At 38.7% G+C, this 57,671-nt stretch carries 51 protein-coding genes, 2 tRNA genes and 3 rRNA genes (1 of these 56 running past the window's edge); 31 read left to right on the plus strand and 25 right to left on the minus strand.

From position 1 onward, the window contains the following. Positions 1–12: 12 nt before the first annotated feature. Positions 13–1,404, minus strand: a complete 1,392-nt coding sequence (gene dnaA / locus AC4CVF_RS18770; protein ID WP_336954624.1) for a chromosomal replication initiator protein DnaA — start codon at positions 1,402–1,404, stop codon at positions 13–15. Between the two features lie 693 nt (positions 1,405–2,097). Here dnaA and rpmH point away from each other — a divergent pair. The 6 genes from rpmH (at position 2,098) to AC4CVF_RS18800 (ending at position 6,691) form a co-directional block, all read left to right on the plus strand. Further along, positions 2,098–2,232 (plus strand): 50S ribosomal protein L34, encoded by a 135-nt coding sequence (gene rpmH, locus AC4CVF_RS18775; RefSeq protein ID WP_000831329.1) that lies wholly within the window; start codon positions 2,098–2,100, stop codon positions 2,230–2,232. 33 nt (positions 2,233–2,265) lie between these two features. Further along, on the plus strand, positions 2,266–2,658 hold the full coding sequence (gene rnpA, locus AC4CVF_RS18780) for a ribonuclease P protein component (RefSeq protein ID WP_004718937.1): 393 nt from the start codon (positions 2,266–2,268) through the stop codon (positions 2,656–2,658). A gap of 9 nt (positions 2,659–2,667) precedes the next feature. After that, positions 2,668–2,988, plus strand: a complete 321-nt coding sequence (yidD, locus tag AC4CVF_RS18785) for a membrane protein insertion efficiency factor YidD (protein ID WP_004718939.1) — start codon at positions 2,668–2,670, stop codon at positions 2,986–2,988. 5 nt (positions 2,989–2,993) lie between these two features. Further along, entirely contained in the window at positions 2,994–4,733 is a 1,740-nt protein-coding gene (gene yidC / locus AC4CVF_RS18790) for a membrane protein insertase YidC (RefSeq protein WP_004718941.1), read from the plus strand. A gap of 89 nt (positions 4,734–4,822) precedes the next feature. Then, entirely contained in the window at positions 4,823–6,187 is a 1,365-nt protein-coding gene (gene mnmE / locus AC4CVF_RS18795; RefSeq protein ID WP_419360946.1) for a tRNA uridine-5-carboxymethylaminomethyl(34) synthesis GTPase MnmE, read from the plus strand. 141 nt (positions 6,188–6,328) lie between these two features. Beyond that, positions 6,329–6,691, plus strand: coding sequence for a NirD/YgiW/YdeI family stress tolerance protein (locus AC4CVF_RS18800; protein WP_490789814.1), 363 nt, complete (start codon positions 6,329–6,331; stop codon positions 6,689–6,691). A 32-nt stretch (positions 6,692–6,723) separates the two neighbouring features. On the opposite strand, the gene AC4CVF_RS18805 is transcribed toward AC4CVF_RS18800, so the two are convergent. Both AC4CVF_RS18805 and AC4CVF_RS18810 read right to left on the minus strand, forming a co-directional pair. Continuing rightward, on the minus strand, positions 6,724–7,905 hold the full coding sequence (locus AC4CVF_RS18805) for an MFS transporter (RefSeq protein ID WP_336954621.1): 1,182 nt from the start codon (positions 7,903–7,905) through the stop codon (positions 6,724–6,726). 161 nt (positions 7,906–8,066) lie between these two features. Beyond that, positions 8,067–8,333, minus strand: coding sequence for a metal/formaldehyde-sensitive transcriptional repressor (locus AC4CVF_RS18810; protein WP_004818177.1), 267 nt, complete (start codon positions 8,331–8,333; stop codon positions 8,067–8,069). 87 nt (positions 8,334–8,420) lie between these two features. Here AC4CVF_RS18810 and dmeF point away from each other — a divergent pair, with 87 nt between their 5' ends. Both dmeF and AC4CVF_RS18820 read left to right on the plus strand, forming a co-directional pair. After that, on the plus strand, positions 8,421–9,371 hold the full coding sequence (gene dmeF, locus AC4CVF_RS18815; protein ID WP_419360960.1) for a CDF family Co(II)/Ni(II) efflux transporter DmeF: 951 nt from the start codon (positions 8,421–8,423) through the stop codon (positions 9,369–9,371). Between the two features lie 156 nt (positions 9,372–9,527). Beyond that, positions 9,528–10,229 (plus strand): DsbC family protein, encoded by a 702-nt coding sequence (locus AC4CVF_RS18820; protein WP_419328824.1) that lies wholly within the window; start codon positions 9,528–9,530, stop codon positions 10,227–10,229. A gap of 69 nt (positions 10,230–10,298) precedes the next feature. On the opposite strand, the gene AC4CVF_RS18825 is transcribed toward AC4CVF_RS18820, so the two are convergent. From AC4CVF_RS18825 to guaD, 3 genes are all read right to left on the minus strand, one after another. Then, positions 10,299–10,550, minus strand: coding sequence for a GlsB/YeaQ/YmgE family stress response membrane protein (locus AC4CVF_RS18825; RefSeq protein ID WP_004718955.1), 252 nt, complete (start codon positions 10,548–10,550; stop codon positions 10,299–10,301). Positions 10,551–10,749: 199 nt separating this feature from the next. Then, on the minus strand, positions 10,750–11,277 hold the full coding sequence (gene hpt / locus AC4CVF_RS18830) for a hypoxanthine phosphoribosyltransferase (protein WP_004718958.1): 528 nt from the start codon (positions 11,275–11,277) through the stop codon (positions 10,750–10,752). A gap of 232 nt (positions 11,278–11,509) precedes the next feature. Beyond that, entirely contained in the window at positions 11,510–12,841 is a 1,332-nt protein-coding gene (guaD, locus tag AC4CVF_RS18835; protein WP_419360962.1) for a guanine deaminase, read from the minus strand. A gap of 243 nt (positions 12,842–13,084) precedes the next feature. Between guaD and AC4CVF_RS18840 the strand changes: the two genes are divergently transcribed. After that, a complete protein-coding gene (locus AC4CVF_RS18840; protein WP_490774642.1) occupies positions 13,085–13,651 on the plus strand; it encodes a nucleotidyltransferase family protein in 567 nt (188 codons plus the stop codon). A 186-nt stretch (positions 13,652–13,837) separates the two neighbouring features. Here the strand turns inward: AC4CVF_RS18840 and AC4CVF_RS18845 are convergent, their stop codons facing one another. The 3 genes from AC4CVF_RS18845 to AC4CVF_RS18855 form a co-directional block, all read right to left on the minus strand. Then, entirely contained in the window at positions 13,838–14,803 is a 966-nt protein-coding gene (locus AC4CVF_RS18845; protein ID WP_483770485.1) for a TerC family protein, read from the minus strand. Positions 14,804–15,095: 292 nt separating this feature from the next. After that, the gene (locus AC4CVF_RS18850; RefSeq protein ID WP_336954612.1) at positions 15,096–15,635 is read right to left on the minus strand and encodes a cysteine hydrolase family protein; all 540 of its coding nucleotides are present in this window, start codon (positions 15,633–15,635) and stop codon (positions 15,096–15,098) included. A gap of 507 nt (positions 15,636–16,142) precedes the next feature. Next, complete coding sequence (locus tag AC4CVF_RS18855) at positions 16,143–17,360, minus strand: sugar transporter (protein ID WP_419819799.1); 1,218 nt, start codon at positions 17,358–17,360, stop codon at positions 16,143–16,145. A 172-nt stretch (positions 17,361–17,532) separates the two neighbouring features. Between AC4CVF_RS18855 and AC4CVF_RS18860 the strand changes: the two genes are divergently transcribed. From AC4CVF_RS18860 to AC4CVF_RS18870, 3 genes are all read left to right on the plus strand, one after another. Continuing rightward, a complete protein-coding gene (locus AC4CVF_RS18860) occupies positions 17,533–17,820 on the plus strand; it encodes a GNAT family N-acetyltransferase (RefSeq protein WP_336954609.1) in 288 nt (95 codons plus the stop codon). A 51-nt stretch (positions 17,821–17,871) separates the two neighbouring features. Beyond that, positions 17,872–18,156, plus strand: coding sequence for a GNAT family N-acetyltransferase (locus AC4CVF_RS18865; RefSeq protein ID WP_419819800.1), 285 nt, complete (start codon positions 17,872–17,874; stop codon positions 18,154–18,156). Positions 18,157–18,218: 62 nt separating this feature from the next. Next, entirely contained in the window at positions 18,219–18,596 is a 378-nt protein-coding gene (locus AC4CVF_RS18870; protein WP_419819801.1) for a hypothetical protein, read from the plus strand. Positions 18,597–18,640: 44 nt separating this feature from the next. Here AC4CVF_RS18870 and mpl read toward each other — a convergent pair whose 3' ends face one another. Beyond that, complete coding sequence (mpl, locus tag AC4CVF_RS18875) at positions 18,641–20,008, minus strand: UDP-N-acetylmuramate:L-alanyl-gamma-D-glutamyl-meso-diaminopimelate ligase (protein ID WP_490789815.1); 1,368 nt, start codon at positions 20,006–20,008, stop codon at positions 18,641–18,643. A gap of 664 nt (positions 20,009–20,672) precedes the next feature. On the opposite strand from mpl, the gene AC4CVF_RS18880 reads away from it, so the two are divergent. From AC4CVF_RS18880 to AC4CVF_RS18895, 4 genes are all read left to right on the plus strand, one after another. After that, the gene (locus tag AC4CVF_RS18880; RefSeq protein ID WP_034613299.1) at positions 20,673–21,017 is read left to right on the plus strand and encodes a DMT family protein; all 345 of its coding nucleotides are present in this window, start codon (positions 20,673–20,675) and stop codon (positions 21,015–21,017) included. A 282-nt stretch (positions 21,018–21,299) separates the two neighbouring features. Further along, complete coding sequence (gene purE, locus AC4CVF_RS18885; RefSeq protein WP_004718991.1) at positions 21,300–21,812, plus strand: 5-(carboxyamino)imidazole ribonucleotide mutase; 513 nt, start codon at positions 21,300–21,302, stop codon at positions 21,810–21,812. A gap of 16 nt (positions 21,813–21,828) precedes the next feature. Then, on the plus strand, positions 21,829–22,950 hold the full coding sequence (locus tag AC4CVF_RS18890; protein WP_004718994.1) for a 5-(carboxyamino)imidazole ribonucleotide synthase: 1,122 nt from the start codon (positions 21,829–21,831) through the stop codon (positions 22,948–22,950). 695 nt (positions 22,951–23,645) lie between these two features. Beyond that, the gene (locus AC4CVF_RS18895; protein WP_336954602.1) at positions 23,646–24,935 is read left to right on the plus strand and encodes a lytic murein transglycosylase; all 1,290 of its coding nucleotides are present in this window, start codon (positions 23,646–23,648) and stop codon (positions 24,933–24,935) included. A 51-nt stretch (positions 24,936–24,986) separates the two neighbouring features. Here AC4CVF_RS18895 and AC4CVF_RS18900 read toward each other — a convergent pair whose 3' ends face one another. Together AC4CVF_RS18900 and AC4CVF_RS18905 are read right to left on the minus strand one after the other, a co-directional pair. Beyond that, positions 24,987–25,370, minus strand: a complete 384-nt coding sequence (locus tag AC4CVF_RS18900) for a hypothetical protein (protein ID WP_154130490.1) — start codon at positions 25,368–25,370, stop codon at positions 24,987–24,989. A gap of 111 nt (positions 25,371–25,481) precedes the next feature. Then, on the minus strand, positions 25,482–26,402 hold the full coding sequence (locus tag AC4CVF_RS18905; RefSeq protein ID WP_490789816.1) for a matrixin family metalloprotease: 921 nt from the start codon (positions 26,400–26,402) through the stop codon (positions 25,482–25,484). Positions 26,403–26,638: 236 nt separating this feature from the next. Here AC4CVF_RS18905 and AC4CVF_RS18910 point away from each other — a divergent pair, with 236 nt between their 5' ends. Then, positions 26,639–27,154 (plus strand): hypothetical protein, encoded by a 516-nt coding sequence (locus tag AC4CVF_RS18910; RefSeq protein WP_419819805.1) that lies wholly within the window; start codon positions 26,639–26,641, stop codon positions 27,152–27,154. 9 nt (positions 27,155–27,163) lie between these two features. Here the strand turns inward: AC4CVF_RS18910 and AC4CVF_RS18915 are convergent, their stop codons facing one another. The 6 genes from AC4CVF_RS18915 to grpE all read right to left on the minus strand — a co-directional run bounded on the left by AC4CVF_RS18915 (position 27,164) and on the right by grpE (position 31,654). Beyond that, entirely contained in the window at positions 27,164–27,679 is a 516-nt protein-coding gene (locus tag AC4CVF_RS18915) for a hypothetical protein (RefSeq protein ID WP_490789817.1), read from the minus strand. A gap of 2 nt (positions 27,680–27,681) precedes the next feature. Continuing rightward, positions 27,682–28,098 (minus strand): hypothetical protein, encoded by a 417-nt coding sequence (locus tag AC4CVF_RS18920; protein WP_336954598.1) that lies wholly within the window; start codon positions 28,096–28,098, stop codon positions 27,682–27,684. Positions 28,099–28,206: 108 nt separating this feature from the next. Continuing rightward, positions 28,207–28,503, minus strand: a complete 297-nt coding sequence (locus AC4CVF_RS18925) for a putative quinol monooxygenase (protein ID WP_490789818.1) — start codon at positions 28,501–28,503, stop codon at positions 28,207–28,209. A 49-nt stretch (positions 28,504–28,552) separates the two neighbouring features. Further along, complete coding sequence (locus AC4CVF_RS18930) at positions 28,553–28,915, minus strand: MerR family transcriptional regulator (protein WP_490789819.1); 363 nt, start codon at positions 28,913–28,915, stop codon at positions 28,553–28,555. Positions 28,916–29,004: 89 nt separating this feature from the next. Further along, entirely contained in the window at positions 29,005–30,948 is a 1,944-nt protein-coding gene (dnaK, locus tag AC4CVF_RS18935; protein WP_336954595.1) for a molecular chaperone DnaK, read from the minus strand. 166 nt (positions 30,949–31,114) lie between these two features. Then, positions 31,115–31,654 (minus strand): nucleotide exchange factor GrpE, encoded by a 540-nt coding sequence (gene grpE, locus AC4CVF_RS18940; protein WP_490789934.1) that lies wholly within the window; start codon positions 31,652–31,654, stop codon positions 31,115–31,117. Between the two features lie 826 nt (positions 31,655–32,480). Here grpE and AC4CVF_RS18945 point away from each other — a divergent pair. Beyond that, positions 32,481–32,747 (plus strand): hypothetical protein, encoded by a 267-nt coding sequence (locus AC4CVF_RS18945; RefSeq protein ID WP_004818138.1) that lies wholly within the window; start codon positions 32,481–32,483, stop codon positions 32,745–32,747. Positions 32,748–32,822: 75 nt separating this feature from the next. On the opposite strand, the gene AC4CVF_RS18950 is transcribed toward AC4CVF_RS18945, so the two are convergent. Beyond that, the gene (locus AC4CVF_RS18950) at positions 32,823–33,830 is read right to left on the minus strand and encodes a putative solute-binding protein (protein ID WP_490789820.1); all 1,008 of its coding nucleotides are present in this window, start codon (positions 33,828–33,830) and stop codon (positions 32,823–32,825) included. A gap of 362 nt (positions 33,831–34,192) precedes the next feature. Here AC4CVF_RS18950 and tauA point away from each other — a divergent pair, with 362 nt between their 5' ends. From tauA to AC4CVF_RS19010, 12 genes are all read left to right on the plus strand, one after another. Then, positions 34,193–35,182 carry a taurine ABC transporter substrate-binding protein gene (tauA, locus tag AC4CVF_RS18955; protein WP_490789821.1) on the plus strand — a complete coding sequence of 330 codons (990 nt, stop codon included), beginning with the start codon at positions 34,193–34,195 and terminating at the stop codon, positions 35,180–35,182. A gap of 18 nt (positions 35,183–35,200) precedes the next feature. Continuing rightward, entirely contained in the window at positions 35,201–36,025 is an 825-nt protein-coding gene (gene tauB / locus AC4CVF_RS18960; RefSeq protein WP_419360979.1) for a taurine ABC transporter ATP-binding subunit, read from the plus strand. Then, complete coding sequence (gene tauC, locus AC4CVF_RS18965) at positions 36,025–36,867, plus strand: taurine ABC transporter permease TauC (RefSeq protein WP_490789822.1); 843 nt, start codon at positions 36,025–36,027, stop codon at positions 36,865–36,867. Before tauB ends, tauC begins: the two co-directional genes overlap by 1 nt. A gap of 83 nt (positions 36,868–36,950) precedes the next feature. Then, positions 36,951–37,814, plus strand: a complete 864-nt coding sequence (gene tauD / locus AC4CVF_RS18970; protein ID WP_490789823.1) for a taurine dioxygenase — start codon at positions 36,951–36,953, stop codon at positions 37,812–37,814. A 299-nt stretch (positions 37,815–38,113) separates the two neighbouring features. Continuing rightward, a complete protein-coding gene (locus tag AC4CVF_RS18975) occupies positions 38,114–40,015 on the plus strand; it encodes a 5'-nucleotidase C-terminal domain-containing protein (protein ID WP_490789824.1) in 1,902 nt (633 codons plus the stop codon). A gap of 535 nt (positions 40,016–40,550) precedes the next feature. Next, positions 40,551–42,674, plus strand: a complete 2,124-nt coding sequence (locus tag AC4CVF_RS18980) for an AAA family ATPase (RefSeq protein ID WP_419360982.1) — start codon at positions 40,551–40,553, stop codon at positions 42,672–42,674. A 587-nt stretch (positions 42,675–43,261) separates the two neighbouring features. After that, positions 43,262–44,800, plus strand: a 16S ribosomal RNA gene (locus AC4CVF_RS18985). A gap of 59 nt (positions 44,801–44,859) precedes the next feature. Continuing rightward, positions 44,860–44,936, plus strand: a tRNA-Ile gene (locus AC4CVF_RS18990). Positions 44,937–44,980: 44 nt separating this feature from the next. After that, positions 44,981–45,056: transfer RNA gene (locus tag AC4CVF_RS18995), tRNA-Ala, on the plus strand. 336 nt (positions 45,057–45,392) lie between these two features. After that, positions 45,393–48,283: ribosomal RNA gene (locus tag AC4CVF_RS19000) — 23S ribosomal RNA — on the plus strand. 182 nt (positions 48,284–48,465) lie between these two features. Continuing rightward, positions 48,466–48,580, plus strand: a 5S ribosomal RNA gene (gene rrf / locus AC4CVF_RS19005). Together the 16S, 23S and 5S rRNA genes with 2 tRNA genes alongside form the textbook arrangement of a ribosomal RNA operon. A 184-nt stretch (positions 48,581–48,764) precedes the next feature. Next, positions 48,765–49,076, plus strand: a complete 312-nt coding sequence (locus AC4CVF_RS19010) for an ankyrin repeat domain-containing protein (protein WP_419819809.1) — start codon at positions 48,765–48,767, stop codon at positions 49,074–49,076. A gap of 266 nt (positions 49,077–49,342) precedes the next feature. Here AC4CVF_RS19010 and AC4CVF_RS19015 read toward each other — a convergent pair whose 3' ends face one another. The 6 genes from AC4CVF_RS19015 to tssH are packed head-to-tail and all read right to left on the minus strand — an operon-like array spanning position 49,343 to position 56,909. After that, a complete protein-coding gene (locus AC4CVF_RS19015) occupies positions 49,343–50,326 on the minus strand; it encodes a M15 family metallopeptidase (protein WP_336953855.1) in 984 nt (327 codons plus the stop codon). Next, positions 50,323–50,916: a hypothetical protein gene (locus AC4CVF_RS19020; protein WP_336953854.1), complete on the minus strand. Its 594-nt coding sequence runs from the start codon at positions 50,914–50,916 to the stop codon at positions 50,323–50,325. The genes AC4CVF_RS19015 and AC4CVF_RS19020 overlap by 4 nt, the downstream gene beginning before the upstream one ends. A gap of 11 nt (positions 50,917–50,927) precedes the next feature. After that, positions 50,928–51,728, minus strand: coding sequence for a type IVB secretion system protein IcmH/DotU (gene icmH / locus AC4CVF_RS19025; RefSeq protein ID WP_336953853.1), 801 nt, complete (start codon positions 51,726–51,728; stop codon positions 50,928–50,930). Between the two features lie 14 nt (positions 51,729–51,742). Continuing rightward, positions 51,743–53,107 carry a type VI secretion system baseplate subunit TssK gene (gene tssK, locus AC4CVF_RS19030; RefSeq protein WP_004823587.1) on the minus strand — a complete coding sequence of 455 codons (1,365 nt, stop codon included), beginning with the start codon at positions 53,105–53,107 and terminating at the stop codon, positions 51,743–51,745. Between the two features lie 6 nt (positions 53,108–53,113). Continuing rightward, a complete protein-coding gene (tssA, locus tag AC4CVF_RS19035) occupies positions 53,114–54,217 on the minus strand; it encodes a type VI secretion system protein TssA (RefSeq protein ID WP_419360136.1) in 1,104 nt (367 codons plus the stop codon). A gap of 19 nt (positions 54,218–54,236) precedes the next feature. Further along, positions 54,237–56,909 (minus strand): type VI secretion system ATPase TssH, encoded by a 2,673-nt coding sequence (gene tssH, locus AC4CVF_RS19040; RefSeq protein ID WP_490789825.1) that lies wholly within the window; start codon positions 56,907–56,909, stop codon positions 54,237–54,239. A 365-nt stretch (positions 56,910–57,274) separates the two neighbouring features. Here tssH and AC4CVF_RS19045 point away from each other — a divergent pair, with 365 nt between their 5' ends. Further along, positions 57,275–57,671 carry the 5' portion of a hypothetical protein gene (locus AC4CVF_RS19045; RefSeq protein ID WP_336953851.1) on the plus strand. Its footprint extends 248 nt past the window's final position, so only the first 397 of its 645 coding nucleotides appear in the window; it begins with the start codon at positions 57,275–57,277; the stop codon falls past the right edge of the window.

Consider the following 57,671-nt stretch of genomic DNA (forward strand, 5'->3'; position numbering starts at 1 on the left):
TTTGTACAAATTTTAACTTTGTAACAGGCGCATGAGGTTTTTATAATCCTCATTAAAAATTGGATCTTCGTCGCGTAAACTTTGCACTTTTTCACATGCATGCATGACCGTACTGTGATCACGCCCGCCAAATGCCATCCCAATTTCAGGGAAACTGTCTCCAGTCAGTTCACGTGCTAGCCCCATCGCCAACTGACGTGGTCGAGCGTAAATACGTGTGCGTTTTGGCCCCACCAATTCTTTCAATGGAATTCGGAAGTATTCACTCACCACTCGCTGAATATTTTCAGTACTGATGGTTCGGGCACGAATCGCCAAGACATCTTTCAAAGACTCACGAACCACTTCTAGATCGATTGCAGAACCCTTAAAGCGCGAGATCGCCACAACTTTGTTTAAAGCGCCTTCAAGCTCACGCACATTGGCAACAACTTGTTGTGCAATAAATAAAGCGCAATTGCGAGGAAGATCTATCCCACTACTTTCAGCTTTTTTCAGCAAAATTTCGATACGTGTTTCAATATCTGGTGGTTCAACTCCAACCGATAATCCCCATGAAAAACGCGATACTAAGCGCGGATCCAATTCGGTTAATTCTTTTGGATAACGGTCAGAGGTTAAAATAATCTGTTTAGACTCATCCAATAAAGCATTGAATGTATAGAAAAATTCGACAAGACTGGCTTCTTTACCTGCCAATAAATGAATATCATCAACCAATAATAAATCTAAAGAACGGCAATTCTTTTTAAATTCTTCAACCTTACCTTTTTGCAGAGAGCTGACAAAATCTTGTACAAAACTTTCCGCAGTCATATACATTACACGCGCATTTGGTTTTGCTTGTAATAATGCATTCCCAACTGCTTGCATTAAATGCGTTTTACCAAGCCCTGTAGGACCATATAAAAATAGTGGATTATGTTGAGATTCTCCCAGTTGTGTTAAAACTTTACGACACGTTTCAGCCGCCATTTGGTTAGAACGGCCTTCAACAAATAGAGCAAAATTAAACAATGGATTTAGTTGGCGTTTCTTCACATTTTTTGCAGAAACAACTTCATATTCTTTATCTTTTTTAGCTTTTGTATGATGGGTGGGTGTAGGCGAACTTTCAAGTGCTGCTGTTGTTGTCGCAGGTTGTTCAGAGGCAGAAAGTATAGCTCCCGGACGCGAGTCGACTATAATTTCGACTTTGCGAATTCGCCCTTCAGATAATTGTTCCGCCAAAATAGAAATCAGTTCTAAATGATGTTCTTGAATGTAGCGAGTCCAATATGGATTGGGTGCATACAGTTTTAAAGTATCTTCGACTTCTTCTGCAACCAAAGGACGAATCCACATGGCAAAGACATTATCAGAGAGCTCTTGTCGCAAGCGAGTTAAGCAGTCCGTCCAAAGCATGTGAAACCCCTTCATTCAATTTTAAATTCAAAAAAGACTATTTACCCCTACCCTAGTAGGTGAAGGGGTCGCCATTCTAACCAAGTTATCCACATCTGTCATGGTTAATTCAATCTAATTCGCTCAAAAAAGCAACCTTCTGTAAATAAATTTAAATTTAAAGCAACTGTGGATAAGGTTTTCCACAAGCTGTGGATAAATTATCACAGAAAGTTATCCATAATCCATCAAATTAATAGAAACATGGATACTCACAGGGTAAGTTATTATTATTTATCTTAAAAAAGCTGTTTTCCACAGAAAAAACGCTCCCTAATAATAATAAATATAAATTTTAAATTTGAATTTATTTATAAGGATCAGGATTTCTGTGGATAAAGCTTAAGTTATGAATTTAAATTCAAAACAACACGATTTTTAAATTTAAAATTAAGAAATTAAAGTTAAATTGTGAATCAGCCTATGGATAACTTTGAGGATATATCTGTGTGTAACTCTTATTTATATTATAAAATAATAAGTTATGCTGTGAATATATATTTTTAATAATTTATTCAATTTAATCTATATAAAGTTGTTGGCTGGGTAAAAATAAAGCGTCTATATAAAAGAAATGTGTATATTTATTGACAGAATAAAGAATGCACAATACAATCGCGAACCTTTAGAAAAGATCAATTTTGGAGTTTCGATATGAAACGTACATTCCAACCATCTGAATTAAAGCGCAAGCGTGTTCATGGTTTCCGTGCTCGTATGGCTACTAAGGCTGGTCGTCAAGTATTAGCTCGCCGTCGTGCAAAAGGCCGTCATAGTTTAACTGTTTAATCTTTTAAACAGTTGATAGACGACTTGGGTGTTATGTCTCTTTATAGTTTCAGTCCAGAGGTGAGAATCCACTGCGCTGCTGATTACAAAGATGTATTTGATGGTGCGCTTTTTAAAGTGCATCAACCCCATTTTATATTCTTAGCAAAAGTCACCGAACAGCCTAAAAGCCGTTTGGGTATTGTTGTTGCAAAGAAGAAAGTGCGCCGTGCGCATGAAAGAAATCGAATAAAACGTTTAACGCGTGAAAGTTTTCGCTTAAACCAGCAAAATATAGATTTGTTGGATATTGTGGTGATGCCTAAAGTTGGTATAGAAGCAGTTCCAAATGCTGAGCTTTTTCAGCAATTACAATTTGCTTGGTTAAAATTGCAGCGCATTGTTAAAAAGCACCATAAAATAGCTCAATCTTCCCCTCAAAAATAGAGGATACCAATGATTCGTTTATTGCATTGGTTGATTCGTTTCTATCAAATTGCGATTAGTCCTCTCATTGGACCTCGTTGTCGTTATATTCCGACTTGTTCTCAATATTCGTTAGAAGCAATCCATACGCACGGCGCATTAAAAGGTAGCTGGTTAGCAACCAAACGCGTGTGTCGTTGTCATCCTTGGGGTGGGTATGGTTATGATCCTGTGCCAAAAAAAACAATTCGTTTTATTTCATTTCAGCAAATAGATTCTCAAACGCTTCATGTTCCTGTACCCTTGCGTGAACGTTTATTGAACCAAAATCACTCTAACCACTTGGGGTAATAGATATGCAACAATGGGCCAGGTTTGCAATCCTTGGGGCCATGTTAGTCACCGCATATTTGCTCATTTTGGCTTGGCAAAAAGACTATGGTCATGACAATACATCGAAGGCTGCGACACCGCAGGCTGTTGTAGCGCATGATGTGTCTGCCGATCTGCCAAAAGGTCAAGCAACTGCGGCCACTAGCGATGTTCCACAAGCAAATATAGCTGCTGCACAACAGAATACAGCTGCACCAGCCACAGCAAATCAACAATTGATTTCAGTACAAACTGACCTTTATCATCTTTGGATTAGTCCTAAAGGTGGTGATATTGTTCGTATTGAATTACTGAATCATGACAAGAGCAAAGACAGTGATCAGCCTTTTGTTATGCTTGAAAGTGATGCAAAACGTACCTATGTTGCGCAATCTGGGTTAATTGGATTGAATGGTCCGGACAGTAAGCCAGATCGTCCAAACTATGCGTTTGAAAAAACTGCTTATACTATTGCAGATGCCAAAGCAGCCAAGGACAAAGATGGCAAAACATCTCAAGTTTTAGCTGTACCAATGGTATTTAAAACAGCAGATGGCGTTGAAATCATCAAAACATTTACCTTTAAACAAGGTCAATATCCAATCGATGTGAGCTATCAGGTTGTCAACCGTAGTGCGCAAAATTGGCAAGGACAAATGTTTGGTCAAATTAAGCGTGATAACTCAGATGATCCAGGAAAAACCTCGCAAGGGATTTTTACACTTGGAACATATTTGGGTGGCGCTTGGGGTACCCCTGATGAGCATTATAACAAGCTAAAATTTGCAAATTTTACCGATGAAAAACTCAACACTGAAGCAAAAGGCGGATGGGTTGCGATTGTTCAGCATTATTTTGTAAGTGCTTGGATGCCAGGTCATTTTGGCGGTCAAGAATACACAGCAAAATTGGAATCTCGTAAATCTGCAGATGGTATGAATATCATCGGGTTTACTTCTCCAACCATCAATGTTCCAGCTGGAAAAGCAATGAGCATTGATGCAACGTTCTACTCAGGTCCAAAAATTCAATCTGAATTAAAAGACTTGGCTGTTGGTTTAAACCAAACTGTAGACTATGGTTGGTTATGGCCAATTGCAAAATTATTATTTGCTGGCTTACAGTTCTTCCATAATCTTGTGGGTAACTGGGGCTGGTCAATTATCTTATTGACTGTATTGGTTAAGCTTATTCTTTGGCCTTTGTCGTCTAAGAGCTATCGCTCTATGGCGAAAATGCGTGTGATTGCACCTGAAATGCAACGCATGAAAGAAGAGTTTGGTGAAGACCGCATGCGTTTCTCACAAGAAATGATGGCGCTTTACAAACGTGAGCAAGTTAATCCACTTGCGGGTTGTCTACCATTGTTGTTGCAAATGCCAATCTTCTTAGCATTGTATTGGGTATTGATGGAATCTGTAGAGCTTCGTCATGCACCATGGATGCTTTGGATTCAAGATTTATCTGCAATGGATCCTTGGTTTATTTTGCCGTTGATCATGGGTGTAACGATGTTTGTTCAACAAATGTTGAACCCACAACCTACTGATCCAATGCAAGCTAAAGTCTTCAAAATCATGCCGATCATGTTTACAGTATTTATGCTGTTCTTCCCTTCAGGCTTGGTTTTATACTGGATTGTGAACAACTCGATCACGATTCTGCAACAATGGTTTATCAACAAAAATGTTGCTAAAGCCAAAGTCGCAAGCGAAGTGGTTTAATCTTCATAGATTAAGCAATAGCTGAAAAAATCCGCTTAAGATGGTAATCTTAGGCGGATTTTTTTATTGTCAAAGTTTGAGTAATTTAGATGAGCAACCCTGTAAGCCAAACCACAATTGCAGCAATTGCGACTCCACCTGGACGTGGTGGTGTAGGTGTGATTCGTCTATCTGGTCCTAAGGCTTATGCGATTGCACAAGCTTTAACTCAAAAAGTGCTTCCTCAAGCGCGCTTTGCTGGTTTTCGTCAGTTTTTTGATGAAAAAGGTGAAGTGATGGATGAGGGCCTAGCAATTTGCTTTCCAAATCCAAACTCGTTTACGGGTGAAGATGTGGTGGAATTGCAGGGACATGGTGGTCCTGTAATTCAAAATGCACTTCTTGCACGATTGTTTGAGCTGGGTGCTATCGCCGCCAAAGCAGGCGAGTTTTCCATGCGAGCCTTTGAAAATGGCAAAATGGACTTGGTTCAAGCTGAAGCGATTGCAGATTTAATTGATGCGACCTCACAAGCAGCTGCACGTTCAGCAGTACGTTCTTTGCAAGGTGCGTTTTCCAATAAAGTGAATACCGTGTTGGAAAAACTGATTCATTTACGTTTGCATGTTGAAGCGGCGATTGATTTTCCTGAAGAGGAAATTGACTTTTTGGCAGATGGAAAAATTCTTCATCTGCTTGAAGATGTGCAATCTTCTGTTTCTGCTGTACAACACTCTGCGCGCCAGGGACAGTTATTACGTGAAGGTCTGCAAGTGGTGATTGCAGGTAAGCCCAATGCGGGTAAATCTTCGTTATTGAATGCCTTGGCGGGAAATGACCGTGCCATTGTTACGGATATCGCAGGAACAACACGTGATGTACTGCATGAGAAAATTACTTTAAATGGCTTGCCTATCACACTGACAGATACTGCGGGCTTACGTGAAACAGGTGATGTGGTCGAAAAAGAAGGCATTCGCCGAGCAATCAAAGAAATTGAACAAGCGGATTTATTACTTTTGGTCTATGACCTCAGCCAAGGTGAAAATCCTTTAGCACTTGCTCAGCGCTATTTTGAAGATCATTTAGAAACTAAACGCTTGATGTTGATTGGGAATAAGTGTGATTTAACTACACAATCACCTGAATTAAGTGATTTTCAAGGTTTTCGCCATATTAGCGTATCGGCCAAGCAGGAAATGGGCGTACAAGCGCTTATAGATGCGATTACAGCGCATGCTGGCTTCCATCCTGAAGAAGATACCTTTATTGCACGGACTCGCCATTTAGACGCAATGAAGCGCACTCAGCACTATCTTGCAGAAGCACATGAGCAACTTGAGGTCTATCATGCGGGTGAACTGGTCGCTGAATCGTTACGTTTAGCACAGAATGCCTTAGCTGAGATCACAGGCGATTTTAGTGCTGATGATCTGTTAGGGGTAATTTTTGGCTCGTTCTGTATTGGAAAGTAATCCTTTACTGTAAAAGATTAAAAGTGGACATGAGTCCGCTTTTTTTTTGATGAAAAGTTGTGCTTTTGTAAGCTTAATTTACATCAATCTTATAATTGTTTACTGTAAGATCAATTACATATTCAACAAAGGCTTCTTTTCATGAAAAAAACTCCTTTATTGCTTGCGATTGCTGTTTTAGTGATGACGTCAAATGTTTGGGCAGGTAAAGATGATCATGTGATTATTCAAGAAGCTGCCAAAAACAAGATCACCATTGGACAAGCAATACGTGCCAATGATGAAACAGCTGTTACCTTGACGGGGACAATTGTTCGTCAAATAAAACATGAACATTATGAGCTAAAAGACAGTACAGGAACCATCGGGATCGAAGTGGATGATGATCTTATCGATTTAAAAAAGTTAAAACCGGGTACCAAAGTTAAAGTTGTAGGGGAAGTGGATACTCACCGCTATAAATCCACTGATATAGAAGTGGTTAAAATTGAGATTATTCAATAATCGATTTTAACCAACATCTAGGCGCACAGCGCCTAGATGTTTGATCTAGCTTTAGTTTTTAAATGACTGATCAATAAATAAATACATAAGATACCAATTCCTGCACAAAAGCCTAAAACACCAACCATTAAACCGAAATGATCAGATAAAAAGCCTGCGCTAATGATCGGCACAATGGTACCAAAATAGGCAATAAACAAATAAGTGGAAACCACAGCTGCCCGATTTTCAACATTGGTCATGTGGTGAATCAATGCAAAAGCACTCAGTAACGTTAAACCATGCCCCATTCCGACCAAAACCACACTCAAAAAGAATAAGAAACTCCACTGCATGGTCATACAGATCGATAAGATAATATAGCTGGAAATCAATAAGACTAAGCCAGTATTCAATGCTTTATGCATATCAAAAGACTTTGCGATAAATTGGACGATTGCAGAAACCATTAAGATACTGGCAATGGTTGCACCACTGACCAATGGCCCATGCCAAGGAATCACATCTCGAATAAAGGAGGGTGCCAATGAGGCAAATAAACTAAATGAGCCAAAAGCACAGAATGCGGTAAAACTGGCGATATAAAACAGTTTTTTAAATTGAGCTTCTGGCAGTTGTAAGTGGGGCGCAATAGAAAATGGCTGCCTTTCAAACCTCATGGTTTTAATCGTAAATAAACTCAGCAAACTGATGATTGCTGCAACAATTACGGGTAAATAAGGTGTGACAAGTGGGCGATCAGAAAATTGTGCGATTGCACCACCAATAAACGGGCCAAGTCCAAAGCCAATCACGGTAATAATTGAACTTAACTGTGCTGCATTCTGCTTATGTGAGTCAGGAATGGTATAAATCAAACCTAACATTGCGGAGGTACTGATCAACCCAGAGGCAATACCAATAATAAAGCGCCCAAATCCAAGCAAATATGTGGTTGATGCAAACACTGAAAGTGTTAAGCCAATCACAGCAAACAATAGCCCGATTTGTAAGGTACGAATAAAACCAAAACTATTACTGCTACGTCCTAAAAATAATAATGTGGTTAAGCAACCAAACATATAGGCCACGAAAATATAGGTGATCTGGCTTGGAAGTAATTGCCAAAGTTGTTGATAAATTGGATATAAGGGGCTAGCAAGCGCTGTACCAATCGTACCAATACATAAGGCTAGGCTGATCATTAAAAATGAACGCCATGATTGTTGATTCATAAATATAGGACTTCAAATGCAAATGTTTTGCAGATAAAAATGCCAAACCTGTTCAATACAAAGTTCGGCATGGAAGGAATTGAGTATGGAAAGATTAAAACTTAATCAGTAAAGGGTCAATGGAAACTTAAACATTCAAGCACAGATGACTGTGAATTGAGTTATGAATAGCGTTTTAGCAACTTTAAAAATTCTTGTAATTCAGCTTCATCCACGGCTTGGGTGTCTTTAATCACATGCTCGGTTAAATGCTGCTCAATCAATTCATTCATTAAGCCATTCACGGCACCTTTAATTGCCGCAACTTGCTGTAAAACGCTGATACATGAGCTGCTTTGATCATTCAAAGCTTCTTCAATCGCATGAATTTGTCCTTTTAGTCGTTTCACACGATTGAGGACTTTTTTATCTTGATGTAAATGACTCATAAACTAATCCGCTATTTTATATACTCCCTTATAGTATATTTTAAATTGAAATTATATACTTGAGGGGAGTATATAGGATCATGTCTCATGCAATTCAAAACCATTCAGCGAAAGCATAGCCATCAATTTGATCAAGGTAATCCTTTAGCACAAAAGAAAATCTTATGGGCGACCATTTTGACTGGATTGATGATGTTTTTTGAGATTGCGGGAGGCTGGATTTTTAATTCCATGGCATTACTCGCAGATGGTTGGCATATGAGTTCGCATATGCTGGCATTAGGCTTGGCTTATGCTGCTTATCGAGCCGCTCATTATTATGCGCAGGATTCGCGTTTTAGTTTTGGCACATGGAAGATTGAAATTCTTGCTGGCTATAGCAGTGCAATTCTATTGATGGTGGTGGCCTTATTTATGGCCTTCCAGTCGCTAGTGCGTTTATTTCATCCTGTACAGATTCATTATAATGAAGCGATTTTGATTGCTATTTTAGGCTTATTGGTCAATTTGGTTTGTGCATGGTTATTACACGATCATGCTGACCATCACCATCATTCACATATGCATAATGACCATCATGGACATGATTTAAATCAAAAAGCTGCGTTTTTACATGTGGTTGCAGATGCACTGACCTCTGTCTTGGCGATTATTGCACTCTTTGCTGCAAAGTATTTGGGTTGGGATTTTTTGGATGCTGTATTGGGGATTGTTGGGGCAATTTTAGTCGGACGTTGGTCATTGGGTTTAATCAAAGAAACGGCCCAAACATTATTGGATGCGGAAATGGATGATCCTATCGTCGAGGAAGTACGTAAAGTGATTGAGCGTCTAAATGTTGAAGCCCAAATAACCGATATTCATGTGTGGAAAGTTGCTAAAGGCAAATTTTCAGTGATTTTAGCGCTTGAATCCAATGATAAAAATTTAAATGCAGATCAGGTACGTCAGGTTTTATCTATTCATAAACAATTGGTGCATATTTCTGTTGAAATCAATAAAACCGCGATGTTTAGTTGGGTTTCACGTGAAACCTGAGCAAGAATAAAGTACAGCTTTTTTAACAGTTCAAGGTACTATGATTGGCAGAGAACCATTGCAATCAGAGATAAGGATCAATCACAGTTTTTAAACAAGTCAGTTGATGAATTATGCTTTAATGCATCTCAATATTTATTTTGATTTTATCGATTTATGTTAAAGCAATTTATCGCATTGAGCTTAAGCCTAGCTTTTTGTACAGCTGGTTTTGCCAGTGTTGAAACTGTGAAAGCAAAATTAGCCCAGCAGTATCCCAATGTAAAAATTAATAATCTGCAAATCACAGAAATGCAGGGTTTATATAGTGGAACCTTGGATAATCAAATTGTTTATGTCAATGAGGATGCTCAGCATTTATTTATTGGTTCAATGATTCGTTTGAAAGATCAGCATAATTTAACTAAAGATTTAGCAGTTAAAGAAAATACTATAGATTTTAAAGCCTTACCTTTTAATGATGCGGTAAAAACAGTCAGGGGGAATGGTAAGCGTCAGCTTGCAATCTTTTCTGACCCAAATTGCCCATATTGCAAGACTCTTGAAGGGAATTTAGCCAAGCTCAATGATGTGACAATTTATACATTTATCTATTCGATCAAAGCACAATCGATTTTGCCATCTAAGCAAGTATGGTGTTCTGTAAATAAAGAATATGCATGGAAAAATTTAATTCAAAATGGGATTAAGCCGACAGCGCCAGCAAATTGTGCAACCCCCATCGAGCGTAATTTGGAATTGGGTAAAAAATTAGGTTTGCATGGAACACCAGCGATTATTTTCTCAAATGGTTATAAAGTCATGGGCGCCTACCCTGCTGAAGAAATTGAGAAAATATGGAAAAATTTTGGATTATAAACAATACTTAGAAAGCTAACGGCGTAAAAAAGCACCCATTCAAGGTGCTTTTTTTATGGAGAAGAAAATTTAAGTACGTTTGGCAATCATGTTATAGATAAAGAGTACAACTATTGCGCCAATGACTGAGGCAATAAATCCAGCTGAGGCACCTTTTGGATATAAGCCGAGTAATTGACCACCATAGGTTGCAACTAATGAACCTACAATACCAAGTGCTGTTGTTACAATGAAACCAGCTTTGTCATCGCCTGGATGAATCGCACGTGCAATCAAACCTGCAATAAAACCAATCACAATTGCACTAATCAGTGACATCATAATCTTTCTCCTTTTTCTTTATTTTGTCGTGAGTTACTGTGTCGAATGAGTTTAATAATCAAATATTCTGTTGTGAAGTAAAAGCGCTTATTTGCTACAAGTTGTTGCATTTTTGTTCACTATAACAGCTAAAAAAATAAAAAAAAGCGACCGAAGTCGCTTAACTCATTTTAGTTAAAATGATGTGATGAAGTCTCAATTAAAGACCAATTTCTCCAATAAACGGAATATGACGATATTTTTGATCATAGTCTAAGCCATAGCCCACAATGAATTTATCTTCAACTTCAAAGCCAAGAAATTTCACGTCTAAATCGATTTCACGGCGAGACGGTTTGCTGACTAAAGTACAAAGCTCGATCGAATTGGGATGCCGTGTACTTAAAATTTCCAATACTTTGCTTAAGGTATTGCCAGAGTCAATAATATCTTCTACGACTAAGATATCCTTACCGCGAATTTCGCCATCTAAATCTTTGAGAATTCTGACATCACGAGAAGATGTTGTACTGCCACCATAGCTTGAAACGGTCATAAAATCGAGTTCATGAGTTTTGCTGATTGCACGACATAAATCAGCCATAAAGATCACTGAACCACGCAATAAACCAATTAAGACAAGTTCTTTATCGCTATTGGCATAATGTGCATCAATTTTTTTACCAAGTTCCTGAACTTTTGCATGAATTTCTTCAGCAGAAATCATCACTTTCATTTCAATAGTCATGGGAAATACCTAAAAACGTAAACATCAAATTCTAAAATTAAAAAAGGTGTTGACTAGCAACACCCTAAAAGATGACATAATTTTAAAACATATCAGATCAAGATGCATCTTTTTTGACATTTGAAAATGTAAATGTCCTAATTTAAACCAAAATGATTAATGTGCATCACGTTTTAAAATGAATGCACAGATCACAAAAACTGTACCAATCAAAATTAGTTTTTTCTTCGATTTACGCGTTTTTTGTTTCGCTTTGCTCATAGGTTTTTTGTCCATAAATATAGGTGGCTTGAATATTACGATCATCCCCCATGGTAAATAAGGCAAATAATGCATCGTCTATGTTTTTAGCACGTTCCTGACGCAGTTGTTGTAGCGCCGTTGCTTTTAAATCTAGCACAACAAAATCGGCTTCTTTACCGATATTGAAATTGCCCAATTGCTCATCCAAATGTAACGCTTTCGCTCCACCAAGTGTTGCATGGTAAAGCGCTTCCATTGCCGAAAGTTTATCACCTTGGAGTTGTTGCACTTTGTAGGCTTCATTGAGGGTTTGTAATTGGCAAAAGGCTGTTCCTGCACCAATATCTGTCCCTAAGCCGACTTTCACCTGTTTTTCCCAGGATTTTTTTAATGGGAATAAACCACTTCCCAAAAATAAATTGGATGTCGGGCAAAATGCAATCGCTGAATCAGTTGCATGCATACAATCCCACTCATGCTCTTCTAAATGAACACAATGTGCGAAAACAGAACGCTCTCCTGTTAAACCATAGTGGTGATAGACATCCAGATAACCTTTCTGCTCTGGGAATAAGTCTTTGACCCATGCAATTTCATTTTTATTTTCACTAAGATGGGTATGCACATATACCGTTGGATACTCTGCTTTTAACTGGCCTGCTTTTGCCAATTGCTCAGGTGTAGAGGTTGGAGCAAAACGCGGGGTAATGGCATATAGGTTACGACCTTTACCATGCCATTTTTCAATCAGTGCTTTAGAGTCAATATATGCACTTTCAGCAGTATCTGTGAGTGCTTCAGGTGCATGACGATCCATCATGACTTTACCTGCGATTAAACGCATCTGATGCTGTTCTGCAGCTTCAAACAAGGCATCGACTGATTGCGGATGTACTGTACAAAAAACCAGTGCTGTCGTGGTGCCATTTTTAAGTAATTCTTGGACAAAAAACTGTGCGATTTTGTCGGCATAGGTTTTATCTGCAAACTGAATTTCTGTTGGAAAAGTATAAGTATTTAACCATTCTAAAAGTTGTTCACCATATGCACCCACCATTTCTGTTTGAGGAAAATGGATATGGGTGTCTATAAAACCAGGCACAATCAGTTGTTCTGGGTAGTGATCAATTTGAATATCATCTGTCAGGTGAGACTGTGCATTTTCCCAAGGGCCAAACCATGTGATTTTGCCTTGCTCTGTGATGAGTAAACCATCTTCGATATAACGAACTTCATCAAATATTTGAGCTGCTTGAGAAACGGTATTTTTAATATCAAGAAAACGCCCACGAACCGCTGTTTTCTGTACAACACAAGACATGTAAAACCTGCAATTTATCCTTTTTTCGATTGATTGTACCTGAAATTTGTATCAGGTGTTGTATGCAGTTTTACGCGAAAGCATTCTAAAAAATTGAATAATGTTATTTTTTATTGTTTTAGCAGCGAGAATTTTTTATCGAAATATAACTAAAATTAGTGGTTAAAGGCATATTCTATATTGTGAGTTTATCTTTATAACAATAATCGGTAGAGTCTAGTAAAATGGTGAAATAAGACAATAATGGACAATACTAAGCAGTTAAAACAGATCATCTATTCATGTCCTGAATTGATGCTCCGATTACAGTATTTGCGAGATATTCATGCACATGCATATTTGAGTGCAGGTGTAATTCGTAACTTGGTCTGGTCTATTTTACATCATCAGGGTTATGGATTTGATCAGATTGAAATCGATGTCATTTTCTATGATTTAAATGATCAACAAGGCCTTAAAGAGCAACGTTTGACTGAATTGTTAAAGCAAAAATTTCCCAATAATGAATGGGATGTGGTTAATCAAGCCTATGTGCATTTGTGGTATAAAACAGATGATGGATGTTCTATCTCTCAATACCAATCCTTATTCGATGCTTTATCCGTATGGGTTGAAACGGCAACTGCAATTGCAGTACGTTTACTTGAAAATGATGATATCGAAATTATTGCGCCGTTTGGACTAAATGATTTGTTTGAATTAAAATTAAGATGGAATAAACGTTTAGTCAGTTATCCAGTTTTTTTAGCACGGATTCAGGCTAAACAGTTTTTGATCAGATGGGAAAAGCTGCTTGTTGTGGATGATTAGGCGATCAGGATTTAAATCAATCAAAGCATAGTGAAGACCATACTCCAAGACAACAGATAGCTATTACAACAGATGATTATGCTGATGGATAAAGATTTCATTTCCATACTGTCTATACAATTTAAATCGTTGAGTATTATTGTTGATCATAAAAAAGCCTTCCAATTGGAAGGCTTGATGTAGTGTTTATAAGGTTGTTTCATGGTGCTTTTTGCTATGGCAAATAGAGAGCCAAGCTGTAATTGCCAAGACAATCACAATGAAACCTAACGAAATCCAAATCGGCATATGGAAGACATCCAGCATTAACATTTTAAAGCCAATGAAGACTAAGATGATGCCTAGGCCATAAGGCAAGTAATGCATTTTAGACGCGGCACCCGACAATAAGAAGAACATTGCACGTAGACCTAAGATCGCCATTAAATTCGCAGTTAATACAATAAAGGGGTCACTGGTCACCGCAAAAATCGCAGGAATAGAATCGACCGCAAAGATCACATCGGAAGCTTCAACTAAAATTAAGACAAGGAATAACGGGGTTGCCCACAACACGCCATTTTGACGAACAAAGAATTGAGCACCTTCTAATTTTGGGGTGATTCGCATGTGTTTACGCAACCATTTTAGAATAGCCATATCTTCGATATTGGTTTCTTCTTCATCCTGTCCTTTAAGGAATTTATAGCCTGTATAAACCAAGAAAGCACCAAAGAGATAAAGCACCCAAGAGAATTCTTGAACGAACCATGCGCCAATAAAAATAAAGATGGTACGTAAAATAATCGCACCTAATACACCATAGAGCAGAATTTTACGTTGTAAGCCTTGTGGAATTGCAAATGCAGCAAAAATCATCAACCAGACAAAGACATTGTCGATCGCTAACGATTTTTCAAGTAGATAACCTGCAAAGTATTCCATGACTTTGCTATTGGCAATAGAAACACCCGCGGTCTGTTGTAAATACAGCCATAAACCACCACCAAATAATGCTGCAACACTGACCCATGCAATGCTCCAATAGGCAGCAGTTTTAATTTTGACTTCTTGCCCTTCTTTTTGTTTAAAGCCTAAAAAGTCGATCAGTAGCATGACAATAACAATAGCGAAGAACGCTAGATACAGCCATGGATTGCCAATAGTTTCCATAAAACTCTCCGAATCTGGCAATCAGGCATAAAAAAACCTTGACCTGTTGCCAGATGATTAAACATCTGTGTCAACATGATCAAGGTCTTGCCTACATTTGAGTTATGTACATCAATCTCAAATGCTCAGATACCGGCTTTTTTCAAAGCGTAATGACGATATTCTGATTAAAGGAGGCTACTCCCCTTGTTCAATATACTGTGTAAGAAATCTTTCATTTCTTAATCTCTAGTGAGAATCGCATATTTATTAAAAATGTGCAAATTTTGAATGTATTTTTATGTAGTTTATTTTATGTACAAAATTCAGCGCTGGTTTTTAGCGCAACAAAAGCTGGATTAAGTGTTGAATTATGATGCTGAATAATACGGTCAGCATTGAGAACCTTTGAATCGATTGTGCTATGCGCATCTGAAATTAATATCACTTTATAATTTAAGTCTTTTGCCGCACGACTTGTGCTATCGATACAAAATTCAGTTTTTAAACCACAGATGATCACTTCTTCAACATTTAACGACTCTAATTGTTGTGCTAAATCTGTTTGGAAAAAGCAATTTGGCCGTGTTTTTTCTAAGATGTAATCTGTATTAGGATCAATATTTAATTCAGCGATCAGTTGAGTCATTGGACTATTTGGGGCGAGTCCTGTGTCTGCTAGACCAACATGACGAATCGCAAAAATCGGAATGTGTTTAACACGCGCATATTCAATGAGCTGATTGATGTTTTTCAACAATTGATCAGCTTGAAATGGAGGATGCTGTGCATGAAATAGGCCATTTTGTAGATCAATAACGAGTAAGGCTTGTTTATTGTGATACTCAGACATGAGTTTCTCCGTAAATATTGACCAAATCACGGAGCAAAAAATAACCCCGCTCATTGGCAGGGTTGGTTTCTACATTTTATTTTAAATGTATACGACCACACTGCCGATGCAGCGTGGTGGTTAATAATTTAAATAAAATGATGGGTTGCATTGATGATCATTGTTTTATCAAAGTACTTTAATGTAAGTTAAAGTTTTTAACTCAGCATGTCACTTTAAATCTTGTAAAAAGATATTTAGGGTCTGTTGGCATTTCATAAATGGCTTGCGTTGTAGGTTAAAATTGAGCAGGCAAGGCATTAAACGAAGAGAATAGTGGGTCTATTTTCGAGTTTCATAACGAAGGCTGAGATAATTTTAACCACAACCCTTCGGGACTAGTGTGTTTTTTGCCGCTACGTGTTACCTTGCGAAACGATGTTTCTCATTATTTAGAATGACTAAATTTCGTATTTCGCGCCTAGTATCGCCTAAAAAACACACGTAGTCGCAAACGTAGACGAATTGTCAACAGACCCTATTTTTTTGAATAAAATCTTTACGTTGTACAAGCACTAAAGCTAACAGGGTCCCAAGAACAGCAATCATACCGCCAACGATGCCAATATGATTGAGCCCATAATTGGTAGTCACTATGCCACCCAGCAAAGCACCTCCCCCAATGCCCACATTATAGAGCCCTGAATAAATCGCCATTGCGACATCAGTTGCATCAGAAGCTAAAGCCAAGGTTTTAGCTTGTTGAGCTAAGCTAAAGCAAATAATTGCCATACCCCAAAATAAACTCAGTAGACTAAAGTTGGTAAAATCAGTGCTCAGTGAAGTCAACAATAACATCGAAACAGCCAATACAGCACTACTTAATGGTATTGGAAATTTTGGATATTTTTTGGCAAATTTACCAAATAAATAAGAGCCAAAGAAACCCGCTGCGCCATAGATTAATAATAAGGTTGTAGTCTGTGTCGAGCTAAAATGCGCAACATTCAGAGCAAAAGGTTCAATATAACTGTATGCGGTAAATTGCGCGGTAATCACAATAATGGTCAGAGCAAAAACAATCATTAGGCTTGGGCGTTTTAAAAATACCTTTAAACTACTCAGAGAACCTGAATTGACGCTTGGTAAGCGTGGCAATGTTTTGGCTAAGATGACGCAAACTATAGCTGCACCCATTGCAATCAAAGCGAAAGTATTACGCCAACCATAAGATTCACCAATCATTCGTCCAAATGGAATACCTAAAACCATCGCCAATGCTGTACCTGTGGCCAATAGCCCCAAAGCTTGAAATTCCTTACCTTTGGGGGCGACTCGTACTGCCAGTGATGCTGTGATTGACCAAAATAAAGCATGAGAAAATGCGATACCAATTCGACTGATCAGGAGTACATCGAAACTCCATGCAAAATAAGATAATGCATGACTGGCCACAAAGACCATAAACAAGATGATCAGTAAAAACCGTCGTTCAATATTTTTGGTCAATAACATGATCGGCAATGAAATGGGTGCAACGACCCATGCATATAGAGTAATCATGATACCAACATCAGTTGCAGGCATCGCAAAGCTTTTTCCAATGTCACTCAGTAAAGCAACAGGAACGAATTCTGTGGTATTGAAAATAAATGCTGCAAAAGCAAGGCTAATCACACTGATCCATTGCTGGGATTCACTGGGGGCAGATTGTGGTGTTGAAGTTTGGGGAGATAAGGCAGACATGGTCAATATTAAAAGAGGTTAGCGCTAAATTTTAGGCTGAATTGTGGATAAAGTTAAGCTAAGTTTGTTGTATAAAAAATAGAACTGTCAGACAAAATTTAACAATAATTCAAATATAGTTATGGCATTTTGAATAGGCCTATAAATTTAAACGTATATAAGAGTAAATAAAATGTTAGAAATCAGACATAAAGATGATGGTAAAAAAGGTGAATTTTATATTGGTGAAGAAGGTCACCATTTGGCTGAAATGGCGTACACATGGGCGGGTGAAAATATGTTGATTATTGATCATACAGTTGTAGAAGATGAATTGCGTGGTCAAAGTGTAGGTCGAAAATTATTAGATCAAGTTGTAGAAATGGCACGCTCAAAGAATGTAAAAATTATTCCACTCTGCCCTTTTTCAAAATCAGTGTTTGATAAAGATCAATCGATTCAGGATGTTTTGAAATCTTAAGTTTGCTTTGCTACAGTGGAATAGTGTTTAGAACATCCATGAGAAAAATATATGCAATTCCAACATGTAGATAATCAACAAAAAGGTGAATTTTACTTCGATAATGAACAAGGTAAGCGAATTGCTGAGATCAGTTATTTATGGCATGGTGAGCATGAGATCATTGCGAACCATACCTGGGTAGATGACTCCTTGCGTGGTCAAGGAATTGCGCGTCAGTTGTTGGATACTTTGGTTGAATTTGCACGTGAAAAGAAGCTTAAAATTGTACCAACTTGTTCCTATGTCGAAGTCATGTTTAAACGTGATAAAAGTTTTGTTGATGTGAAAGCTTAGCTGTATTGTGTGCCCAATGCTCATTGGGCCGTTCAGATTCATATTCGGTTAGAAGATTAAACATGTTTAAAAAAATGATAATCACTGTATTGTTATTGAGCAGTTCATCGTTCAGTTTAGCAATGAGTTGTTTTGAATTAAATTTGCAAAGCTATAAAAAAGAGCAAGAAATACAGCCCCGTTGGGAGTTGTTAGGCAAATCTAAACATCGTATTTATTTTTATTCAGCGCCCAAAAACATCTGTAAGATGAATGATACTTTTGTGCTTCAAAATGATAATGTTACGGCTTATTCAATCTATAAAGACAGAAAAAAACAAGACTGGGTTTATGTGGTATTTAATGATCCAGATCAAAATATAGAAGATGATCTAGTTGAAGGGTGGGTCAAGCTTAAGGATTTTAAATTTATTGAAAGGACACCTTCAGTAAATCAATAAGAAAACCCACAAAATTTTGTGGGTTTTCTACACTTTATTTCGACTTATTTTGCTTTTAAAGCTGCAATCAATTTTTGATGTAATCCACCAAAACCACCATTGGACATAATCACCACAGCATCGCCCTCACCTGCTTGTGTAACAATAGTACTGATAATGTCATCCAGTGTACGAGCCACAATGGCATTATTGGTTGCAGCGTCAATGACAGGTTTTAAATCCCAGTCCAGACCTTCAGGTTGATACCACATCACTTCATCTGCAAGACGTGCAGAATGTGCCAAGCCATCTTTATGACTGCCCATACGCATGGTATTTGAACGAGGTTCAATAATCGCCCAAAGCTTACGCTCACCTAAACGTTTACGTGCACCTTCAAGTGTTGTATCAATCGCAGTTGGGTGATGGGCAAAGTCATCATATACTTCAATACCATTTACCGTATCAAGTAATTCCATTCGACGTTTAACCCCACCAAAATTCGATAAGGCTTCACATGCTGTTTCAATTGAAACACCGACATGTTCAGCTGCTGCAATGGTTGCTAAAGCATTGGCAACACTGTGTTGTCCTGTCATATTCCACTTCACTTCACCTTTAATTACGCCGTGTTGAAGTACTTTAAAATGTGAACCATCCGCAGAAAGTTGTTCAGCATAAACTTCAGCGCTGTTATTGGCGTCAAGTGACGTACGTACTACAGGTGTCCAACAACCCATTTGCAATACTTCATCAATATTGGTTTCAGTGATCGGGGCAATAATACGACCTTCACTTGGAATGGTACGGACCAAATGATGGAACTGTTTTTGAATCGCTGCTAGATCATCAAAAATATCGGCATGGTCAAATTCAAGGTTATTTAAAATTGCAGTTTTTGGATGGTAATGTACGAACTTAGAGCGTTTATCAAAAAAAGCAGAGTCATATTCATCTGCTTCTACACAGAAGTATTTTCCACCACCTAAACGTGCGCTTTCACTAAAGCCTAAAGGTACACCACCAATTAAAAAGCCAGGATTTAAACCTGCTTGATCGAGTACCCAAGCTAGCATTGTTGTTGTGGTGGTTTTACCATGGGTACCTGCAACACCAAGTACATGTTTGCCTTGTAAGACATGGTCAGCAAGGAATTGTGGACCTGAAATATATGCTAAGCCTTCATTGAGCATATATTCCACTGCATCTATACCACGCTTCATTGCATTGCCTACAATGACAAGATCTGGATGTGGTTGTAAATGACTACGGTCATAGCCTTGCATTAAGGTAATGCCAGCATTTTCGAGTTGGGTCGACATCGGTGGATAAACGTTCGCATCTGAACCGGTGACCTTATGCCCTAAATCACGCGCTAATAGCGCCAAGGAACCCATAAAGGTGCCGCAAATACCCAAAATATGCAGATGCATTCGTGTTAACTCCAGTGCTTTTATAGACACATCACTTTGTTGTTGTGGTGTAGCCGTTTCATTTGATTTGAAAGCAACGATAGCAAGGGTTAAGGCGAAAAGATAGTTTTTCTTGTTACGATTTTAAAGGTGGGTTTTTATTGAAAATAATGAACTCTCACTTGGTATTTTTATTCTTCTAGCAATGCTAATATCGATTGAATACTCTGAATTATCTATTAAAAATGGATATACATGATTTTATCTTTCTGCTGATTAAAAATATCGCTTATTTTATTTTTTTGATTATTGTTTCTGCTTTGATAGCAGGCATTGCAAAAATAATATCCATACCTTTAATGGTCGCAGCTGTAATTTTAATCTTCTTCCAATATTTTGCGTTCATTTGGATGGGATACCTCAATACAAAAGAATCAAAAGATCACAAATTAAAAAATGGATTAATTTTTCATCTCATTTGGGTTGCTTTAATTGGCATATTGAGCTGATTTTATGATGATCAATCGCTATTGAAACAAGTATTAGATACTGTATTGTTGCTTGGTACTTTGGAAATAGGCTCGCTCATTTATTATTTCAAAAAACGTAAAAAATTACCTTAGTGCTTTAATGTTCAGACATTGAATGTTCAAAAATATATTTTGATAATTTAATTGGTATCAATATGGCTTTATCTCTCCCCCTTTTATTACTAATTATCTCCAACTGTTTTATGACCTTGGCTTGGTATGGGCATTTAAAGTTCTTGCATGACGCACCTCTGTGGCAAGCGATCTTGTTTGGTTGGATCATTGCCTTACTTGAATACAGCTTTATGATTCCTGCAACACGTCTATTGGCGCAACATGGTTGGTCGTTGGGGCAAATGAAAATCACCCAAGAAGTGGTGACACTGTTGGTGTTTGTTCCATTTATGATTTTCTTGTTTAAACAACCATTTAAATTAGATTATTTATGGGCGGGTTTATGTTTGATGGGCTGTGTGTTTTTTGTGTTTAGAAGCCAATAGATCAGCTATGATGTTATGAATTAAAAAGGATTACACTCAGACAGCATATTCATATTATGTCCAAATCTTTAGCAATTTTTCTGCTGTTTATATCTTCGAGATCATATTAATTCTCAAATCAAACGGCTTTTAGGTTGTTCCCTAAAAAAAAATTGACTTCCTACGTCTGTTAAATTTTCGTGAGATGAAAAATCAGTCTATAATAGTGCGCTTCTTGATATTCATTTAAACACTGATCACCAGTATTTAAACTTCCTTACATTCGTTTATGGAATATATGCAATGAATGCGGCCGCTGTACAAGACGCTCCTCTCGTTGGAATTATTATGGGTTCTCAATCAGACTGGGCAACTCTCGAAAACACTGCCAATATGCTGAAACAGCTTGGTGTTCCTTTTGAAGCCGAAGTAGTTTCTGCGCATCGTACGCCAGACCGCTTATTTGAATATGCTGAAACAGCACGTGAACGTGGTATTCAGGTGATTATTGCTGGTGCAGGTGGTGCAGCGCATTTGCCAGGAATGTGTGCAGCAAAAACAGATTTGCCTGTGCTGGGTGTTCCTGTGAAATCTTCAATTTTAAATGGCGTTGATTCATTGTTGTCTATCGTACAAATGCCTGCAGGTATTGCAGTTGGCACATTAGCTATTGGCCCTGCGGGTGCAACCAATGCCGCAATCATGGCCGCTCAAATTTTAGGTTTAACTCGCCCTGAAATCGCAAAAAATGTTGCAGATTTCCGTGCCGCTCAAACCGATAAAGTGGCAAGTAAAAATATTCCGGGTCAAGCTTAAAAACGGGACACAGGTTATGAATAAAACCATCGGTATCTTTGGTGGTGGTCAACTCGGCCGTATGATGGCGCAAGCTGCGCTCCCATTAAATATCCAATGCACATTTTTTGAAGCTGATGCGGATTGTCCATCTGCAATATTGGGACACGTTTTTAGCACTAAAGCTGAAAATGGGTTACAAGATTTTATTGCCAGTGCAGATGTTTTTAGTTTGGAATTTGAAAATACGCCATTGATTGATGTTGATGTATTAACCAAGCAAAAAGATCTGTATCCGCCACGCCAAGCTTTAGCAATCGCACAACATCGTCTTTCTGAAAAAGCTTTATTTGATGAGCTGGAAATTCCTGTTGCGCCGTACAAAGCAGTCGATTCATTGGAGACGCTTAAGCTTGCAGTGAGTGAATTAGGCTTACCAATCGTACTTAAAACTGCGACAGGTGGTTATGATGGTAAAGGTCAATTTGTACTGCGTTCAGTCGATCAAATTGATCAGGCATGGGCTGAGTTGGGGCCAGCAGGATCATTAATCGCTGAAAGTTTTGTGATTTTTTCTCGTGAAGTTTCAATTATTGCGGTGCGTGGTATTGATGGTGATGTAAAAACTTGGCCTTTGGCTGAAAATCATCATCACAATGGTATTCTCTCGCATTCAATAGTTCCTGCTCCAAACAGTGCTGATTTACAGCCCGTTGCGCAGGAATACATCACCCGTTTGTTAAACCATTTGAACTATGTCGGTGTGTTAACACTTGAATTGTTTGTGACTGAAAAAGGCTTATATGCCAATGAGATGGCTCCACGTGTGCATAACTCTGGGCATTGGTCAATTGAAGGCGCAGTATGTTCGCAATTTGAAAATCACATTCGCGCAGTGGCAGGTTTACCACTCGGTTCAACCGAAGTGGTTCGACCAACAGTGATGGTAAATATCATTGGGCAACATCCGAAATCCGAAGATGTTTTAGCGTTAAAAGGTGCACATTTACACCTTTACAATAAAACAGAACGTGAAGGTCGTAAAATTGGTCATATCACCCTGATGCCAAATGATGCTGCTGAATTAACGACTTTATGTCGTCAATTGGCGAAGATTTTACCTAATCCATTGTCATTAAGCGAAGATATGAACATTTAAGCTTGATTTTGTATGTAAAAAAAGCGGTCAAACTCTTGCCCGCTTTTTTCTATTCTACTGTTCTGTATCATGACGCTCCCCCTATTTTATCGCTAAGCAATGACCCAAAAATGGATCATTTTCTGGGGCTATAAAAACAAGAATGATGAAAAAATAGCTTCAATAAACAGAAAAACAAGCATCTATATTTAAATTCAAAGTTCAAATTTAAAGGGTTTAAAACATTTGAATTCAAAAGTATTAACAGCAAAACCCAAAAAGTTATCCACTTTGCATTTAAATTAATTTGAGCGTGGTTTTTGAATTTAAAACTTTAAATTTAAACTTTTGCTTGTTCGAAGTGAAAATAACGACTGTGGATAAGTTTTAATTCATCAATCTAAAATCCAAATTGTGGATAAAAATAAACACTTAAGCGAGTTTTGAAGGGATTGAGTGGAATTTTAAATTTAAATCTAAGGTTGCTAAAATAATGATGTTTTTTGAATTCAAAAATTGTGCGAAAGTTTTGAATTTAAAAAATGATCAGTTTGCTAGGGTGTGGGTAACTATATTTAAATTCAAAACAGTGAACTGTGTATTATGAATTTAAAATCAAAAAATGAATTCAAAATTTACGTTTTTACATCTGTCATTTTATTCACAGACTGCTATGGTATTCACATAATTTAAATTTAAAACTTTTTGTGGATATTATGCGTCATTTAACTTTGATTTGTGGATCTGTTTTGTTGGCAGCATCGCATGCCAATGCTGAATTAATCATTAACGGTCAGGCTGTATCTAGCTCACCAATTACAACAACACCGAATACAAGCTATACACCCAATTCTAATTTTCAAAGCTGTATTGCAAATTTACGTTCGCAAGCAATCAGTTCAGGTGTTAGTGGGACAACCTTTGATCGTTATACGCAAAATCTAACACCTGATTATTCGGTCATTAGCAAACTGGATTATCAACCTGAGTTCTCAACACCGATTTGGGATTATCTTTCAGGTTTGGTCGATGAAGAGCGGGTAGAAAAAGGCCGTCAAATGCTGGCTCAGCATCGTGAAGTTTTAAACCGTGTCTCAGCAGCGTACGGCGTTCCAGCAGAAACGGTTGTTGCTGTTTGGGGCGTGGAAAGTAATTTTGGTGACATTTCAGGAAAATATCCTTTATTACAAGCTTTGGGAACTTTAAGTTGTGAAGGGCGTCGACAAGGTTATTTCCGAGGTGAATTCTTTGCCACAATGCGTATTTTACAACGAGGTGATTTACGCGAAGAACAGTTAAAAGGTTCATGGGCAGGGGCATTTGGTCATACTCAATTTATGCCTTCAACGTATGAAGAATTGGCCGTGGATTTTGATGGTGATGGTCGACGCGACTTGGTTTCAAGTACTTCGGATGCTTTGGCATCAACAGCAAACTTTTTGAAAAAACGTGGCTGGCAAACCGGAATGCCGTGGGGCTTTGAAGTAAAAATTCCAGCTGGCGCTTCTGTAAGTGGCGAAAGTCGTCGTAATAAAAAATCGTTGAGCACTTGGGTAAATCGTGGTTTTACTCGTGTTGATGGTACTCCAATCATTCAAGGCAATTTATCGGAAGGCGCTCAGGCCGGTTTAATGATGCCTGCGGGTGCAAATGGTCCAGCATTCTTAGTGTTTAAAAACTTTGATGCAATTTATTCGTACAATGCAGCGGAAAGTTATGCATTGGCAATTGCGCATTTGTCTGATCGGTTACAAGGCAAGGGCGGTTTTCAAACCGCATGGCCAACTGACGATGCAGGAACATCGCGTACAGAACGCCGAGAAATTCAAAATTACTTATTGAAAAAAGGCTATGCGATTGGCGATGCAGATGGCTTGATTGGCGATAAAACGCGTCAGGCTATTCAGCAAGAGCAAGTGAAGTTAGGATTGAGTCCAACAGGTCGAGCAGGGCAACAGATTTTAAAAGCTTTTAGAAATGAAGCTGCAAAGAATATGATGAAATAAACGTTTGATCTCACTTAAAAGGTCTGCATAAGCAGACCTTTTTTATGTGGATTATTCAATTGCGAAAGGGTCAATTTTGACCGCTTCTAGGACATCTAAAATGACGGCAGTAACATCCTGCGTATGATCACGATCATTAAAGATTTCATAGGCTGTAATGGTTACATCGGTATCGCTAGGTAACTGTTTTTGTTCTTCTTCAATTAAATGTTGAATTGGCAATAAGGTCTGTTTAATTTCAAGGTGTAGAACATCTTTAAACTCGACATTGTCGTCTTCTAGTTCAATGATTTGTTCGTTGAAATAAGGCAGCAGAATGGAATGGAGATAAGGTTGAAGTTCAGTAATATCAAAAATTTCAATATCACGAGTTTGCTCAATCGTGCTGATATGATCATTTACTTCTAAAATAATATGATAATAGCTCACAGTCATCTCCTCAATTTATTGCTTCAGGGGTTCACAATAACATGATTTTGCATAAAACTGATTTAAATACATAAATAAATTATGGATTTAAAATTGATAATCATCGCTAAATTTTGCTTATCGTTGTCTTGAGTTTAGCATGGCTAAATCCGCTGTGGTTAATCTAAAATTTTTCAAATCTTGTTCTTTCATCATTGGGTACATGAGTGCTTTAGGATCATTATTGTGCGCTAAGCCCAAAGCATGCCCAAGCTCATGTGCAATCGTGACACGTAAATCTTCGTCTGATGCAAATTCATAGATATTAATGGTTTTACCATCGAATACGCCTTTATCAAATTGGCGCGGTTGGAAACGACTATTAAAGTGATCCACAGATTGATTGTATTGTTGATTGACTGTGTTGAGTTGTTCAACTTGGTGATTTAATTCATAGACTTTTTGATTATAAATATCTAACTGTTGTTTGAGTTGGTTCTGCTCGATGATCAGTTGATTTTTCTGCTGATCTAACTGAAATCTTGCTGAGGCATCTAAATTTTGATGGGATTGATTAAGAGTATTGACCAGCTGATTATACTGGTCAACTTTACGTTGATAATTGGTTTTTTGGAGGTCCAATTTATCATTGGTACGATCCAACTCAGCATGAAGTTGCTGAATTTTTTGCTTTTGGCCTTGGGTATATTTTTGGGTATTCTGCAAAATACGCAACTCTTGGTTTCTGGCACTAGATTCCGCTTGGCGTTCGTCATAAATTAAGTTAATCGTCAGTTTGGCATGATCATCATAAACAAAGAGACTTTTCATGGTTCCTAAATGCCAAATATCTGTGGCTTGTTGTGCCAAATTTTGTACTTGCTGTTTACTGACATGAAAACGCGGATCTACTTCGCCAATACGATAACGTAAACGGGTATCTAAAGGATGCGTGATACGATCAATGGCAGAATTATGATTCAATTGCGGAAACATCATGCGTTGTATCGCAAAATAAGCAGTAAAGGCAATTACACAGAGTAGAATCCAAAAACGCATGATTGATTTAAAAATAATTGTTGTTGTGGATAATTTATCTGAAAATATAACAATCGCAAATGCTTAAGCAAGTAAAGCTTGCGTGATCATTATAAATATTGATTTCAATTAATGATGTTTTTAACAAGCTGCTTTAGGTGGAAAACAACAATATGAATGGAACGCTGATTTTAGGCTGGATTTCTCTAATCCTTGGTATCGCTTGTTTGATAAGGGCTTTCTACAGCCTATTTCTTATGTTTCGATCACGTTTAGTGCTGGACTTAGTCTTAAATCAAAAAATTAAAAATTTTAAAATCAGCAAAAAGGGCGGCTATGCAATTTGGCAAGAGGGTCCATTATTTAAACTTGCACCTATGCTATTGATTCATCCACAAATCACCAATACAGATCTTCAGCAGATTGTGAAGCTATCACCAAGTACTGCAAGAGCAAGTAAAAATGGTTTTTCTCGTGCTTCAATGCTGATGTTTTATTGTGAGTTAGATGTTGGACACTATTGTTTAGAGGTACTCGATGGTTCGTCATTAAACCCAATCGAAGATAAGATTTCTCAGACCATCACCGATCATTTATCCATGCAAAAACAAGCTGACAGTCTATACAATTTACAGATACGTGAAAGCCTGAGCAAAAAGCAAAGAATCATCATGATCATTTGCATATTTGCAGGATTACTTTTGTTGATGAAAGGATTATTTACCATCATCGCACTGAGTTTGGGCATCGCGATGGAAGGTTCATTCACATAATCTGTTTATTTAAGCGTTAAACAGGACTTGGATATCAATAAATAAGAGAATAAAAGCAAAAACGCTGAGTAATCGATTCATCCAAACAGATCTTTTTAAATAGCCAGGGCTGATATATAAAGCTTTGAATTGTAAAGGATGCAGCATGATATAGCTGATTTTCTGTTTAAATACTGGAGAGACGGATTGTTGTTGTTGCTTTAAAACCACTTGGTGCAGAATAAAAGCATTTAGCCACCAGAGTATAAATAGAATGAGTAAAATAATGCTGATACTTAATGTCAAACGAATCCAAGCATTCTGTTCAAAATAGGCAATTTCAGTATAAAAATGGCTCATCAATACAATGCTGACCAGTAACATGGTGCGATAAAAAGTTTGCCGTGTAAATTCAAGGCGCAAAGGATGATTAAGCTTTTGTTTATCCGCTTTACTCACTATTTTCCCTGCAAAAAATGCAAAACCATGACATAGAATCTCTAAAAAGAGATATAAGCCAATGCTGATAGCAAGCGTTTTATACATGATTAATCGTGTTCAAAAATAGGTTGATAGAGTGATGGAGTCACTAAAATCATCAATAAAATTCCAGAACAAACAAAGGCCAGATCGTTAAAAATCGCTGCATAACTGGTCATATAAATCCAATGCATAAAGGGCATAAAATAAATCAGAAATATTGGGAAAAATGTATAGAGATAAGCCTTTCTTGCCCATTCTTTTTTTAAACATAAACCAAATGTGATGATGAGGATGATTAAGCCTGCAACTGACATAACCCCCAATTCCCAAGCTTGCGGGTCTTGGTAAAGCGTTTTATCCAGAAGTTCTAACTCGGGTTCAGTACTGTATATATCGATGACTGCTGCAATGATAGGCAATATAAATTGCGCTATGATCAAGCTGTAATACACAGTATTGGATACAGCAGGAGAGTTTTTCATCGTTTGACTCATTATTATTGTGATAATTAAGATAAAAGATTTAGTGAAGATTGGCAATTGATCAATAAGAAAAACCACTCGATGACTAGAGTGATTTTTCGAGCTTTTTTATAGCACAATATCACTGACGAAATGTTGCACCACTTCGGTTAAATCTTTGGAAAGATAGTGTTGTGTATAGGGCTGTTTAAAATGGGCGTGGTAAGACTGTTCCGAGTCGAAGCGCTCCCAAAGTAGTAAACGGGTTGGTTCTTCTTGACATTGATGCAGTTGAAATAAGGTGCATTCAGGTTCTTGTTGAAGAGTGAGCTTACATAATGCTTGTAAGGCTTCACGGGTTTCTAAGATTCTGTTTTTATCTTTAATTTTTAATTCTGCGGTGATGTAAAAACCTGAACTTAACATTGTCTACTCCTAACTCAAATCGTGAGTCAAAAATATTAACTGCTCGAGTTCACTCTAGCTCAAGCATTTTTTGTGCATATATTTCAATTTTATAGTCGACAATACTTTGTTCTTGCTTGAGTCTTTGAATTTCTTGTTTTAATTGAGCAGAATGCGCAATAAGAAGCGCTTGTCTTTGTTTTAAGGTTTGCTCTCCTTGTAGTCGAAATTGGGCAAAATCTTGCATTTTTTCTAAAGGCATGCCTGTTGATTTTAAGCGTTTTACCCATTCAAGCCATTCCAGATCAAGTTTGGTATATACACGTCGCCCAGATTGATTACGATGGATATTTTTCAGTAAGCCTATTTGTTCATAATAACGAAGGGTATGGATAGAGAATCCAGTTTTTTTAGAGACATCAGAGATAAACAAAAGTGACTCCATAGCTTTACGGATAAAAATAGATCATATAAAAAAACCGCTCAATCTCTTGAGCGGTTTTCTAAGATTAAAGTGACAAATTATTTTTTGTCATCTTTAACTTCAGTGAATTCAGCATCTACAACGCCATCATCAGCTTTTTGCTGTTGTTGGCCTGCATCACCACCGAATTGGTTAGGATCGAAGCCTTCAGCGCCGCCTTGACCTTGAGCTGCTTCATAAGCACGTTGAGTGATTGGCATAATGATGTTTTGTAAAGCTTCAGTTTTTGCTTTAATCGCATCAACATCATTTTCTTTTGCAGTCACTTCTAACTCAGAAACTGCTGCTTCAATTGCCGTTTTTTCATCAGCAGTAACTTGTTCGCCAAGATCTTTCACAGCTTTGTTTGCAGAAGCAACTAAAGCATCAGCTTCGTTACGTGCTTTTGCAAGTTCTTCAAACTTACGATCTTCTTCAGCATTTGCTTCAGCATCTTTGATCATTGCTTCGATTTCAGCATCAGACAAACCAGAGTTTGCTTTGATCTGGATCGATTGTTCTTTACCAGTACTCTTGTCTTTTGCTGATACTTTTAAGATACCATCAGCATTGATGTCGAACGATACTTCAATTTGTGGCACACCACGTGGTGCAGGTGGAATGTCGCCTAATTGGAAGTTACCCAACAATTTGTTTTGTTGAGCCATTTTACGTTCACCTTGGTAAACTGAAATATCTACCGCTGGTTGGTTATCTGCTGCTGTAGAGAATACTTGAGATTTCTTCGCAGGAATCGTAGTGTTTTTCTCAATAATTGCAGTTAATACGCCACCCATGGTTTCGATACCAAGTGTTAATGGTGTTACGTCAAGTAAAAGTACGTCAGTTTTGTCACCAGACAATACCGCACCTTGAATTGCAGCACCAATTGCAACAGCTTCATCTGGGTTCACATCTTTACGAGGTTCTTTACCGAAAAACTCTTGTACTTTCTGTTGAACCATTGGCATACGTGATTGACCACCAACCAAAATCACGTCAGAGATGTCAGAAGTCGAAAGACCTGCATCTTTAAGTGCGATACGGCAAGGCTCAATTGTACGCGCAACTAAATCAGCAACTAAACCTTCTAGTTTGGCACGTGTTACATTCATCACTAAGTGTTTAGGACCAGTTGCATCCGCAGTGATGTATGGTAAGTTAATTTCAGTCGAATTAGATGAAGAAAGCTCAATTTTAGCTTTTTCAGCTGCTTCTTTTAAACGTTGTAATGCAAGTGGATCTTGTTTCAAGTTGAAGTTTTGCTCTTTCTTGAACTCTTCAACTAAATAGTCGATCAATGCATTATCAAAGTCTTCACCACCAAGGAATGTATCACCATTGGTTGACAATACTTCGATTTGTTGGTCGCCATCTAAGTCAGCGATTTCAATGATTGATACGTCAAATGTACCACCACCTAAGTCATATACTGCAACTTTACGGTCGCCTTCTTTTTTGTCCATACCGAACGCAAGTGCAGCAGCAGTTGGTTCGTTAATGATACGTTTAACTTCTAGACCAGCAATACGACCAGCATCTTTTGTTGCTTGACGTTGTGCATCATTGAAGTAAGCAGGAACAGTAATAACAGCTTCTGTTACTGTTTCACCTAAATAATCTTCCGCAGTTTTTTTCATTTTTTTCAAAATTTCTGCAGAGATCTGTTGCGGTGCAAGTTTTTTGTCGTTTACTTCAACCCAAGCATCACCATTATCAGCTTTGATGATTTTGAATGGTGCAATACCGATATCTTTTTGTACTGCTTGGTCTTGATACTTACGACCAATTAAACGCTTGATTGCGAATAATGTATTCTTAGGGTTAGTCACTGCTTGACGTTTAGCAGATTGACCCACAAGAATTTCGCCATCTTTATATGCCACGATAGAAGGTGTTGTTCGTGCACCTTCAGCATTTTCAATTACTTTAACTTTATCGCCTTCAAGTACAGCAACACATGAATTCGTTGTACCTAAGTCAATACCAATAATTTTAGCCATAAATCAAATTCCTCTAAATTCTTTTGAATCCCTTGTGTCCTCTTTTTACAAAGGGGAGTTAAAAGGGATTTTCTTGTTATCCGATATGAGAGCCATTCAAAAATTTTCAAGTCATGATTTGTGAAAATTCATGAAAATATTTTTAAAAAGCTCCTATTTATTACCTTTATTGACCAACCATCACCATTGCAGGGCGAAGTAGTCGACCATTTAAGGTGTAGCCTTTTTGCAAAACTGTGCCAATTTGGTTGGCTTGTGCATTTGGGTCGATCCCGACAGCTTGATGTAAGTCCGCGTTGAAACCATTGGTTGTGTCTGCTTCAACAACACCGAATTTTTCTAAAGTGGTGAGAAGTGATTTCAAGGTCAGTTTTACGCCTTCTAGTACAGGTGTTTCTTCATCGCCACCTGCGAGGATGGCACGCTCAAGGTTGTCGACAGAGTTTAATAATTCTTTCGCAAACTTTTCTAACACGATGTCTTTATACTTTTCAGCATCACGTTGAATACGTTCTACACTTTTCTGTGCTTCATAAACCGCGTTTGCAGTACGTGCTTTTTCGAGTTTTAAGCTCTCTTCAAGATGACTAATTTGAGCCTGTAAAGCTTCAACGGTAACTTCAACCTGTTCATTTTCAGCCTGAGTTTGCTGTTCGGCTTGCTCGTTTTGAATATCTTGGGCTTCTTGATTCTGCTCAGTTGCCATTGATTTACTCCGTTTAAATGGGTTCTTAAACATGTACAGTCCTTATCGGCAGCAGTTTTGCACTGTGTTCATTTTTGAACTGCCATGATCGTTTAATTCATTAATGAATAAGAAATGTGGGCGAGCCGCTAAAATTCAAGCAGTTTTAGAGATTATTTAATGAAATTCAGTGAAAAAAGCTGATCTAAGGGAGAAATCTCAAACTTTAAAGATATTTTTGTTGGAATAATCATCAAATCAGTGATTATTTTTTTAGATTAAAATTTAACTTTATTGATGATAGATGCAGCTATTGCTCAAAAATGATGAGTAAATTCAAAAATTAAAATTGAATGAACAGATTAAAATGCTTAATTTACATGTAAAACCGATTAAACTTATTGAAAATAAGGTTTTGCGAAAAAGCAATAATTTAATTATCATGCTCCATAGATTCTATGGCTGTAGTTTCTTTTTTTAGTTTGAACAATGTTTTCATCGCTTATCCAATCTTCTTGGATAAGCTTTTTTTTTGTCTTGTAAAAAGCCATTAACAATGTAAGTAATCCGAAACTTTTATGGTAAAAGTATATCTTTTATCAGGTAGACTTTTGCCTAACCGCATTTAATCCCATCAAAAAATCTAGTGAAATGAAACAAGTATAATGAAAAATAAAATCGGTCAATATAAATCATTGATTTAATAAACTTTGCATAACTTATACGGCAACACCTTAAAAGTCTAACCAAGCTTCAACGAAGTTTGCAGAAAAAATAGCAATCATAGTCAGCACGACAACGCAGTCCTGTGTTGCCGTTTTTTGATAGAGTGATAAAGGAATTTATGATGAAAAAATCAGGTCTTATTTTTATGCTATTGGCTGGTGTTGCGGTTATGAGTACGGCGTGTACATCAAGTGAAACAACACAAGCACCTGAAACAACCCAATCAGCACCAATGGGTTCTGCAGATCAACAGCAATCGGCACAAACTGCGACTGTAGATCCGACTCAACAAGGTACTGCTGTTGAGGGAGATGCAACGATTCAGCAATCACAACCTGCTCAAGCAACCAATGACCCAAGTTTAGTTGAACAACCTTCAGCTCAGTAAATTTTAAAATAAAAAATCAGGCAATTTATGGATGCCTCCATTGCCTGATTTTTATCAACAACTTTTGATGAGAGGTTACTCACCCGCCAAAGAACATTCAAAGTTGGTTCGATCTACAGTACATCGCGCCCGTTTAAGCACTGACATCATGGTCGGATCGTAAATACCTTGTCGGGTTAAATCCATACGTCCATCTCGTAAAAGCTGTTGATATTTTTCAGTATCTGCTTTACTTAAATTCAAACGATATTTAGCTGGAATGCCTTCTTCTAAACGTTTGACCATACTGAATTGACGAGGAAGTTGCTTGATAAACCACGTTCTAGAATCATTGCCAAAAGTAGCAGGGAATTTTTGAGATCTAAATACCAAATCTGCAGTGACATTTAGCACTGGAAAATTGATCAATGCACCTTTAGAGCCAAGCCCTTTTTCCATTTCTAAAGGTTTAAAGGCGTAAGCTGGCGCACCCACCATTGGTACTTCACCTGTATTAAACTTCTTAATAAAATTGGAAATATCCGAAGGAACAGGAATTGCTCCGACACGTTCAACCATTGCAATCTGTGCTTTGTCATACGCCAATACCGCAAATTTCTTACCTTTACCTTTTTCAATAGTATTAATGGTTCGATCGTTCACAAAGATATATGCAGGGCCAATTTGACCGATTCCACCAATTTCTATTTCTTCATTGTCTATCTTGGTTTTTAAGCGTTTTACATTACGCTTATCCAAAACAAAGGTAATCGCCTTGAGTGCAATGGCATTGGTTGGAACCCCCCCCAGCGCGTCAATAGACCCTGCGAATTTATTGTATTGGCGTGCACGCATTGTGGTGATATAGGCAGCATCACATTTACCATTTTTAAAATCTTTATCAGCAAGCTCTTCATTTTGGTAAGCAATCAGCTGGACATCGGTATTCCATGTTTTTGCAGCGAGTGCCCACTCTTCCATCATTTTATAGGATTCGCCAGCTTTCCCTAATAAATCAAAAACACAGATTTCTTGTTTTGCTTGAGAGGTGCTTGATATTCCTAATAATACGATTGTAGTAAGGGCAAGAAATTCCTTTTTCATGTTATATCCTTATACTTAAAACGCGTTTTATTTATACTAAATATAGTAATATTATTTGAATAAAAATAGAGTTTTTACTCTATTTCCGATGAGTAAACCATTGAATGGCTTGCTTAATGTGATTTATTTATCCTAATAAAATATTATTGTGATATTGTTTTGTTTGTTGGTGTGGGTTTAGTGGCCTAATTAAAATCTTGTTAATTTTGATCGATCTAGAAAAATAAAATAGATTTCAAGTTTTGTTAATCAATAAAACATATAAGTAAATCTAAAAAACGTATTTTTAATAATATACAAAAAAACCGTACCATGAGGCTGATTCCCATCTATTTTTATTTATTCTAGTCCACACATTGATCATGAAATTTCAGCAACTGATTTTGCTTTGCTCAGCCATAAGTTTATATAGCTATAGTGGTTTGGCAAATGCTCGCCCTATCTTCATTGGTTATCAAACCAACATAGAACCTGCCAAAGTTGCACAGGCTGACGGTGTGTATGACAAAGTAATTGGGGAAAAACTGGATTGGCGCTTATTTAATAGTGGCGCAGAAGTTTTAACTGCATTGGCTTCAGGTTCTGTAGATATCGCACTGATTGGTTCAAGTCCTTTGGGGGCAGCTGTTGCCAATAATTTGCCTATAGAGGTGTTTTTAATTTCTACCGATCTGAAAAGTGCGGAAGCCTTAGTAGTGAGAAATGGCTCAGGAATTAATAGTCCTCAGGACTTAATTGGGAAAAAGGTGGCCACCCCATTTGCTTCGACTTCCCATTACAGTTTATTGGGGGCTTTGCAGCATTGGAATATTAAAACCAATCAAATACGGTTGTTGAACCTAAAACCAGCTGAAATTAATGCAGCATGGCGCAGAGGCGATATAGATGCAGCTTTTGTCTGGTCACCTGCACTTGCCAATATTAAGAAAACAGGTAAGGTCATCACAGATGCAGGGCAGGTTGGGCAATGGGGATCTCCTACATTTGAAGTTTGGGTGGCACGTAAAGATTTTGCACAGAAGCATCCTGAAGTCTTAGCAAAGTTTTCAACAGTGACACTGAACTATTATCAATCCTATAACCAGGATAAAAGTCGTTGGACTGCCAACTCGGCTGAAGTGCAAAAAATTGCCAAAATTACTGGTGTAGATGCTCAAGATGTGCCAGCGCTTCTTGCTGGTGCCGCCTATCCAGAACGTCAGGCGCAATTAAGCACTCAATACCTTGGTGGGCGGACCACACAGAATATTGTCAATTCAGTGAACTTTTTAAAAGCACAGGGTCTGGTGAGAAAAGTTTCTCCAAATTATCAACAGTTTATTAACACACGTTTTATTCAAACATCGAAATAGAGATCGGAAGTATTCATCATGGCTGTATTGACTGTAGAACACGTACAAGCACAGTATCCGGGTGCTGAACAACCGGTACTGAAAGATGTTTCATTTCAACTGGGCTCTGAGCAACTGATGGTTGCATTAGGTGCTTCAGGCAGTGGTAAAACAACCTTATTAAATCTGATTGCTGGATTTACTCAGCCACAAGCAGGCACATTAAAACTGGATGGCGAAGTAATCATTGCACCCAGCCGAGACCGTGGTGTGGTGTTCCAAGATGATGTTTTATTGCCTTGGCAAAATGTAGAAGACAATATTGCTTTTGGTTTAGAGCTTGCAGGATTTGATAAAAAAACACGTCAAAACCGTGCACAAGCATTACTCAAATTGGTGAATTTAGAAGGCTTTGGTCAACGCCATATCTGGGAACTTTCAGGCGGGCAACGTCAACGGGTTGGTTTAGCACGTGCTTTGGCTTCTGACCCTAAAATATTATTGATGGATGAGCCTTTTGGTGCTTTGGATGCCTTTATTCGTGAACAAATGCAGTGCTTATTATTAGATATTTGGAAGAGCACGTCCAAACCCACATTCTTAATTACCCATGACATCGAAGAAGCTGTTTTTCTAGCAACAGATCTAATTATTCTTGCACCGAATCCTGGGCGAATTGTGGAAAAGCTAGAGTTGGATTTTGCTAAACGCTATGCCCATGGTGAGCCAGCACGAAGTATTAAATCAGATCCTAAGTTTATTGAAATGCGAGAGCATGTGTTGAGTTGTGTGTTTATTCAAAATAATCAGGATCAATACCATGTTGCTCAGAGTGACCAAACTCAAGTGGAAAAGGTGGAGTAATGACAGCACAATTAGACCCTAAATTGATCCCTCGTACAGTTGAATCTCAGACTGTGGTGGTGAAGGTTCCACGTGAAGTCAATATTACCTTGATTAGTAGTATCACGATCATTACTTTGATTGCAATTTGGTGGCTGGTCACCACTTTAGGCTGGATTGATGCTTTATTCTTACCATCACCAACCGCCGTTTTGCAGCGTTTCAATGATTTGTTCAGCAATGGCTATATGAGTATTAGCTTGTGGAGTCATATTGGTGCAAGTTTGGGTCGTATTGGCACGGCATTAATTGCTGCGGTCATCACTGCGATTCCAGTTGGGATTGCGATTGGTCGTAATAAAGTTGTACGGGGTATTTTAGATCCCATCATTGAGTTTTATCGTCCGATTCCGCCGCTGGCGTATTTACCCTTGATTGTAATTTGGTGTGGTATTGGTGAATTATCCAAGGTGCTACTGATTTATCTGGCAATTTTTGCACCGATTGTTATTGCAACAGCAACCGGTGTACGTTCAGTCGATCAAGCTAAAATTCGTGCTGCACAGTCTTTGGGTGCAAGCCCAATGCAAATTATTAAACATGTGGTTTTACCAAGTTCTTTACCGAGTATTTTAACCGGTATCCGTATTGGTCTTGGGGTGGGATGGTCGACTTTGGTGGCAGCAGAGTTGGTTGGAGCTTCTGAAGGTTTAGGCTTTATGGTGCAATCTTCTTCACAGCTTTTGGCTACAGATGTGGTGATTGTGGGGATTTTCATTATTGCTGTGATTGCCTTTATTTTGGAAATTGGTTTACGTCGTTTACAAAGGAAATTAGTCCCTTGGGATAAGCAATCTCAGTAAGTTATTTTCGCTACACTGTTCGATAGCATATCGCCATATTTAGTTTTAACATTTTAATATATCGTGAGATGATCGAGGAAGAAATGAACGCTGTTGTTTCAAATATTTTTAAAGTTACCCCATTAAATCCAACGATTGGTGCGCTGATTGAAGGTGTGAATTTCAATCAGCCTTTAACATCTGAACAAAAGGCTTTGATTGAAGCAGCTTTATTGAAACATCAGGTGATCTTTTTCAGAAATCAGCCGATGACTGCACAGCAACATGCAGCTTTGGCGCGTCAATTTGGTCAGTTACACATCCACCCAATTTACCCTAATATTCCAGAACAACCAGAAATCATGGTTTTAGATACGGAATTAAATGATTTACGGGATAATGCATTGTGGCATACCGATGTGACTTTTCTTGAAGCACCAGCAATGGGCGCAATTTTAAGTGCAAAAAAAGTCCCTGCATGGGGTGGAGATACACTTTGGTCAAGTGGAACAGCGGCGTTTGAAGCATTATCCAAACCGATGCAAGCGATGTTGTCTGGTTTAACTGCAACACATGATATTGCACGTTCATTTCCAGTAGATCGTTTTGGTGGTGATCCTGCCGAATTAGAAAAGCTAGAACAGGCTAAGAAAAAACATCCTCCGATTAGCCATCCTGTGATTCGTACTCATCCTGTCACAGGTCACAAAGCTTTGTTTGTGAGTGAAGGTTTTACCACACGAATCAATGAACTCGAAGCCAAAGAAAGCGATGCTGTTTTGAAAATGTTGTTTGAACATATTCAGAAACCAGAGTTTGTAGTGCGTTGGTCGTGGCAGGCCAATGATGTGGCATTTTGGGATAATCGTTGTACCTTCCATTATGCTGTTGATGATTACCGTCCTCAGCACCGTGTTATGAATCGAGCCACTTTGATGGGTGATAAACCTTTTTATCAAGCAGATTAAGGTTTAACTTGTTATAAAATCCAATCAAATTTGATTGGTTTTTTATTTTTGAAACAACTGAATTTGAATACAACTTTTTGAAACTTCAACGTTTAAAAAATACATTAAAGAAAAAAATCATAAAGTGAGCTGTTGTTAAAAGTATCGGTATGCTGTGTTTGTCGGTGTTCAGAAAACAATTTGAATATTTAAGCTCTGATGAAACCTTGTTGCTGAGCAATAATGTTTAATTATTCATCAAAATTAAACAAATGATCAACATACTAGGCCATAAATATTTATTGCTTGTTGGAAATATCATGTTGATTAATAATAAAAAGCAAATCATTTTGCTAAGTGTACTGTCTACGCTGTTGGTTGCTTGTAATGATGATAATGATCATTCAAATACTGAAAAACCAATAGAGGCAAAAGCTTTAGAACTGAATATCTTGCATATTAATGACCATCATTCACATTTAGATGAAGAAAGCATTAAATTTAAAAGCAATGTGGGGACAGAGGATGAAGAGTTTAGTGTTGCAAGCGGTGGATTTGCACGTGTTGCCAGCTTAATTAACCAACTTGCAGTAGAAAAGAAAAATGCTTTAAAAATACATGCTGGTGATGCGATCACTGGCGATTTGTACTATAACTTAACAGATGGTAAAGCAGACGCAGATGCAATGAACACCGTTTGTTTTGATACATTTACGCCGGGTAACCATGAGTTTGATTCTAAAGATGATGGATTAAAGAAATTTATTGGTTTCTTGGATCAAAGTTCTTGTAAAGACAAAACCCAAATTTTAACGGCCAATGTCAGTTTTGGTGCATCTTCACCGTTGTATAAAACCAATCGCATTTTGAAGTCACAAGTGTTTGAAAAGGAGGGAGTGAAATTTGCAATCATTGGTTTAACGGTTGCCAAGAAAACCAAAAACTCTTCTCAACCGAATGCTGATACATTGTTTGCAGATGAAATTGAAACAGCACAAAAAGAAATAAATCAATATAAAGCACAAGGTATTAAAAATATTATTCTTCAAACCCATGTGGGATATGACTTAGACCAACAGCTGGCAAAATCACTTACCGATGTTGATGTGATTATTGGGGGTGATTCACATACGTTATTGGGCCCTGACAGTCTTAAAAAATATGGCATGACACCTGAAGGTGCTTATCCAACACAGCTGAGAAACAAAGATGGTCAATTGGTCTGCGTCGCGCAAGCTTGGCAGTACAGTTATATCGTGGGCGATTTAAATGTGAAGTTTGACAAAAACGGGAATGTCGAAAGCTGTAGTGGAACACCACATGTACTCATTGGGAATAACTTTACCCGTACCGCCAAAGACGCAAAAGCAGTCACCGAAACTGAAAAACAAGCAATTCTGACGCAATTTAAAACAGATCAGGCCCCATTTACTGTTGTAATGCCACTACAAAACACCTTGGATGTTTTAAAACCGTATCAGGAACAAAAGAAAAAATTTGCTCAAGAAATCGTAGGTCAAGCCACAGATAATCTCTGTTCACGTCGAGTCCCTGGTACACAACGTGATGTAAATCGTTCAACACTCGGCGATATCTGTAATAAGAATACCCACGTCGATCAACATGGTGGAGATATTCAACAAATTATTGCTGAAGTGTTTTTACAACAAGGAAAGACCTTCTTTGGCGCTGATATCTCATTCCAAAATGGTGGTGGTGTCCGTGAAGATGTTGCTTTAGGGGATGTGACAGTTGGTAAAATTTATAATGTCTTACCGTTCAAGAATACATTGTTGCGTTTAGATCTGACGGGTGCTGAAGTTAAAGCCACCTTAGAAGATGCAATAGATGGTGTGATTACCCAGAATAATACGGGTAGCTACCCATATACCGGTGGTATGCGTTGGAATGTTGACTTTACCAAAGACAAAGGCCAGCGTCTTAACCAAATACAAGTACGTAATGCATCTGGGCAATATGAAAATCTAGATCTCAATAAGACTTACAAAGCGATCACGATTGATTTTCTTGCCAATGGTGGTGACTACTATACTACCCTGAAAACCATTACTGGTGAGCGCCGTGTGAATGTTGGCTTAGACTATGCGGAGGCTTTCCTCAAATATGCCCAAGGTTTGGCTGGTCAGACAGGTCAAAAGAAAATTAATAAATTAGCAACGGCTGAATACAGTACCCAGCTATTTATCGATAAAGCAAAATAAACTGAAACAGACAATCAAAATCCCGCTTCGGCGGGATTTTTTTCGTTGGGTCGTTGGTGAAAACTGACAAAATCCTATGTTCGTGGTGAATAAATAATTGCAAAAATCCCTGCTTAACTTTAAAATGAGCCAAAATTTAGCCACGATGGCTTAAATAATCACAAAGACTACCTCAATTTTCTTTTCACTTGCCTCAATTTGATCTTGTAACGTTGCCTTTTGACAAGATTCTTTACAACCACTGACTGGTTGCAGGATAACCATAATATCTTGATTGAACCCATCATTTTAAGCAGGGTGCTTAAAATGTGATTTGAATCAGCTGTTAAATTCAATATTCGGGAGAAAAATCATGTTGTTTAACGTATTTCTCATTTTGGGCTTTAAATAGACCCTATACATTTTTAATCGTTTAAATTAAACGAAAATAAACCTTATTTTAAAGAATATACATGTTCTGAGGGATGACTTTGCTTGCAGAAAATGCAAATTGAAAAAAGTTTAGCCTTAGTCATGAAAAGAAAAAAGTGAATATATGAACGAATATATTAATCAACCTTTTGCACAAAATATGCATCAGGTTGACGTAGCGGATTTTGCTGAAATTTCTCCGATTGTAAAACTTTGGGCTTTTCGATTTTTGGTCGAGTTAGGTGGTGCAAAAGAATTTATTTCTGATCATTGCTTTAGTCATCAATGGATTGCAAAAAAGTTAGGTTTTTCTGAAGCATTACTTGCAGATAAGTTCGATGAGCAAGCTGCTTATCAGGAACTTAACCATTTGCATAAAAATAGCCAACAGCAAAATTTATTAGATAATTTTCAGTTCAATGCTGAATTGCAATATAACCTAAAGTTAATACAGCAATTACTGGATTTAAATGCTGTTGAAAGCACGATTTTAGGCTTTATCGTGATGTTAAACAGTGAACAACTTCTAGATGATATTGCGGATACCATCGGTGAATTGACTGCGTCTAAAACCATACGTGCTTTGGCTGTGGTTTTAGATTTACCTTATGAAGCAATTCGGCAGGCTTTGTCTGTACAAGGGCGTTTACATCGCAGTGGCTTAATCAGTGTTCAACAACACTATCGTAATTATTTACGTGGGAAATTGAATCTGGTGTCAAACCAATTGGCTGATAAGTTATTGGTGAAAACCAATGATGTGATGGATCTGTTTGTTGGAACCATTAATAAAAGTCAGCCTGCTGAATTAACCTTAGAGGATTATCCTCATTTACACACTGAATTGACTTTACTCCTAGCTTACTTAAAGCAAGTCAAAATGAGTAAGCAACAGGGGGTAAATATCTTCCTTTATGGCACTTCAGGCACAGGAAAGACACAACTGTGTAAGACCCTTGCAGATGAAATGGCGGTGCAACTTTTTGAAATCTCCTGTGAAGATGAAGATGGTGATGCAATTTCAGCCACAGGCCGTTTATGTGCGTATCGTGCAGCGCAGTGCATTTTCGACAGTCAATCTGCTTTATTGCTGTTTGATGAAGTTGAGGATGTATTTAATGACACCGAAAATGGCGTGGGGATGAAAAGCACTGCACAAAGTCGTAAGGCTTGGGTCAATCGTATTTTAGAGCAAAATCGTACACCAACGATTTGGGTGTCTAATTCTGATCAGCTCGATCCTGCGTTTATACGCCGTTTTGATATGGTGCTTGAAATTAAAGTGCCACCTAAAAAGCAACGCAGAAGCTTTATCGAACAACATTGTGGTCAAGAACTTAATCCTTTGTATCAGGAAGCCTTGGCCAATGTTGAGCAATTATCTCCAGCAATTTTACGCCGTAGTTATCGTGTTGCCAAAGCGGCTCAAATGCACAATGAGCATTTAGTGGTTCAGGAAAGCATGACCAAATTGGTGTCCAATACCTTAAAAGCACAGGGTCATCAAAGCATTAAATTGCAAGATAGTAATGCTTTGCCCAAGTTCTATGATCTGAACTATATCAATTGTAAGCAGAATCTTGCGGAGATCGCATCTGGTATCCTGCAACATGGTTTTGGCCGTTTATGTTTATACGGAGCATCTGGAACAGGTAAAACTGCATTTGCACGATGGTTATCTGAAACTATCAATAGACCTTTACTGATTAAGCGTGGTTCAGACTTAATTTCTGCTTGGGTGGGTGAAACAGAACAAAACCTTGCTAAAGCGTTTCAAGAAGCCGAAGACTTACAGGCAATTTTGTTGTTGGACGAAGTAGATGGCTTATTACAAGACCGCCGTCAAGCAACCCGCTCTTGGGAAGTTTCGCAAGTAAATGAGTTTTTGGTTCAACTCGAAAGCTTTAATGGCGTCGTAGTGGCGACAACCAATCGTTTTGATGAACTTGATCAAGCTGCATTACGCCGTTTCGATTTTAAAATGCATTTTGATTTTTTAAATTATGCACAGCGTTTGGCTTTACTGGAAAATATCTGTATACAGCTCAAACTTGTTGTTCATGAAGCCGATATAAAAGTAAAACTGCAATCTTTAGATCGTTTAAGTGTCGGAGACTTCTCTGTGATTGTACGACAGTCCTGTTTTCATCCTTTTGAAAATGTGGATTCTATTCTGCAGCATTTAACAGATGAAATGACTGCAAAATATAAAAGTGCACAAAGTATAGGATTTACCGCATCAAATTGATGCGGTTTTTCTTTTTGAATCCTGATTTAGGTGAATAAAGCTCAGATTTTGTGATTCGAGAGTGGAAAACAAAGCATAAAAATAACTTTAATATGAAAAAACTAATGAAAAATGCTTAAAAAATAGATAAAAAGCATAAAAAAATGCTGATTTTGAGGAAAAAACGCACATCCGATAAAAAAGTTTAAAAAAAGGGGTTGTGTTGGGAATGGAATGCTGTAGAATGCACATCCATCGGCGGTGATGTTAAATAAAACTTCTGATAAATCAGGCACTTGATTAAGTTGTTAAGATTTCGAATTGAGATTTTAAGATGAGGTTAGAGTTGGGTTTGTTAGAAAAAATAATTAACATTATAGATTGACTTTTTAGAGATAGAGAGTAGTATAGCCGACCTAGCTTGATGCTGACGAAGCATTGAGAAGATCATTAAGAGAATATGAAGAACAACTTGTGTGGATTTTTACTAATTGATTGATCGAAATATTATCATTGATTGATTGGTTTAAATTACTCGAAGTTTATTTGAGAGAATTTGTCAGAACATTGATGAGCCAGAATTGTGACCTTAAGTCACTAATGATTTTTAACTGAAGAGTTTGATCATGGCTCAGATTGAACGCTGGCGGCAGGCTTAACACATGCAAGTCGAGCGGGGGAGATTACTTCGGTAATTGACCTAGCGGCGGACGGGTGAGTAATACTTAGGAATCTGCCTATTAATGGGGGACAACATCTCGAAAGGGATGCTAATACCGCATACGCCCTACGGGGGAAAGCAGGGGATCACTTGTGACCTTGCGTTAATAGATGAGCCTAAGTCGGATTAGCTAGTTGGTGGGGTAAAGGCCTACCAAGGCGACGATCTGTAGCGGGTCTGAGAGGATGATCCGCCACACTGGGACTGAGACACGGCCCAGACTCCTACGGGAGGCAGCAGTGGGGAATATTGGACAATGGGGGGAACCCTGATCCAGCCATGCCGCGTGTGTGAAGAAGGCCTTATGGTTGTAAAGCACTTTAAGCGAGGAGGAGGCTCTTCTAGTTAATACCTAGGATGAGTGGACGTTACTCGCAGAATAAGCACCGGCTAACTCTGTGCCAGCAGCCGCGGTAATACAGAGGGTGCGAGCGTTAATCGGATTTACTGGGCGTAAAGCGTGCGTAGGCGGCTTTTTAAGTCGGATGTGAAATCCCCGAGCTTAACTTGGGAATTGCATTCGATACTGGGAAGCTAGAGTATGGGAGAGGATGGTAGAATTCCAGGTGTAGCGGTGAAATGCGTAGAGATCTGGAGGAATACCGATGGCGAAGGCAGCCATCTGGCCTAATACTGACGCTGAGGTACGAAAGCATGGGGAGCAAACAGGATTAGATACCCTGGTAGTCCATGCCGTAAACGATGTCTACTAGCCGTTGGGGCCTTTGAGGCTTTAGTGGCGCAGCTAACGCGATAAGTAGACCGCCTGGGGAGTACGGTCGCAAGACTAAAACTCAAATGAATTGACGGGGGCCCGCACAAGCGGTGGAGCATGTGGTTTAATTCGATGCAACGCGAAGAACCTTACCTGGTCTTGACATAGTAAGAACTTTCCAGAGATGGATTGGTGCCTTCGGGAACTTACATACAGGTGCTGCATGGCTGTCGTCAGCTCGTGTCGTGAGATGTTGGGTTAAGTCCCGCAACGAGCGCAACCCTTTTCCTTATTTGCCAGCACTTCGGGTGGGAACTTTAAGGATACTGCCAGTGACAAACTGGAGGAAGGCGGGGACGACGTCAAGTCATCATGGCCCTTACGACCAGGGCTACACACGTGCTACAATGGTCGGTACAAAGGGTTGCTACCTAGCGATAGGATGCTAATCTCAAAAAGCCGATCGTAGTCCGGATTGGAGTCTGCAACTCGACTCCATGAAGTCGGAATCGCTAGTAATCGCGGATCAGAATGCCGCGGTGAATACGTTCCCGGGCCTTGTACACACCGCCCGTCACACCATGGGAGTTTGTTGCACCAGAAGTAGGTAGTCTAACCGTAAGGAGGACGCTTACCACGGTGTGGCCGATGACTGGGGTGAAGTCGTAACAAGGTAGCCGTAGGGGAACCTGCGGCTGGATCACCTCCTTAACGAAAGATTGACGATTGGTAAGAATCCACAACAAGTTGTTCTTCATTGATGTATCTGAGGGTCTGTAGCTCAGTTGGTTAGAGCACACGCTTGATAAGCGTGGGGTCACAAGTTCAAGTCTTGTCAGACCCACCAAGTCTACTGAACACAGAAGAGCAGATATATTAAGATCTTAAGCTGGGGACTTAGCTTAGTTGGTAGAGCGCCTGCTTTGCACGCAGGAGGTCAACGGTTCGACTCCGTTAGTCTCCACCACTAATTACAGACTAAGTGATTACAGAACTTAGTAAGCCGATAGCTTATTAAGTTCTGTGATTTATCACAGTTAACTACTCGCTGACGAGGCGGTAGTGAATCATTAACAGAATATATTTGAGTTGAAATAATTGTTTAACTCGTTTTAGTTGATGTTAGCAAGCAATTGTTAATATTGAATGAAATGAGAACTAGCGATAAAACTGAATCAAGCGTTTTGGTATATGAATTAAATTGAAGCTGTATAGTGATTAAGTTCACAGGCAACAAATAGAAGTGGTTGAATCCACATTGTTGATCCTCCTTGTAGGGATTAGCGACTGTTTGGGGTTGTATAGTCAAGTAATTAAGTGCATGTGGTGGATGCCTTGGCAGTCAGAGGCGATGAAAGACGTAATAGCCTGCGATAAGCTTCGGGGAGGCGGCAAATATCCTGTGATCCGGAGATTTCTGAATGGGGAAACCCACTTACCATAAGGTAGGTATCGCATGATGAATACATAGTCATGCGAGGCGAACGAGGGGAAGTGAAACATCTCAGTACCCTTAGGAAAAGAAATCAATTGAGATTCCCTCAGTAGCGGCGAGCGAACGGGGATCAGCCCATTAAGTTATATGTGTTTTAGCGGAAAGCTCTGGGAAGTGCTACCGTAGAGGGTGATAGTCCCGTACACGAAAGGGCACATATAATGATGACGAGTAGGGCGAGGCACGTGAAACCTTGTCTGAATATGGGGGGACCATCCTCCAAGGCTAAATACTCCTGACTGACCGATAGTGAACCAGTACCGTGAGGGAAAGGCGAAAAGAACCCCTGTGAGGGGAGTGAAATAGAACCTGAAACCGCATGCATACAAGCAGTGGGAGCCGACTTGTTCGGTGACTGCGTACCTTTTGTATAATGGGTCAGCGACTTATATTCAGTAGCAAGGTTAACCGTATAGGGGAGCCGTAGAGAAATCGAGTCTTAATAGGGCGTTTAGTTGCTGGGTATAGACCCGAAACCGGGTGATCTATCCATGAGCAGGTTGAAGGTTGGGTAACACTAACTGGAGGACCGAACCCACTGTCGTTGAAAAGCCAGGGGATGACTTGTGGATAGGGGTGAAAGGCTAATCAAACTCGGTGATAGCTGGTTCTCCCCGAAAGCTATTTAGGTAGCGCCTCGGACGAATACCATAGGGGGTAGAGCACTGTTTCGGCTAGGGGGTCATCCCGACTTACCAAACCGATGCAAACTCCGAATACCTATGAGTACTATCCGGGAGACAGACTGCGGGTGCTAACGTCCGTAGTCAAGAGGAAAACAATCCAGACCGCCAGCTAAGGCCCCAAAATTATAGTTAAGTGGGAAACGATGTGGGAAGGCATAGACAGCTAGGAGGTTGGCTTAGAAGCAGCCACCCTTTAAAGAAAGCGTAATAGCTCACTAGTCGAGTCGGCCTGCGCGGAAGATGTAACGGGGCTAAAACTATATGCCGAAGCTGCGGATGTATACTTAGTATACGTGGTAGGGGAGCGTTCTGTAAGCCGATGAAGGTGTATTGAGAAGTATGCTGGAGGTATCAGAAGTGCGAATGCTGACGTGAGTAACGACAATGCGAGTGAAAAACTCGCACGCTGAAAGACCAAGGGTTCCAGTCCAACGTTAATCGGGGCTGGGTGAGTCGACCCCTAAGGCGAGGCCGAGAGGCGTAGTCGATGGGAAATTGGTTAATATTCCAATACTTCTGTGTAATGCGATGAGAGGACGGAGAAAGTTAAGTCAGCCTGGCGTTGGTTGTCCAGGTGAAAGGCAGTAGGCATGCATCTTAGGCAAATCCGGGGTGCTCTATGCTGAGAGCTGATAGCAAGCTAGTTTACTAGCGAAGTGGCTGATACTATGCTTCCAGGAAAAGTCTCTAAGCTTCAGTTACACAGGAATCGTACCCGAAACCGACACAGGTGGTCAGGTCGAGTAGACCAAAGCGCTTGAGAGAACTCTGCTGAAGGAACTAGGCAAAATGGTACCGTAACTTCGGGAGAAGGTACGCTGCTGACGGTGATAGGACTTGCTCCTTGAGCTATTGGCAGCCACAGAAACCAGGCCCCTGCAACTGTTTATTAAAAACATAGCACTCTGCAAACACGAAAGTGGACGTATAGGGTGTGATGCCTGCCCGGTGCTGGAAGGTTAATTGATGGGGTTAGCGTAAGCGAAGCTCTTGATCGAAGCCCCAGTAAACGGCGGCCGTAACTATAACGGTCCTAAGGTAGCGAAATTCCTTGTCGGGTAAGTTCCGACCTGCACGAATGGCATAATGATGGGGGCGCTGTCTCCAGCAGAGACTCAGTGAAATCGAATTCGCCGTGAAGATGCGGTGTACCCGCGGCTAGACGGAAAGACCCCGTGAACCTTTACTGCAGCTTGACATTGAACTTTGATCTTACTTGTGTAGGATAGGTGGGAGGCTTTGAAGTAGTGACGCCAGTTGCTATGGAGCCATCCTTGAAATACCACCCTGGTAATATTGAGGTTCTAACTCTGTCCCGTTATCCGGGACGAGGACCATGTCTGGTGGGTAGTTTGACTGGGGCGGTCTCCTCCTAAAGAGTAACGGAGGAGTACGAAGGTGCGCTCAGCGTGGTCGGAAATCACGCGTAGAGTATAAAGGCAAAAGCGCGCTTAACTGCGAGACCCACAAGTCGAGCAGGTACGAAAGTAGGTCTTAGTGATCCGGTGGTTCTGTATGGAAGGGCCATCGCTCAACGGATAAAAGGTACTCTGGGGATAACAGGCTGATACCGCCCAAGAGTTCATATCGACGGCGGTGTTTGGCACCTCGATGTCGGCTCATCTCATCCTGGGGCTGAAGCAGGTCCCAAGGGTATGGCTGTTCGCCATTTAAAGAGGTACGCGAGCTGGGTTTAGAACGTCGTGAGACAGTTCGGTCCCTATCTACCGTGGGCGTTGGAAATTTGAGAGGATCTGCTCCTAGTACGAGAGGACCAGAGTGGACGAACCTCTGGTGTACCGGTTGTGACGCCAGTCGCATCGCCGGGTAGCTATGTTCGGAAGGGATAACCGCTGAAAGCATCTAAGCGGGAAGCCTACCTCAAGATAAGATTTCCCTAGGACTTTATGTCCTCTAAAGAGCCGTTGAAGACTACGACGTTGATAGGTTGGATGTGGAAGTGCGGTGACGCATGAAGCTGACCAATACTAATTGCTCGTGAGGCTTGACTATACAACACCCAAGCAGTTGTATACGAACTTCGAAAGAAGTAAGCATCATTTGATTCATAAAAGATCAAACATACTTGATTTAGTTGTAAAGCTAGTTAAAATATTCAACTCAAATGTTCTGTTAAACTCATTTGGTACGAAGTAAGGCATTTAAATAAGACCCGAACAAGTCCATAACAGTTTGCTGGCGACAATAGCAAGAGTGAACCACCTGATCCCTTCCCGAACTCAGAAGTGAAACCTCTTAGCGCTGATGGTAGTGTGGGGTTACCCATGTGAGAGTAAGTCATCGCCAGCTTTTAAATCTAAAACACCCCGGTCTCTAACGAGAACGGGGTGTTTTTTATGCGCAGTGCTTATTATCGGAATGAAAGAGATCTAGTCATATTAAGTAAATTGATGACTGAATTCGGTCAATAATGAATTGTTGACCTTTAAAATTTTTAGCTAAATAATAATTGAACAAAAAAATGGTGCTCCTTATGAAACTTAACTCATTTTCACCTATTGCTGATAATGAAGAAGAATTACATCTTCCTGAACTGGTCTATGCCGCATCTTTAGGGGAATTGGAACAGGTTGAACAACTGTTATCGCAAGGTATCGACGTCAACCAAACTGACGATGAAGGCTATAGTGCGCTACAAGCTGCGGCGGAGAATGATCACTTAGATATCGTTAAATTATTAATTTCTAAAGGTGCAGACAAAGACTATAAAAGCCAATTTACAGCATTAGAACTTGCGGAAATGGCTGAAAATAAACAGATTATTGTGTATTTAAATAGCTTGTAGATTCTCAAACAACGTGATGTGAATCAGATATTCTATAGATATAAAAAGAAAACCCCATCATCCTGATGGGGTTTTCTTTGTATTGGTGTGTTAGATCTGACTCCTGTCGAATCTCACGTTCCTGATGCTCAGACGCTTTATTGTTGTTTTATGTCTGGGAAACTTCCTGTTCCCTATAACTATAGAATATAAGAATGTGCTTTGATCGTATAGATGACAATCGCTGTGATTGATGTAAGCATTTTCTTACAAAGACAACATGGCAATTAATTTACATCAATATTATTTGCCATAAGTCCTTTGCCTTGTGCTTCAGCAATCAAGCGTTCAGCAGATTCACGGTTTTTACGCAGTCCAGGCATACGGAACTCAGTATGACCATAGTCGTGGATTCGTGTCCAACGTCCACCCCATGTTAAACCTACAGATTCAGCAACAACCCCATATAATTGGTAGCCTTTCCATGCCCAAGGATCTCGTTCAGAAATAACAACTTTACCATCTCGTTTAAAGGCAACATCGGCTGCTAAACCAAACTGATGATAACTTTGATAAGCTTTGGCTAAAGTCGTGGCTGTATTGCCAGATAAACGAGTTTGACGCTCTGGACTACGATAACCTTCTAAAAGCACCATTTCATAGCCATGACGTTCTTTCATGATTTTAAAGACCATCAGTAAACGTTGCTTATAACTTGGATGCATTTTATCCCATTTCCGGTCAACCATAGCTGTATCGAAGCTGCTACGTTGATCTCCAATTCCTTCATTATCAATAACCGATGGATTTACACTCGGGACTTGATGATTTGGAACAGGGTTTTCTCTTTCTAATATCTGTGCTTGAACAATCGCAGCATCAATTAAGCTTTCCTCCACTGCTGGAGGAGGGGTTAAAACCTCGCCATTTAATAGCGCATAAATTTGAGGGTCAGTTTTTCTTAAATATTCTGCTTCAACCTTAGTCGGATCAATTGGTCGTGTAAATGCAAAAACAAGAATACTGGAAAGCAAAAAGAAACCCGCAATCAAGATCCACCATTGCTGTAAATGCCAATGGGTTTGGGTTTGATTGGCTGAAGCCGCTTGGTTCATTTGTTCTGCAAAGTGCTTTGCAGAAGCTAGCTTTCTCTTACCTTGTGGTAAAAGTGCTTTAAGGTAGTCTAAAGTTTTATGTCTAATTTCATAAGACATGAGAAAAGTTAGACCAAGCACCAAAAAGATAAAACAAATGACAACAAACAAAATCATGGTTTGTTTTCTATGACTTTGCGGTCTATCGTCACTTTCACTGTACCTTCAGGGGAAGCCTCTTGCACTTCTTCTTTTTTAGGTACGGCTTCTTTTTCAGTGGGTTTAGCAGAAGCTTCTGCTTTAGCTTCTACTTTCGCTTTTGGTATTGGTTTTGCGGTTATTGCAGCTTGTGGTCTAGTTGCAGCTGACTGCGGCACTGGTTTAGCCTCAGGTTTTAGCATTTGTTCAAATGGGGAGGCATTCGGAATTGGATTTTTTTGAGCAGCAACCTTATTTTCATGTTTAAAAATCTGATTAAAATCTTTCTCATTGATATGCTGCTTATATGCACCGACATTTTCATCGTGATGATTGGTTGTTGTTTCTTCAGCATGCACATCGCGTAACTCAGGTTCTTGTGTTGCAACCGAATCTGTATTGGTACTGGTATTTTCTGTTGGTTTGATATTGATAAAAACAAAAAAGAAAATAGCAGAAATAACCATCCCAGCAATTAAACCAAGTAGAAAAACAGATGATTTCCCCAATGTTTTTTTAGCGGGTTTACTTTGTAATATACGAATAGATGTTTGTTTTTCTTGTGTCATAATTCAACCTGTCAAGGCAATTGAATAGTGATATGTGCTTGTTCAGCAGGTGCAGAAATCACATTATTAAATTTCGCAATAGAAGCATCTTCTGTTTTATTCAACATGAATTTTAGGCCAGCGAAAGCTAGTACAGCAAATAACAACAGGAAAATTAAAATCCAAACAAAGGGTAATTCTTTATGAATAATATTTTTGATTTGATCTGGTAAAGCTGCAAAAGGAGAAAAAGCGGTCTTTTTGCCTTTTAAATAATCGATTTCATCACCGACCCGAGCCACAAGATGATTTAAACTTTCAATCGATTCAATACGATACTTACCTTGAAAGCCAAGTAATAAGCAATAATGATAGACTTCGAGTGAAGCCAATCGTTCTTTACCACGAGCACGGATCAGTTCGAGAAACTCAAAGAAACGATAACCTGCAAGTTGTGAACCAAATAAAGTTAATTGAAGTGGGCTGATTAACCAATGATTTTGTAGGTTAAAAAATGATGGATCTTGTTGGGTAACAATGGTTTCATCAATTAAGGCACAATATGCATATTTTGCATCATGAATATCTTCAGGAGAAAACTGCAGTTTTTTTGCTTGATGTTCAAATCGATTCAACAAGTCTAAAATTTTGTCTTTAAAGCCGTTTGCATTTTCTGGAACATACTGATTCTTCAATAAGAATACAATATAAAATCCGTCATGTAGAAGATCGACTAAATTGGTTGCTTGTGTGATTTTGGATTGTTGAGGTAAAGAACCTCCACCAATTTGTCCATCATCAAACAGTGAGGGGGCAATATTATTCTGGCTCATGACATACTCCTCGCTTAACCATTCATCACTGCAATTAATTCAATACTGATATCTTGGAAACCTGCAGGGACATAAATACAGATGGTTTCAGAATCAAGCATACGTTGATACATTTCATGATGTGGTTCAATTTCAAAATAATTCACACCAGAACGTACCGGAATAGCAGTTGGAATTTGGACTAAATGATGAATTGGGATTGCAGGAAGTGCCGCAACAACACGTTGTTCAACATCAACAGTATTCCCGACTTTGAAACGCAGCGGGACAATTTGAATCAGTTCATGGGTTTGCATCATGCTACTAGAAACAGCAATATAAAGCCTTGATTCTTTAGTGATTTTATCTGTTTCCAAACTTCCCACCCAATAAGATGGGCGAATTTCTTTCAGTGCAATACTGATATAACGGCTTGAAATAATTGTATCGAGCAATTCGCGTAAAATTTTATCAAGCTGGCTAAAGCTATCTTGCAAGTTATGATGTTGATATTGTGGCAAATGCTCAACTTCGTATGCGGTCGAGAATGTCAGCAATGAGCCAGTTAAACGCAGAAGTTCAAAAAATAGTTTTTCAGGGTGAATCTGCGGATTTTGTAACAGATGATTCAAGGTCGCATGAGCGGTATTTAGTGCATTGACCAACCAGAATGAAACAATATCACCCGATCTAAATTCAATGAGCTTTTGTTCATTTTCACGGTTATTGGTTTGAATCATCTTAATTTTGGCACGAACAACGTTCAGTGTTCGCTTCAAATTTGCCAATAAGGTTTCATTTGACTGAATATGTAAAATTGGTGGAATATATTTTGAATCAATTTCAAAATTCCCTGAGCTATGACGCCGGATTTTTCCGATGGCGAGATATAAAAAACCATCTAAATCTTGATTTGGATCTGCTTGAACATCAAAAAGTTTAAATTCAGTTCGGCGTCGAAGAAATGTAATTTCAGCAGGGGATGCATCAGTAAAAAGATCATGAGTTTCATTCAAATATGAATGGTAGCGAGCAGGTTGTTTATCCTGTTCATCAGAGATGTTCTTCTTATTGGGTTGTAAAATAGGCAATGCTAAGTAGATTAACATTTCCCCACGTAAGTTCAGTTCATCCAATAAAATCGGTTGTGGTAACAGATCTTTGGCTGGTGCTTGGTAAATTTCACCATCCTGCCAAATCATATCAATTTGCTCTAAAGCAAGTACATGTGTGCCCAGTTGTGTTTCGTCAAATCGAAGATTTTTAATTCCATAAGGATAAGGAATCGTTGAACGAATGGTGTGATTAAGTCGTTGTTCTTGGTACGTGTCTTGTAATTGGAAGTGTTGTGGTCTTAAAAATAAACCTTCACCCCAAAGAACTTTTTCTGCTTTAAACATAGATGATTACCATTCAGAAGATTCATTATTTTGGTTTACGCCCAATAACTCATGAATAGAATCAAGGGGATTATCATTTTTAATGACTTGAGTTAACCATTCATGTAAAGGCATTTGGCTCCATTTAATTGTTTTTTGCAGCATATAACTCACAGGACTATGCGGCTCGTTGGTTTGAAAGTAATCAGCAATCTCTTGTAAAACCCGCATTGCCTGTTCACGATTTTGTAAATGGCTTTGTGGTTGAGGTTGAAATGTTTGCGCTTGCGGAATTGGAGCTGAATGCGTTGTTTCTGTTACCGGCATGGTCATTTGAGCTGGGGTATCTTCAACTGTGGTTGTATTGTTATTATTCCCAAATGAGTCGGCTTTATAGATTTTTTTCAGATTCATTTGAATATTTTCAAACTGCGAATCGATACTTGCAAAGCTCGGTGCTTCCAGCTCCATCAGTGCATCTAATGTTTGTTTGATAATATTCCAATGCTGCAAAATTTCTTGAAATTGCTGATAATTTTGATATTGAAAAGTTCGAGAAGTATTGAAAAGCGCTTGATTGAATTGATCTAACTCTAAGGATGCTTCTACACTGTCAGAATCTTCTGCTTGCTTACGACGATTATTCTGTAAGTGTAAGAATTTTTCGTATTGCGCAAGTGAATAAAACGGTTGAATGTTGATGAGCGGAACATTCTTTACCAAGCTCGGTAATTGGGTGGTAAAACCTTGCAGTAATCCTAGGCGTTGATCTAAGTCATCATCTTCAATTTCAGGATGAATCTTCAACCAGAACTGTTCTAAAACACGGTGACTCAGTTCTAGCCCTTTAATTAGCCCTTCAAAGCCATAGAGGTTTGTCCAAGCTTCTGTAAGCCATGTTAATAAACGAATATCTTTGGTTTTTTGTGTGAGTAATTGGATTGATTTTTCTGCAACAAACGACCAGTCGGCTTGCTTTGGTTCAGAAATCCAATCACCTTGGTCTAATAAAGGATCATCATGGGTACGTGCTTTTTTAATTTCGTGAAACTCATTGGAAAAAGACAAATCTTCTCCACACGGATGAGCATCAGAAATAGGCTCTAATAAGACGTCTAAATTTATATCCATTTTCTATACTCGTATATATTTAAGCTTCCACAACTTTTGACTTTTTGCTCGACTTTTTCTTTGCTGGCTTCGCTTGTGGATCTAACAGGTAAATGATTTCATCATCTTTCGTATCAATATGAATGACTTTTGGAATTTTTTGTTCAGCCAAAGCCACCAATATTTCAGTGGCTAAAGCAGGTAACACAGAGGCATTTAAAATATTATCAACATTCCGTGCACCACTATCAACTTCAGTGCAACGACTTAGAATTAATTCGATTAAATCATCGCTATATGTCACTTTCGTTTCATACTGTTTTTCGAGTCGTGCTGTAATTTTTCCGAGTTTATGCTCAATAATTCTGACTAAAAGATCATCATGTAGCGGGAAGTATGGGACAATTCGCATACGGCCTAAGAATGCCGGCTTAAATTGTTTGTATAAGCTTGGTTTGAGTTGTTCAGTCAGCTCTTCAGCACTTGGCCATTCTTCGACAGGTTGATTTAGGCATGCTTGCATGATGGCATTTGACCCTGTATTTGAAGTCAGTAATATCGTGGTGTTTTTAAAATCAATCACACGACCTTCACCATCTTCGAGTGTACCTTTATCAAAAACTTGATAGAACAGCTCTTGGACATCGCTGTGTGCTTTTTCAATCTCGTCTAATAACACAACGCTATACGGATTACGTCGAACGGCTTCAGTCAAAACACCGCCTTGACCATACCCGACATATCCTGGAGGCGCGCCTTTAAGCGAAGAAACCGTATGCGCCTCTTGGTATTCAGACATATTGATAGTGATTAAATGTGACTCACCACCATAAAGTTCATTAGCAAGTGCTAAGGCAGTTTCTGTTTTACCTACACCGCTTGGACCAACAAGCATGAAAACACCCTGTGGTTTATTTGGGTCTTCTAAACGTGCTTTTGAGGTTTTAATACCTTGAACCAACTGATGTAGGGCATAATCTTGTCCCATCACCCGTTTTTCAAGTTTTTCTTCCAGACTGAGAATTTGCTTAATTTCATCATTGACCATTTTGCCAACAGGAATACCAGTCCAGTCTGAAATAATTTCATTAATAATTTGGGCATTTACACGTTCAAAGACCAGTGGTTGCTGACCTTGTAACACAGATAACTGCGTACGTGTATTGAAGATCTCATCTTTGTTTGAATCGGCCTGTTCAGCGGTTTCTAATGCTTGGATTTTTTGAATCAGAGCCAATTCAGCTTGCCATTGTTGTTCTGTTTGCTGAATTTCTTGATCAAGTAATTCCAATGATGATGTTAACTGAGTTAAACGCTCTTCATGAATTGGCTGGTGACGGTGTTCACTTTCAATAATATTGAATTCAAGATTTAAATTATGTTGTTGTGCTTTGAGTTGATCGAGTTTGACTGGTTGAGCATTTTGGGTTAGCGCAACACGAGCTGCAGCGGTGTCAAGCACACTAATGGCTTTATCCGGGAGTTGGCGGCCACTAATATAACGATGTGAAGAATGAACAGCGGTGATAATCGCTTCATCATCAATACTTAAATTAAAGTGATTGGCCATCACTGGAATCATGGCACGTAGCATATCGATCGCGACTTCTTCAGTCGGTTCTTCTACTTTGACCACTTGGAAACGACGACTTAAAGCAGCATCTTTTTCAAAATACTGTTTATATTCGGCCCAAGTTGTAGCTGCAATGGTGCGTAATTCACCCCGCGCAAGTGCAGGTTTTAATAAGTTCGCTGCATCATTTTGCCCAGCCTGGCCGCCGGCGCCAATCATGGTATGGGCTTCATCAATAAACAGAATAATCGGATGTGAAGACTGTTGCACTTCTTGAATAACTTGTTTTAAGCGGTTTTCAAACTCACCTTTAACACTTGCGCCTGCTTGTAACAGCCCCATATCCAAAGAGTGTAATTGGACATTTTTTAATGCATCAGGCACTTGGTTCTGTGAGATCTTTAATGCCAGACCTTCCACAACTGCCGTTTTACCCACACCAGGTTCACCCGTTAAAATAGGATTGTTTTGACGACGGCGCATTAAGATATCAAGCATTAAACGGATTTCATATTCACGTCCAATGACCGGATCAATCCCACCCTTTTGTGCTTTTTCAGTTAAATTAATGGTGAATTGATCTAATGCAGGTGTCTTGTTGTTCGAAGCATGATTGTCTGTTAGGGTATTTTTAAGTTCTGCTTCTTGCTCTTGAACATTTGTTGGGATATTTTCGGTACTCTTTACACAAATTTCCAAGAATTTATGTTTCATCGTATCGATGGGAAACAGATCAAATAAGCTTGATGCTCGAATGGCAATTTGGTAAAGATCAGATGCTGTTAAAAGAGCAATCAATAAATGACTGCTTCGAATCACTGGATCTTGTTCAGCTGAAGCAAGTAACCATGCTTGCTCAAGGAGTCTAACAATTGATTTGGAAAAAATAGGTGTACGGGTATTTCCTTTAGGAAGTTGAGAAATACACTCTAATAAATCCGTTAAAAGTGCATCTTTTGAAATTTTGTATTTATTAAGTATAAGTTCAAGATCATTGGATTGTTGTTCTAATAATTTGACAAAAAAATGTTCGATTTCGATTTCAAAATTTTGATGGTTTACACATAAATTGGCGGATTGTTCTAAAGATGTACGTGAGGATGCTGATAACTTTTTAATCAAAACTTTTAGATCTGTCATTTTCTGTCTCTCTCAAAAAACTTTATTTCTAGGCAAATAAATTCTAAATTTTCTAGCCTATAAATTTGGCATTAAAATTAGTATATTGAAATCAAATATTTAATAATTTTTTAAAAATCACTGGAAATATTTTACATAAAAAAAAACTTTTGTGAAGATAGGATATTATGTATATTATACAACCAATTAAAAAAGTCATTTTTATCAAACGGTTAAAATATTGATACGAAATTTAACTTGACGAGAGCACGTTTTTTTAGTCTTATTTTTAAGTCTTTAACGAAATTGCTTAATTATACATATTTATAAAACATCAAAAGTAAATTTATTGAATAACTGAATCAAGTAAATATTGAGGTTGGATTTTGAAGAATTTTATTCCATATATTTTAGTTCTTGGCACATCATTGGCGACTACATTTGTCTACGCAGATGATGAAATCAAACTAAAAAGATCCTGTATAAAAGATTACCCAATGGTTGAGGGAGAAACTAATCCTGAGTTGTTGGCGGTCTATTCACAATTGTGTGATAAGAAAAATAAAGACAATAAAAACAAACTGTTGGTCTCGGCAGCAGAAAAGTTTCAGCAAATTGGGAAAAATGATAAAGCCATCCAAATTGTTAATTATTTAGAAGCGCAAAATATACAAAGCAATGAGTTAACGGATGTCAAATTCCTTGCAGGAATTGGCTTAGCTTCTGACGCATTGAATAAAATGCGTACACGTGAAATGAGATATTTGACTGAGGATAAAACCT

The organism is Acinetobacter sp. LipI_19 (genome assembly GCF_058242925.1).

Bases quoted from the DNA above. Each gene is read 5' to 3' on its own strand.
- dnaA (WP_336954624.1), bottom strand. From the start codon at position 1,404: ATGCTTTGGACGGACTGCTTAACTCGCTTGCGACAAGAGCTCTCTGAT.
- rpmH (WP_000831329.1), top strand. From the start codon at position 2,098: ATGAAACGTACATTCCAACCATCTGAATTAAAGCGCAAGCGTGTTCAT.
- rnpA (WP_004718937.1), top strand. From the start codon at position 2,266: ATGTCTCTTTATAGTTTCAGTCCAGAGGTGAGAATCCACTGCGCTGCT.
- yidD (WP_004718939.1), top strand. From the start codon at position 2,668: ATGATTCGTTTATTGCATTGGTTGATTCGTTTCTATCAAATTGCGATT.
- yidC (WP_004718941.1), top strand. From the start codon at position 2,994: ATGCAACAATGGGCCAGGTTTGCAATCCTTGGGGCCATGTTAGTCACC.
- mnmE (WP_419360946.1), top strand. From the start codon at position 4,823: ATGAGCAACCCTGTAAGCCAAACCACAATTGCAGCAATTGCGACTCCA.
- AC4CVF_RS18800 (WP_490789814.1), top strand. From the start codon at position 6,329: ATGAAAAAAACTCCTTTATTGCTTGCGATTGCTGTTTTAGTGATGACG.
- AC4CVF_RS18805 (WP_336954621.1), bottom strand. From the start codon at position 7,905: ATGAATCAACAATCATGGCGTTCATTTTTAATGATCAGCCTAGCCTTA.
- AC4CVF_RS18810 (WP_004818177.1), bottom strand. From the start codon at position 8,333: ATGAGTCATTTACATCAAGATAAAAAAGTCCTCAATCGTGTGAAACGA.
- dmeF (WP_419360960.1), top strand. From the start codon at position 8,421: ATGCAATTCAAAACCATTCAGCGAAAGCATAGCCATCAATTTGATCAA.
- AC4CVF_RS18820 (WP_419328824.1), top strand. From the start codon at position 9,528: ATGTTAAAGCAATTTATCGCATTGAGCTTAAGCCTAGCTTTTTGTACA.
- AC4CVF_RS18825 (WP_004718955.1), bottom strand. From the start codon at position 10,550: ATGATGTCACTGATTAGTGCAATTGTGATTGGTTTTATTGCAGGTTTG.
- hpt (WP_004718958.1), bottom strand. From the start codon at position 11,277: ATGACTATTGAAATGAAAGTGATGATTTCTGCTGAAGAAATTCATGCA.
- guaD (WP_419360962.1), bottom strand. From the start codon at position 12,841: ATGTCTTGTGTTGTACAGAAAACAGCGGTTCGTGGGCGTTTTCTTGAT.
- AC4CVF_RS18840 (WP_490774642.1), top strand. From the start codon at position 13,085: ATGGACAATACTAAGCAGTTAAAACAGATCATCTATTCATGTCCTGAA.
- AC4CVF_RS18845 (WP_483770485.1), bottom strand. From the start codon at position 14,803: ATGGAAACTATTGGCAATCCATGGCTGTATCTAGCGTTCTTCGCTATT.
- AC4CVF_RS18850 (WP_336954612.1), bottom strand. From the start codon at position 15,635: ATGTCTGAGTATCACAATAAACAAGCCTTACTCGTTATTGATCTACAA.
- AC4CVF_RS18855 (WP_419819799.1), bottom strand. From the start codon at position 17,360: ATGTCTGCCTTATCTCCCCAAACTTCAACACCACAATCTGCCCCCAGT.
- AC4CVF_RS18860 (WP_336954609.1), top strand. From the start codon at position 17,533: ATGTTAGAAATCAGACATAAAGATGATGGTAAAAAAGGTGAATTTTAT.
- AC4CVF_RS18865 (WP_419819800.1), top strand. From the start codon at position 17,872: ATGCAATTCCAACATGTAGATAATCAACAAAAAGGTGAATTTTACTTC.
- AC4CVF_RS18870 (WP_419819801.1), top strand. From the start codon at position 18,219: ATGTTTAAAAAAATGATAATCACTGTATTGTTATTGAGCAGTTCATCG.
- mpl (WP_490789815.1), bottom strand. From the start codon at position 20,008: ATGCATCTGCATATTTTGGGTATTTGCGGCACCTTTATGGGTTCCTTG.
- AC4CVF_RS18880 (WP_034613299.1), top strand. From the start codon at position 20,673: ATGGCTTTATCTCTCCCCCTTTTATTACTAATTATCTCCAACTGTTTT.
- purE (WP_004718991.1), top strand. From the start codon at position 21,300: ATGAATGCGGCCGCTGTACAAGACGCTCCTCTCGTTGGAATTATTATG.
- AC4CVF_RS18890 (WP_004718994.1), top strand. From the start codon at position 21,829: ATGAATAAAACCATCGGTATCTTTGGTGGTGGTCAACTCGGCCGTATG.
- AC4CVF_RS18895 (WP_336954602.1), top strand. From the start codon at position 23,646: ATGCGTCATTTAACTTTGATTTGTGGATCTGTTTTGTTGGCAGCATCG.
- AC4CVF_RS18900 (WP_154130490.1), bottom strand. From the start codon at position 25,370: ATGACTGTGAGCTATTATCATATTATTTTAGAAGTAAATGATCATATC.
- AC4CVF_RS18905 (WP_490789816.1), bottom strand. From the start codon at position 26,402: ATGCGTTTTTGGATTCTACTCTGTGTAATTGCCTTTACTGCTTATTTT.
- AC4CVF_RS18910 (WP_419819805.1), top strand. From the start codon at position 26,639: ATGTTTCGATCACGTTTAGTGCTGGACTTAGTCTTAAATCAAAAAATT.
- AC4CVF_RS18915 (WP_490789817.1), bottom strand. From the start codon at position 27,679: ATGTATAAAACGCTTGCTATCAGCATTGGCTTATATCTCTTTTTAGAG.
- AC4CVF_RS18920 (WP_336954598.1), bottom strand. From the start codon at position 28,098: ATGAAAAACTCTCCTGCTGTATCCAATACTGTGTATTACAGCTTGATC.
- AC4CVF_RS18925 (WP_490789818.1), bottom strand. From the start codon at position 28,503: ATGTTAAGTTCAGGTTTTTACATCACCGCAGAATTAAAAATTAAAGAT.
- dnaK (WP_336954595.1), bottom strand. From the start codon at position 30,948: ATGGCTAAAATTATTGGTATTGACTTAGGTACAACGAATTCATGTGTT.
- grpE (WP_490789934.1), bottom strand. From the start codon at position 31,654: ATGGCAACTGAGCAGAATCAAGAAGCCCAAGATATTCAAAACGAGCAA.
- AC4CVF_RS18945 (WP_004818138.1), top strand. From the start codon at position 32,481: ATGAAAAAATCAGGTCTTATTTTTATGCTATTGGCTGGTGTTGCGGTT.
- AC4CVF_RS18950 (WP_490789820.1), bottom strand. From the start codon at position 33,830: ATGAAAAAGGAATTTCTTGCCCTTACTACAATCGTATTATTAGGAATA.
- tauA (WP_490789821.1), top strand. From the start codon at position 34,193: ATGAAATTTCAGCAACTGATTTTGCTTTGCTCAGCCATAAGTTTATAT.
- tauB (WP_419360979.1), top strand. From the start codon at position 35,201: ATGGCTGTATTGACTGTAGAACACGTACAAGCACAGTATCCGGGTGCT.
- tauC (WP_490789822.1), top strand. From the start codon at position 36,025: ATGACAGCACAATTAGACCCTAAATTGATCCCTCGTACAGTTGAATCT.
- tauD (WP_490789823.1), top strand. From the start codon at position 36,951: ATGAACGCTGTTGTTTCAAATATTTTTAAAGTTACCCCATTAAATCCA.
- AC4CVF_RS18975 (WP_490789824.1), top strand. From the start codon at position 38,114: ATGTTGATTAATAATAAAAAGCAAATCATTTTGCTAAGTGTACTGTCT.
- AC4CVF_RS18980 (WP_419360982.1), top strand. From the start codon at position 40,551: ATGAACGAATATATTAATCAACCTTTTGCACAAAATATGCATCAGGTT.
- AC4CVF_RS19010 (WP_419819809.1), top strand. From the start codon at position 48,765: ATGAAACTTAACTCATTTTCACCTATTGCTGATAATGAAGAAGAATTA.
- AC4CVF_RS19015 (WP_336953855.1), bottom strand. From the start codon at position 50,326: ATGATTTTGTTTGTTGTCATTTGTTTTATCTTTTTGGTGCTTGGTCTA.
- AC4CVF_RS19020 (WP_336953854.1), bottom strand. From the start codon at position 50,916: ATGACACAAGAAAAACAAACATCTATTCGTATATTACAAAGTAAACCC.
- icmH (WP_336953853.1), bottom strand. From the start codon at position 51,728: ATGAGCCAGAATAATATTGCCCCCTCACTGTTTGATGATGGACAAATT.
- tssK (WP_004823587.1), bottom strand. From the start codon at position 53,107: ATGTTTAAAGCAGAAAAAGTTCTTTGGGGTGAAGGTTTATTTTTAAGA.
- tssA (WP_419360136.1), bottom strand. From the start codon at position 54,217: ATGGATATAAATTTAGACGTCTTATTAGAGCCTATTTCTGATGCTCAT.
- tssH (WP_490789825.1), bottom strand. From the start codon at position 56,909: ATGACAGATCTAAAAGTTTTGATTAAAAAGTTATCAGCATCCTCACGT.